Here is a 55,794-nt window from a genome sequence, read left to right on the forward strand (position 1 = left end):
TCAGCCCGGCGACGATGGCCGAGAAGAACGCGACCAGCACGGTGGTCTTGCTGCCGGCCATGAGGTAGCTGAAGATGTCTGACCCGATGGCGTCGGTGCCGAACAGGTGGGCTAACGAGGGAGCTTGCCACGCGATCGACGGATTGGCGGTGAACGGATTCTGCGGGGTCCAGAACAGGGCGACGGCCGCGGTCAGCAGCAGCACGACCACGACCACGGTGCCGATGATGCCGGCCGGTCGCCGCCAGAGCTCGCGGAAGAACGGCAGTATCACGACGACACCTCCGTGCGCTGGCGCGGGTCGATGAGCCGGTGTGCGATATCGACGGCGAAGCCGACCAGCAGCACGATGGCGGTGAGCGTGAAGATGTCGCCCTGCACCTTGGGCAGGTCGCGGTTGCCCACGTCGGTGACCAGCATCCGTCCGATCCCGGGCAGTTGAAACAGTTGCTCGACAATGACCGCGCCGACGATGAGACCGGCGATCTGCAGGCCCAGTGACGAGATGACCGAGAGCATCACATTGGGCAGGCCGTGGCTGACCAGCGCGCGGGTTTTGGTGAGGCCGATCGCGGCCGCTGTGCGCACATAGTCCTGTCCGATGGCATCGAGCGCGGCCGAGCGAGTGAAGCGCAGCAGCACGGCCCCCTCGATCACCCCGATAGTGAGTGCCGGCAGGATCAGCGAACGGATGGCGCGGCCCGGTTCGTCCCAGCCGTCGAGGGGAAATCCCTGCGTCGGTAGCCAGCGCAGCGCGAGACCGAACACCGAGATCAGCAGCACTCCCGCCCAGACCGCCGGCACCGCGGCCAGTGCCTGGGCCGAAATCGCGATCGCCGCTCCGCTCGCCTTGGCATGACGGATGGCGGAGACGACGCCGAGAGGAATGCCGATTGCGAGCCCGAAGATCAGCGAGAGCAGAGCGAGGGGGAGCGTCACCGAGAGCTTTGCGGCGATCTCGATGGCGACGGGAGTGCCGGTGACCAGGGAATCGCCGAGATCGAAGCGCAACAGACCGGATACCCAGTCGGTGTATTGCACGAAGATGTTGCGGTCTAGACCCAGCGACTTTCTGATCGCCTCGACCTGCGCGGGCGTGGCCTGGGTGCCGCCGATCACCTGAGCGACGTCGCCGGGAAGCACACGCAGGGTGAAGAAGATGAGCGCGCTGGCGATCAGCAGGCCGAGAACGAGAAGAAGGAGCCGGGTGATGATGAAACGGATCACTCGGCCCCTTCGCTCGTTCGAATCATGATTGCGCTCTAGCCAGTGCTCACTATCCCTTGACGGAGAGCTTGGCCAGGTTCAGGCGGGCACTGGTGGAGTCCGTCGGGAAGCCCGAGATGCCCTTCTTGATCACCGTAAGCGTTGTCGCGGTGAACAGCCACTCGGCGGGGGCGTCTTCGGCGACGAGCTTCGCAGCCTGCTTGAGCTTCGCCGCGGCGACGGCCGGGTCGGTCGCCGCGAGCGACTCGGTGTAGAGCGCGTCGACCTGCGGGTTCGAGTAGCCGAAGTAGTACTTCGGGTTGGCCCAATTGCCGAAGTCGTGCGACTCGGCGTGGTCGACGTAGCTGAGCTGGAAGTCGTGGTTCGTGTAGACATCGGTGAGCCAGGTCGCAAACTCCACCGAGTTCACCTTCAGCGTGATTCCGACGGCGGCGAGCTGGGAGACCAGCACGTCGGCGACGGTGGTGCCGTAGAAGTTGGGGATGGTCAGCGTCAGGTTCAGGTTCGTCTGCCCTGCCTCGGCCAGCAGCTTCTTCGCGTTGGCGGGATCGTACGCGTCGACCGAGTCGAGGTTCTCGTAGCCGGGGTCGATCTCGGGGATCGGACCGCCCTGGGCGACACCGGCGCCGCCGATGGTCTTCAGGATCGCCTTCACGTCGATGGCCTGGCGGATCGCCTGACGCACCCGGATGTCGGTGAACGGCGCGACCGCATTGTTGAAGGCGAGCGTGTACTTGTCCGTGGTCTTGCCGCGGTGGATCACCAGGTCCTTGTCCGAGTCCAGCTGCTTGGTCAACGTGGCATCGAACTGGGTCTGCACCTGCGTGTCGCCGTTCACCAGGGCGTTGGCCTGTGCGCTCGCATCGGTGATGTAGCGGAAGACGATCTTGCCTACCTTCGCCTTGTCGCCCCAGTAGTCGGGGTTGCGCACGAGGGTGAGGCTGTCGCCCTGTTTCCACGAGGAGAGCTTGTACGGCCCGGTGCCGATCGCCGTGGTGTTCAGCTTGTTCTTCGCGGCCTTCTCGAGAACGAGACCCGCGCGTCCCGACAGCGCCCAGAGCAGGTTCGAATTCGGCTTCGACAGGGTGAGTACGACGGTGTTGTCGCCATCCTTCGTGACCGAGGTCACATTCGCGAGGTCGGCGTTGCCGGCGTATTTCGCGTTGGTACGCACCTGATCGATCGACCAGACCACGTCATCCGCGGTCAGCGTGTTGCCATCGTCGAAGGTGATGCCGGTGTTGAGCGGGAACGTGTAGGTGAGGCCGTCTTTCGACACGCTGTGGCTCTTGGCGATCACGTCGACGATGTCGTTGGTCGAGGTGCGACCGACCAGGCCCTGGTAGACGTTGTCGATGAGCACCTGGTCGAGCGCGATGCCCGTGGTGGTGCGGATGTCGAGGTTCGTCGGCTCCAGGACCAGTCCGACGTCGACGGTGGGCAGGGAGCTCGAATCTGTGCCTCCGCCAGTGCAGCCGGAGAGGATGAGGGCGGCGGTGACGGCGATGCCGGCGAATGCGAGGGACTTCTTACCGAAATGGCGAAGCGCCATGGGGTTTCCTTCCGATGCTGCTGTGTGGGTGCTACTGCGCTGCGTTTGTTGTTGCACGGGAGTCGTGTCCGAGTGGGCAGTCGAGTGGGGATGAATCACCAGACTACGCACGTGGCCGAGTGCGGTGACCGACGGCCTCCGCGAACGACCGGATGACGGCGGCGAGCTCCACCGGCTTCTCCTCCTGTACGTTGTGGCCCGTGTCGAGCTGCACCCCGGTAGTACCGGGCACCCGAGCCAGGAAATCATCGACGACGGCGGGAGACAGGAAACCGTGTTCGGCGCGCACCAGCAGCACCGGCACGGTGATCTTCTCGAGCTGCGGCCAGAGGCTGTCGAAGTCCTGCAGCTGCACCGTCTCGCCCGGCTCCAGGTTCGTGAGCTGGTGCTTGAAGATCACCTTCCCGTCGCCTCGCACCCGGGTATTCAGCACGATCCCACGGTCGAGGGCCGCGCGGGAGGCGCCGAATCCGAAGGCGATGGCCCGCTCCGCGATCCCGTCCCGCGAGGCGAAGATCTGAGGGCCGGCCAGAAATCCGGTGACCTGCTCCGCGGCATCCGGAGTCAGCCCGGGACTGAAGTCGACGATCACAAGCGCGCGCACGAGATCCGGTCGCTGTGCGGCGAGGGCGATCGCCGTGCCGCCGCCGAGCGACTGGCCCACGACCAGCTGCGGTCCGATGCCGAGAGCGTCGAGAACGGATGCCACGGCCCCCGCATTGGTCGAGGGGCGGTAATCGCGATCCGTCCGCCAGGCCGAATCACCGTGACCGGGGAGGTCGATCGCGATCGCGGGAATGCCGAGTTCGGCGATGGTCGAATCCCAGGTGTGGGCGTTCAGCCCCGCCCCGTGCAGATACGTGGTCGACGGATGCTCGCCCCAGACGATCGCGCTGACGTCGTAGCCCGCCTGGTCGATCACCGTCGCGCGGTGCGGGGTCTGGAGCGGGGTGAGGATGCCGAACTCTGCGGCCTCCTGCTCGAGATAGGAGAATTCGTCGTCGGGCGATGGCATGACTCTATGCTGCCGTGATTCCACGACCGCGGGCGTTTGATGACGGGCTGTTTCCCAGGGAAGGGATTAGGTAAGGCATGCCATACTTAGGGCGTGCTTAGTTCCAACGTCGCGCTCGACTCCATCCGCTGGAGTCCCTCGGCGACCGACAAACTTCTGCTCGCCGGCACCGAGCGCAGCATTCCCGTACTCCGCGCCATTCTCGCCTCGCTCCCGGCCAAGGCGCGCGGCCAGGTGTTCGTCGAGGTGGCCAGTGCCGACGACATCGACCCGATCGCCGGTCCCGGCCGGGTGATGGTCTGCTGGTTGCTCCGCGACCGCGGCCAGTCGCTGCAGCGTTCCGTCGACTCCTGGCTCAGCGAGATGCTTCCGACCGAGTTCGACCGCGAGCACAACGTCTACGCCTGGGTCGACGGCGCGGGCGCGGCTCGCACCCTCAGCTCGAACTGAGCCCGAGCAGCCTCTCGGTTCGCTCCCAGAGGTCGCGAGGGACCCGGGGATCGTCGGCCATTTTATTGGCGCGACCGTTCGGCGTCAGCCGACTGAAGTAGGTGCCGTTCGCCGCGTCGACGTGCTCGCTGCCCGCCAAGAAGATCAGCCCCTCCGCCCCCTGCTCCGGTGTCGAGAAGAAGAAGCGGCCGGCCACCGCCTCCCCGAATCTCATCAGCGGGAGCCCCGCGCTGAAGCCGCTGCGCACCTCGCCGGGGTGATACGAATACGACTGAAGTCCCGTGCGCCGGCCCAACTCCTTGGCGAACAGGATGTTCTCGAGCTTCGTATTCGCGTAGGCACGCCAGCCGCCCAGCCACCGTTCGTTCGCGAATTGCAGGTCATTCAGATCGAGCTTCGCCCAGAGCGTGGCGTTGCTCGAGGTGGTGATCACCCGCGCGTCGCTCGCCTGCAGGCGATCGAGCAGCAGGCGGGTGAGGAGGAATGACGCGAGGTAGTTGCTCTGCTGCGCCGTGTCGAAGCCGTCGACGGTCGTGCTGCGCCGGGAGAAGAACCCGCCGGCGTTGTTCGCCAGCACGTCGATCCGGTCGTAGCGCGCGAGCAGGGCATCCGCCAGAGCCCGTACCTCGTCGAGGCGGGTGAAGTCGGCGAGGAACGCCGTGCCGCCGACCTGCGCCGCAACGGCGCGGGTTCGCTCCGGATTGCGGCCGACGACGGCGACCTCCGCTCCCCGGGACGCGAGCGCGACGGCAGCGGCCTGTCCGACGCCGGAACTGGCGCCGGTGATGACCATGATCGTGCCCGCGAGGTCGCGCGTCATGCGGGGAGTCCGAGGATGCGGGCGGTGTCGTCCCACAGTCTGGCGCGGGCATCCGCGTCGTTGGCGAGCTTGCGTGTGCGACCGAACGGCTTCAGGCCGTCGAAGTACGTGCCGTTCGGCACGTCGAGCTCCTCGGTCGACGCGAGGTGCACGAGGGGAGCCGCTCCCTGCTGGGGGCTGATGGCGAGGCTGTTTCGCGTGACGAAATTGCCCAGCCGCACCAACGCCGAGTCCGCGCCGAACTCGGTGGCGACGTAGCCGGGGTGGAACGAGTATGCCGTGATGCCCGGCACGCGCTTTGCCAGCTCGCGGATGAACATGATCGTCTCCAGCTTGCTCGTTCCATACGGAACCCAGCCGCCGAGGTACGGGCGCGCGGCGAACTCCAGGTCGTCGAAGCGGAGCGAACTGAACATGTTGGCGCCGCTCGCCGTGGAGATCACTCGACCGTTCGACTCGACCAGTCGCTTGCCGAGAAGGGCGGTGAGCAGAAACGGTGCCAGGTGGTTGTGCTGGAAGGTGCGCTCATGGCCGTCGGCGGAGATGCCGCGCTTCGCCACCAGCCCGCCCGCGTTGTTCGCCAGCACGTCGATCTCGTCGTAGGCCTCGAGCAGGGATCCGGCCAGCGCTCGCACGTCGTCGAGCCGATCGAAGTCGGCGAGAAACGGTCGCCCGCCGACCTGGTTGGCGACTATCCGGGTGCGCTCGGGGTTGCGCCCGACGACCGCGAGGGTCGCACCCTGCTCGGCGAGGGCGATCGCCGCGGCGCGCCCGATTCCAGAGCTCGCTCCGGTGATGACAATCGTGGTGTTCTCGAGCTGAGTGTTCTGCGGGGAGTCGGGCATGATCTTGTTTGTACACCAGTACGCCGTCAGCGGGCCCGCTCGCCACCAGGTCGCGCCGATATGGTTGCGGCATGTCAGCCAGCGGTCCACTCCGAGTCGCGATGGTGTCGATGCACACTTCGCCGACCGCGGTCGCCGGGCGGGGTGATGCCGGGGGAATGAACGTGGCCACCCTGTCGACCGCGATGGAACTCGCGAGACGCGGCGCAACGGTCGACCTGCTGACGCGCGCCGTGGGGCCCGCGCAGAGTCGCACGATCGCGCCCGGTGTCACCCTGCATGAGGTGGAGGCCGGCCCGATCGGTCCGTTGCCGAAGGATCGTCTCGCCGAGGTGGTCGACGAGTTCGGCGAGGCCGTTGCGGTGCTCACCGGGCGCTCCGCTGCCCGGTACGACATCATCCACGCGCACTACTGGCTGAGCGGGCTCGCCGTGCTGCCGGTGGCGCTCGAGCTGGGCATCCCGCTGGTCGAGAGTTTCCACACCGTCGCCGCGCTCACCAACGCGACTCTACGGGCTGGTCAACCCGGCCAGCCCGTCGAGCCGGTCGAGCCAGAGCGCCGGGTGATGACGGAGATGTTCCTGGCGCATCAGGCGAGTGCGATCGTCGCCGGGTCGGCCGCCGAGGCGACCGCCCTGATCGACCTCGCTCGGGCTCCGGCGGACAAGATCTGGGTGGTACCGCCGGGCGTCGACCTCGAGCTGTTTCGACCGGGTCTGCCACCGGATGACTCCGGCTCACGGTTTCGCGATGCCCTCCATATCGCGCCCGCCCGCCCGATCCTGGCCGTCGTCGGACGCATCCAGCCGCTGAAAGACCAGGAGCTGGCCATCCGCGCGCTCGCGCTGTTGCCGGACGAGCGTCCGGTGCTCGTGATCGCGGGGGAGCCGACACCCGGCGAGGAGAAGTATCGCGACCGGCTGAGTGCGCTCGCCGATGAGCTCGGAATCGGGGACGACGTGCGATTCGTCGGTGCGCTCGGCCGCGGCGAGGTGGCCGAGTTGTTCGCGGCGGCGAGCCTCACCGTCATCCCGTCCCGCGTGGAGACGTTTGGCCTCGTCGCGCTGGAGTCGGCGGCCAGCGGCACGCCCGTGGTCGCGTTCCACGGCTCGGGGCTGGTCGAATCGGTCGCCGACGGGACATCGGGGGTGCTGGTTCGCTCGCGTGAAGCGGAGGATTGGGCGCGTGTCATCGCGCGGCTACTGAACGATCGCCACGCGCTGGCGGAGCTCTCGCTCACCGCTCGGCATCACGCCGAGGCGTTCAGCTGGGCGGCGACCGCCACCAGCCTGCTCGGAGTGTACGCGAGCCTGCGGCGCTGAGGCCCCTTCGGCCCCTGAGCTTGTCGAAGGGCGGCCGGCGGTTACGGCCGGCCGTAGGTCTCGAGCAGGCGCAGCCAGATCTCGTTGATGGTCGGATACGCGGGCACAGCGTGCCACAGCCGGTCGATCGGCACCTGTCCGACGACGGCGGTTGTCGCACCGTGCAGCAACTCCGCGACATCCTTGCCCACGAAGGTCACGCCGAGGATCACCTTGCGCTTTTCGTCGACGATCATGCGCGCGTGGCCCTCGTAGCCATCGGCCTGCACGGATGCTCCGGCCACCCACCCGAGGTCGTAGTCGATCACCCGGATGTCGTATCCGGCCTTCTCCGCGGCAGCGGCGGTGAGACCCACCGACGCCACCGCGGGGTCGCTGAACGTCACCTGCGGCACCATCTCGTGGTCGGCCGTCGCGGCATGCGTGCCGAACGGGGAATCGTCGACGGGCGTGCCGAGCGCCCGTGCCGCGATCACGTCGCCGGCAGCTCGAGCCTGGTACTTGCCCTGGTGGGTCAGGAGCACGCGGTGGTTGACGTCGCCGCAGGCGTACAGCCAGTCGAAGCCCTTCACGAGCATGGTGTCGTCGACGTCCAGCCAGTCGCCGGGAGTGAGTCCGATCGCCTCGAAGCCGAGGTCCATGGTGCGCGGCACTCGGCCGACGGCGACGAGCACCTCATCCGCGACGACGGTCGAGCCGTCATCCAGAGTCAACTCCACGCCGACATCCGTGCGCTTCGCCGACGCCGTGTTCGCACCGACCAGCACGCTGACGCCAGCGGCCTCGAGCGACTTCGTTACCGTCTCGCTCACGAACGGCTCCTGGGTGTTCAGCAGCGGAGTGCGGCTGAGGATGGTGATCGTGGTGCCGAAGCTCGCGTAGGCGGTCGCCATCTCGACGCTGACCACGCCGCCCCCGATGATCGCCAGGCTGCGGGGAGCGGTCTGTGCGCTCGTGGCGTGCCGGCTGGTCCATGGGCTCACGTCTGCCAGTCCCGGGATGTCGGGCAACAGCGGGTCGGAGCCGACGCTGACCGCGATGGCATGCCGAGCCGTGTAGGTCGTGCCGTCGACATCCAGCACCTTCGGGCCGGTGAAGCGTGCGTGCCCGCGAACCAGGGCGACGCCGGCGCCAATCACCCAGTCGATCTGGCTCTGGTCGTTCCAGTCGTGGGTGAAGCTGTTTCGGCGGGCCAGTGTCGCGGCGACGTCGAGCGTGCCGGTGATGGCCTCCTCTGCGCCCTCGACGGCCTGGGCCGCTCGCAGCACGATGCCGCTGCGCAGCAGCACCTTCGACGGCATACACGCCCAGTACGAGCACTCTCCACCGACCAGCTCGCTCTCCACCAGCAGCACGGTGAGGCCGCGCTGCATCGCGCGATCGGCGATGTTCTCACCGACGGCTCCTGCACCGATCACGATGACATCGAACTCGGTCGTGTCGGGAACCGGCACGGGGGGCATGGTCAGCTGGGGCAGCCCGCTGCTTGTCTGTGACACTGGTCCTTGTGACACTGTTCCTCCTGGACTGAACTGCGGTTATCGACCGACGAATTCGGCCGGCGTGCGGGTGACGAAAGCATTCATGCCGATCGCGGCATCTTCGCTTGACGCTAGTCGCACCAGCTCGCTCTGCAACCCCGCCTCGGCTGCCGCATCCCCGTCGCGGACGGCGGTGCGGGCGTTTGCCAGTGCAGCCTGCACCGCGAGCGGAGCCTGGGCGGCGACCTTATGCGCCAGTTCGAGGCCGCGCTCGTACTGCTGGCCGTGAGGAACGACCTCCTGAACCAGCCCGATCCGGTGTGCTTCGGTAGCGTCGAACAGGTCGCCGGTGAGGATCCAGCGCATCGCGTTTCCCCAGCCGACCGCGCGCGGGAAGCGAATCGTGGCGCCACCGAAGGGCAGGATGCCGCGGGCGACCTCGATCTGCCCGAACCGGGTCGAGTCTGCCGCCACCGCGATGTCGCTAGCCAGGATCAGCTCGATGCCGAGGGTGAGGCAGGTGCCCTGCACGGCGATCACCACCGGTTTAGTGAGGCGCTGCCCGGAGACCTGCCAGGGATCGATGCCGCCCTCGGGCGTGATGTCGAGTCCGTCCGCTCCGATGCGGGGGGCGACGTCCGCCAGATCGAGGCCACCGGTGAAGTGGTCGCCGTGCGCGTAGACGAAACCGACCCGGAGTTCGGTGTCGCGCTCGAGCTCGCCGTAGGCGAGTGACAGCTCCTGCAGCAGCTGCAGGTCGGCGGCATTGCGCTTGTCTGCGCGATCGAAGCCGATGAGCAGAACGTGGCCGTCGCGATCGACAGTGATTCGGTTGGTCATGCTGTCGATGCTAGTGATGCCGTTGGTAAAGACCTCACATTATGGGCAGGTCAGCTGGCGAGGGCGCCGATGATGCGCAGGATGCTGCCGAGGTCGTCGACCGCCGCTTCCGGTGCTGCTGGTGCGAACTCGGTCACCCCGGCGCCGGCCAGCGGGAGTGCTGCCTTTGCGGCGGCGATCACCTCGAGCAGTTGCGGAAGAGTGACGCCGAAGGGCTCGGGAAATCCGACACCGTCGATGAACGCGGGGTCGAGCACGTCGAGGTCGACGTGGATGTAGACCCGGGAGGCGCCGGTGGCGACCAGCGACTCGGTGACGGCCGCGGCATCCAGATCTTCGGGCGCGATGACGCCGATGCCCGCGGATTGCGCGTACTCCGCCTCGGCCTCGTCGAACGCGCGGGTGCCGGCGAGCACGAGGTGGCGCGGGTCGAGCGGGATGCTGGGGGTCGCGACATCCGGTCCCTCGCCGAGGAGGGTGCGCACCACCATGCCGTGAAAGGCGCCGGACGGCGACGACGCGGGGGTGTTGAGGTCGGGGTGCGCGTCGAGCCACAGCACCGCCGTATCCCCGGTTTCGATGGCCCGCCCGATCGGTGCCAGTTCGACGCCGCAATCGCCACCGATGGTGATTGCGAGGCCGGTCGACATCGAGATCTCGGCCAGCAGCGCGTCGCGCACGGCGACGATCGAGCTGAGCCGCTGCACCGGAGTGCCTTCGTCGCTTCCCGCGCCGCTCGGGATATCGACGCGAACCGTGGATGACACGGGGAGGTCTTCGCGGATCGCCTCGGCTCCGTCGATCAGTCGCATTGCGCGCGAGGAGCCGGAGCCCTGCCATTGGGGGACGACGAAAAAGGTGGCAGCCACACCCTAAGTATGGCTGCCACCTCGGTCGTTCGTGTGGCTGGTTAGTGCGACCGTGGTTAGACGGTGCGGGGTGCCTTTGCCAGGTTCGCCTCGAGCTCGGCGACGTTCTGGCGGCTGACGTACGCGGGGCGGTCACGCTCGAAGCGCCAGCTCTCGCTCAGCGGGCTGGCGTCCACGGCGTCGAAGCCGGCCTTGTCGAGGAAGTCGATGAGGAACTCGGCTGCCTCGGGGAAGTCGGAGGCGATGGGCAGGGCACGGCGGTTCGGGGTCCCCGCCGGGGTGCCGTCCGTGGTGATGTCGCCGGACATGATGTTGTTGAAGCCCTTGACCACGCGCGAGGTCGGCAGGTGCTCCTGGAGCATGCCGGACACGGTGGTGGTGCCCTCGTCGAGCGCCGGGATCCGACCGTCACGCTCGAAGTAGTAGTTGTTGGTGTCGATCACGATCTTGCCGGCGAGCGGCTCGACCGGAACCTGCGTGTAGTTCTTGAGCGGTACGGTGACGACGGCGATGTCCGCAGCCTCTGCAGCCTCGACGGCGGTAGCCGCGCGCGCCTTCGGCCCGAGCTCCGCGACGAGGTCGCTGAGAGTCTCCGGTCCGCGAGAGTTGCTGATCACCACGTCATAGCCCTGCGTGATTGCCACGCGGGCGAGCTGGCTGCCGATATGTCCTGCACCGATGAGTCCGATTGTTGTCATGGGTTCATTCAACGTGCTGAGGCTCAGGATGTTCCCGACTCGCCGTGTCGATTTTGCATTGTCAGTTCGCGCTGATGTCAGTTCGCGCTGTTGTCAGTTCGCGCTGATGTCAGTTCGCGCTGATGTCAGCGCGAACTGGCATAGCGGCTACTGCAGCGTGATCGGGGCGACCGGCCCCGTCACCAGGTCGTTCGAGAGAAAAGTGCCAGCGGCATCCGTTCGTCCGAAGTCGATCGCGGCGGAAACGCCGTAACTACCGGCCCCGACCGACGGCAGGTCGGCGGGGAACGCCTCGGCCAGATCGTCATCAACCGAGCAGCGCACCGGTGTGAACGTCGCCGGGTAGCTCATCGACGCACCGGGGGCGAGATCGACGGCCGCGACCATCATCACCGTCGCGCCGTTGCTGTGCCAGAGCACCGTGCCGTTCTGCGAGAGAGTGATCGCCGGGCTCGCTGCGGTCGTGCCGATGAGCCGCTCGGTTCCCGTGTTCGTCATCGTGACCTGCCCGGTGATGCTCGGGGCGCTCGCGGACGCCGTGGCCGGAAAGTCGACGGCGAGCACGAGTCCGGATGCGGCCGGCGCCACGTCGGCGAGCGGACCGCCACACAGGTTGATGCGATCGGCGGGAGCTCGCTTCCCGCCGCTGAACGGAGCTGCGCTCTCGCTGTGCGGGGCGTTGTCGGCACTCGAGGCTGCGCTTCCCGACGACGTCGCGGGCGTGGGGAAAGAACGGATGCCGGCCACTCCCGCCGCGCCGATCCCCACAACAGCGAGCGTGCTGAGGGCGCCGACGGCCACCTGCTGACCGTGGTGGCGCCGGGCGCTGCGACGCATCACGGCGCCGAGGTCGATTCTCGGGGTCGTACCGGACGGCTCGCCGTGGAGCATGCCGCGGAGGTCGGATTCACTGAGCATTTCTGCCCTCTCTGTCGAAGGTGATGTCTGGGGTGTCGAGAGCTGCGCCGAGTTTGCCGAGCGCGTCGCTGACATAGCGCTTGACCGTTCCCGGGCTGATGCCCAGTTGGTCGGCCACATCGGCGATCGTGAGGTCGTCGTAGTAGCGCAATACGATGCAGGCTCGCTCGCGCGGGCTGAGTAAGGCGAGGTGGCCGTCGAGGTCGACGCGCGCATCGGTGGCGGGCGCGCTCGACTCTTGCAATTCCGGGGTCGCCGCGAAGTGCTCGATCCGGCGCCAGCGGCTGGTGCGGCGGCCACCGTCGAGATAGCTGTTGAGGATGGCGCGGCGCACGTATGCCTCCGCGCTTGCCACCGAGAACCCGTTGCGCAGCCGACCGAATGTCTTCACCAGGGCGTCCTGCACCAGATCGGCGGCGTCATCGTTGTTGCCGCTGATCAGGCGGGCGTAGCGAGTGAGGGCGTCGCCGCGCTCGGCGACCAGCGTCGTCAGGACGGCGCGCCAGCCGTCATCCGTCTGCGCGGTCGTCATGTCTTCATACTTCGGGTCACACGTGTTCCTGTCTTTTCTCTTGCACCTGTCTACTTGCTAAGACGCACGGGGATCGCAAAAGGTTGGGGCGGATGCTGCGCAGCCTCGGTAGCCCGTCGTTCACTGAGCTTGTCGAAGGGTTCTGAATTGGGTCCCTGAGCGTGTCGAAGGGCGGCAGTATTTCGGTCCCTGAGCGTGTCGAAGGGTGGCCCTCTTTTCCTCCACAGGTAGCCCGGCGTGGTGGGTTATAAACAGGGTCTGGTCAGCATTATTCATACTCCTTCGAATGTCGGTGGTCGCTGCGACAATCGGGTCATGAAGGTCTCCACCGACGCATTGGCCGCCCATCTCGCGGCCCTGGCGCAGGCGTGGGACGACACCATCGTTGACCAACCCGGCATGCTGTTGCAGTTGATCGGGGAGCTGGCGGCGGTGCAGCGTCGCATCGATGCGCTGCGGGTTGCAGTTGCGGGAGAACTTGCGGACTTGTCCGCTGCCCACCGCGGCGGCGAGGGGATGGCGCGCCGGGCCGGACATTCCCGACCCGGCTCGTATCTGGCCGAGCTGTGGCAGATCAGCGTCGCCGAAGCAACCAGGCTGTGTGAGCTGGGTCTGGCAACGCGGCAACGGACCGCCTTGGACGGCTCGCTATTGCCGGCCCGATACCCGGCTGTGGGCGAGGCGATCGGCGCCGGGTCGGTCGGGGTGGAGGCGGCCGTGGTGATCGTGCGGGAACTGGACCAGGCCGCCCCCTTCTGCTCGGCCGAAGCGCGCGCGGCGGGGGAGCGACTGCTGGTGGAGCATGCGCAGGGGTTGACGGTGAAGCAGGTGCAGGGGGTGGGCCGGCAGGTGCGGGACCGACTGGATGAGGACGGTGCCGAATCCCGGGATGTGATCCGGAGGCAGCGACGGGCGCTGTCGTGGGTGACTGAACCGGATGGGATGGTGCGTCTGGTCTGGGTGATGCCCCCAGAAACCGCAGGGCTAGTGCGAGCCGGGATAGATCAGCTCGTGGGCGAGCAGTTGCGGGCTGCCCGCGACCGGGTTCCCGAATCCGCGGCACCGGCCGCATTGGCCGACACCGGGTTCGTCGACAGTGATGATCGGACCATGCCGCACCGCCGCGCCGACGCGGCCGAAGACCTGTTCCGGCAGGCGGTCAACTGCACGTGCGGTGCTGGTCGGGGTGGTGGTAGTCCGTTGGTGACGATGATCGTGCGGATGAGCCTCGACCAGTTACGCGACGGCCTCGGTGCCGCCCAGATCGATGGGATCGATGCCGGGATCTCCGCCACCCGGGCGCGAATCCTGGCGGCAGATGCGAACATCATCCCGATTGTGCTCGGCGGTGCCGGGGAAGTCCTTGATCTGGGCAGGTCGCGGCGACTATTCAGCCCCGCCCAACGCCACGCGTTGGCCGAAACGTATGGCGGGTGCGCGTTCCCGGCCTGCGGTCACCCACCCAGCTACACCGAAGCCCACCACCTCCACTGGTGGTCCAGCGGTGGGGTAACGGATCTGGACAACGGGATCCCGTTGTGTTCGTTCCACCACCACCGCATCCACGACGACGGGTGGGAAATCCAACTTCGGGAGCAGGTGCCGTATTTCATCCCGCCACCCTGGATCGACCCCGACCAAACACCCCGACGAGGAGGAAAGGTGGTGATAACGATGTGAGCCAGGCACAGCGGCGGCCCTGCGCGCACCACGACCGATGCTGAGCCGGTCAGACACAGTGCATTAGTCAGACGCAGTGCATTAGTCAGGCGCGGTGCATTGGTCAGGCGCGGTGCATTGGTCAGGCGCAGTGCATTAGAACGACTGCGGTTGACTGAAGAACCCGGTCGGATCGTATTTCTTGCGCACCGCAGCCAAGCGGGTTTTGTTCGCCTTGAAGTAGCTTTCGAGCGGGTCGGTGAGCGATGCATCCGCGTAGTTGACGTAGGCACCATCGCCCCACTGGGGCACCAGCGCCGCGCGGAAGCCCCGCACGAACGCATCCAACGGAGCCGGATCGACCCCGTCGGCAAACGTGGCGGTGTACTGCACCGTCATGAGCGCGGAGCGGTGCGGGAAAGCGGTGGCGTCGGCCGCGAGCGCTCCCACCTGGCCGCCCAGGGCGTCCATCGAGATCCCGCCCTCCTTCATCCCCGGTACCGATTTTGCCGACGCGACCTGCGCAATCAAAGTCTGGATGCCGCTTGCGTCCAGCGGCTGGTAGGCCACATGCGAGGTGGCTGCGAACGACTCCCGCTTCAGCGATCCACCCGAACCGGTGTTGCACTGCGCGATCGGTACGGCGGCGCAGCCGGCGTACGACAGCATCGCGTCTCGATAACTGTGCTGCGATGACCCGTTGTGTGTGGGTGTGCCGGCGCCGGCGATGATCGGCGCCAACTGTGCCTGCAGCTCGGCGGCGGCGCCCAGCCAGGTGCCGGAGAGGAATACTCCGATGCCGTTGTTGTAGTTCGCCCCTGTGAGCAGTTTCAGCGTCGACCACAGCTTGGGATCCGCGGTCGGAGCCCAACTCTGCCACGCCCTGACCACCGCGGCAGCGGATGCGGCGGGCCAGGTCAGCGAGAACATCGTGACGGTCGGCGCCGGTTGAGTGGCGAAGGTCAGCGAGGTCACCACACCGAGATGTCCACCGCCACCGCCGCGACAGGCCCAGAACAGGTCGGCATCGGTCTTGGCGGTCGCGGTGTGCACCGTGCCGTCCGCGGTGACGATCTCCACCGCGGTCAGGGAGTCGCAGGTCAAACCATACGCACGGGTGAGCACACCGACCCCGCCGCCGAGGGTGAGACCGGTGATCCCCACCGTGGCACAGGATCCCGCAGCGATCGATCGCCCCTTTGCCCCGATGGTGTCGTAGACAACGGCGAGGGAGGCACCGGCCCCAAGGGTGACGGTGTTGTCAGCAGCGAGCGTGATCGCGTCGAGCGGCCGAACATCGATGACGAGCGAGGGCTTCACGTCGGTGCCAGCGGCGCCACCCGCGGAGTATCCGGGATAACCGTGGCCGCCGGCGCGGAGGGCGACCGGGATTCGGTATCGGGCGGCGAAGGCCAGCGCGGCCGCGACATCCTTCGCCGATACGGCGCTCAGCACCGCGAGCGGCATCGCCGCGTCCCAGCGAGGGTTTTCGACCAGTTTCACGGTGGCGTAGTCCGCGGTGCCGGGGAGCGCGAGAGCGCCGGTTACGGTCGAGGCGAGCTCCGACCAGTTCGGAGGTCCGACCGGCGTCGGTGATGCGCTCGGCGCGGGCGCGCTCGGGGTGCACGCGGTCAGCAGAGTCGCGGTACCGAGTGCGCCTACGGTCAGTCCGGCGGCGAGCACCGAGCGTCGGGTCGGCTGCGTCATCGAACCTCGTATTCTCGCCTGACTGCCAAGCGAAACTGACTGCCAAGCGAAACTGACTGCCAATCGAAACTGACCACCAAGCGAGACTGACTGCCAAGCGAAACTGGTGACCATCACAAGGATCACGATGCTGGATTCGCCGCTACCGACCCGCTCCGGGGGGTGGGCTCGGCGAAGTAACCACAATCCGCCGAGCCCCGGTCGCCTCACCTCGGATCAGGAAGAAAGGGGCGACCACAACGAATGCTAACCCACCGCTCGCCGCGCGCAAGGAGTGTTTGGGCCATTGAGAGGACGTGCAGAAAGCTGGGCGTGAACGCGATGACCGACGGAGTAAATTCTTTCCCGCGTGGAAAAAAGCGGGTCGAAAAAGGGGCCTCTCGCGGCGCAGGCGACATGCCCCACGCCGGGTTACTCCGAACGGCGATATGTCGCAACCCCCGAGCCCGGCGCGGCGGCCGGCCCGGTCGCGACCTAGAGTTGTGGGCGTGAAAATGCGAGCTCTCGGTATCCCTGTGCTCGGAGCAGCACTTCTCATCGCGCTGAGCGGATGCTCGGCGCCGCAAACCGAGACACGGTGCGATCCCGGTGCCCTCGCCGCCACCCCGAACGTCGTCGCGCCGGGAGAGACGGTCACTGTGACGGCCGCCCCCGTTGCCTGCGCGATCGAATTCACCGCCGGTCGCCGGTACACCCTCGATCTCGGATACGTGGGCGACAGTGGAGTTCTCTGGTCGGGCGACGTGCGGGTGGCCGCCGATGGATCGTTTAGCACAGTGGTGCGGATTCCGCGCGACGTTCCGCCCGGGCAGGCCTACCTGCGCGTCGCCGACGGCTACCAGCCCAGCTGTGATGACACCGGCGCCTGCGTCGACGACAGCGTCAGCATCCGCGTGGCCGCTCCCGCGGGTCAGTGAGCAGTTCGCCGGGCTTCGGCAATTACGGCAGCGTGCCGACCGCCACAGTCGCCTCGCGCTCGTCCGAGTGAACGGAATGGGCGTCGAAGCCGCCCTCTCGTAACAGGCGAACGGTCGTCGCAGCCTGGTGAGCGCTGGTTTCGATGAGCACGGTCGAACCCGCCGCCAACCAGCGACGCGACTCGGCGATGATGCGGCGCTGCAGGTCGAGCCCGTCGGCGCCCCCGTCGAGAGCAACCCGGTGTTCGTGGTCCCGGGCTTCCGAGGGCATGGTGGCGATGTCATCCGTCGGCACATATGGCGCGTTCGCCACCAGGATGTCGACCCGGCCGAGCAGGGTCGGCGGCAGCGGGGCGAACAGGTCGCCCGTGAACACGGTGCCGCGATCGGCGAGATTTTGGCGCGCGTACGCGGTGGCGTCGGGGTCGATATCGCTCGCTATCAGCTCGCTGGCCGGCAGTGCCGCGCCGATCGCCGCGGCGACGGCCCCGGTTCCGCAGCACAGGTCGACGACCACCGGATGCGCGGTCTGCGCGGCGAGGATCGCCCGCTCCGCGAGAAACTCGGTTCTGCGTCGCGGCACGAATACCCCCGGCCCGACGGCGATGCGGAGTCCGGCAAACTCGGCCCAGCCGAGCAGGTGTTCGAGCGGCAGCCCCGCCACGCGCTGGGCGATGAGCGCCTCGAGCTTGTCGAGGTCCAGATGCTGGTTGCCGGCAGCACGCTTCTCGCCGGCACGATGCTTCTCGCGGGCGCTGCCGGAGACGGATGTCGCGGCCTCCACCAGCAGCGTCGCTTCCTCCTCTGCGAACACACAGCCGGCCGCGCGCAGCCGGGTAACGACGTCGGCGGGAGGTTCGGGCGCGGTCATCCGTTCAGCATGGCACCCCGGCCTGCCGATCAGGGCCAGACGACTTTCGCGATCTCGCCGATCAGACCGTTGGTCGCAAAGTTCGCCTGTCCGACGAAGATCCAGGTGGTGCCGCGCAGGAAGTAGGTTTTCGCGTCATCGACCGGGTACTGCTCGTCTTTGGTGATGCGCTGGCACTGCTGCCCCCCGTACTTGGTCGCGCAGGTGAAGCCCTCGCCGGGAAGCGAGGCGAGGTAGCCGGCCGCCACCGCGGCATCCACCGTTCCGATGGTGGCCTCGAGGTAGGTGATGTCGGCGTTCGGGTCGCGCCAGATGCAGTGCAGCTGGGCTGCACTCGCGAGTACCTCGTCGACGGCAGCTCCCGCCGGGGGAGTGAGCGGGGTTACAGCGCCGGTCGTGCCAGGCTCCGCGACGGCCGGGTCGTTGAGCGGAGTCGTGCCGAAGGTGCTCGCATAAACGGTGGAACCGACGATGGCCTTGCAGTCCTTCGGGATCGTCGCGACCTCGGCTGCGGACGAGGCCGATGCACTGGGGGACGGGGAGCTGGAGGGGCCGCCGGCCGACGCGGACGGTGAGGCGGACCCGCTCGGTGCGGCGGAAGGAAAGCTGCACCCACTCAGCAGCAGAACTCCGAGAGTGACGGCGATGGCGGCCCTGATAGTCGGGCGTTGAGCAGACATGCGGTCTCCGTGGGCTCGAGTGTTCGCGACGAACAGGTGCCCTCGGGTGGGCGAGTTGCCTCAGCATATTGCGCGGGGGATCGACGCCGGATAACGATTCGGGCCGGTTGCGACCGCGCCGCCGACGTCATCCGGGAGATCACGGACACGGCAACGGGCTGCGCAAGATCAGGGCTTGTGATGTGGTGCCCCCAGGCAGATTCGAACTGCCGCCCCTGCCTCCGGAGGGCAGTGCTCTATCCCCTGAGCTATGGGGGCCCAGGCGCTCATCTACGGTAGCAGTTCTAGGCTGACCCCATGACCCAAGCCGACTGGCGTGACCGCCTGCGAAATCTTCCCGTTTTCAGCGGCACACTGCCGGATTTCGATCCGGATGCCGCCCCAACAGACCCGCTCGACCTGTTCGAGGAGTGGCTGGGCTTCGCCATCGACTCGGGCGTCTCGCAGCCGCAGGCCATGGCGCTGGCGACCGCCGGTAGCTCCGGCGATCCGTCGGTGCGCACCCTTCTGCTCAAAGACATCACCGCGGAAGGGCTGTGGTTCGCGACCCTGTCGACGAGCCCGAAGGGGCACGACCTGGCGCAGAATCCGCGCGCCTCCGTGGTGCTGTACTGGCGCGAGCAGGGGCGGCAGATCAGGGTGAGTGGAGCGGTGGAGGCCGGGTCGCGCGAGCTTGCCGAAAGCGACTTCTTGCGGCGGCATCCGAACGCCAGGGCGATCGCCGCGGTCGGGACACAAAGCCAGCCCATCGCCGACCAAGCGGTCTACGATCGAGCGATCGCGGAGCAGCAGGCGCGCATCGCGGCGAATCCCGACTACGTTCCCGAAGACTGGGTGGCGTATCTCCTGCGTCCGCAGACCTGGGAGTTCTGGCAGGCCGCTCGCGAGCGCGACCAAGTGCGGCTGCGCTACAGCAGGAACGGCGATCAGTGGAGCCGCGACATCCTCTGGCCGTAGCTGCGGTTGCCCACGCGATCGTCTCTCGACACGTGAGCGAAACACCGGCGTGTCATCATCGGGGAATGCTCCGCACCGTCTCCGCCCACATGGAACTCGACATCTCGGGTCGCACCAGCATGGTGTTCAGTCTTGCCGTTGCCCAGGGAGCCGATCTGGCCTCAGAGCGGTTGTCGCTGAGCCTCGACGGACGCCGTATCGAACCCCGCGAACTGGTCGATCGGCACGGCTCGCGACTGCACGAACTCATCTCCGAGGCGGGACGGATGACGGTGGACTACGCCGCCGAGGTACGGGGCCAGTCATCGCCCGCGCCCGTCGACGACCTCGACCTCGTCGTCTACCTGCGCCCGAGCCGCTACTGCGAGTCCGATGTGCTCACACCGACCGCCCGCTCCGAATTCTGGGGCTTGTCCGGCCAGGTGCTGCTGAGCGCCGTCGGCTCCTGGGTGAGCGAGCGCGTGAGCTATGTGCCCGGATCCAGCCGGGTCACGGATGGCGCGGTCGGCACGCTCCTCGCCCGTCAGGGGGTCTGCCGCGACTACGCCCACCTGGTGATCGCGCTGCTGCGGGGCATCGACGTGCCGGCGCGCATGGCCGCGGTGTACGCGCCCGGGCTCAGCCCGATGGACTTCCACGCGGTGGCGGAGGCGTACATCGACGGTCGCTGGCAGATCGTCGATGCGACCGGTCTCGCACCCCGGCAGAGCCTGGTGCGCATCTCGACCGGGAGGGATGCCGCCGACATCGCCTTCCTCACCAACCACTGGGCCGATCTCACCCTGCTCGACCTGCAGGTGCTGGCCATCGTCGACGAGCTTCCGCGCGACTCCGCGGAGCTGGCGGTACAGCTGCGCTAGCGGCAGTTAGAGAGCAGCCACCGCCGACGAGACGAGGGTGCGAGCATCCTCTGCCGTCGAGAAGTAGACGGATGTCGCGACAACCCAGTACTTGCCGTCGAACACGTCGACCCGGCCCACCTGACCGCTCGTGGAGAAGTAGGCGGAATCACCGAGGCCGCTCGCGGCGGTACCTTTCGCGGCGGACGCCTTGATGCTCGCCAGATCTGTGGCCGACGGCTGCGCGACCGCGATGGTCACGGTGTCCCCGCTGGTCTGATTCAGCCAGTTGCACGCGACGCCCTTGTCGGCCTTGGCCGTCGCTGCCGGGGTGCCGCTCTTCGGGCTGAAAGCATCGTCGAGTCCGAAGTTGGGGTTGAAGTCGTACATCGTCTGCGCGGAGACGAGCGAGCCACACGCAACGGTGACCGGGGTGCCGCCGCCGGCGACAGCGCTCGCCGAGGGGGAGGGAGATGCCGACGTGCCGCCCGCGCCTGCAGACGCCGAGGCCGACGGGGACGCGGATGCCCGCGGGGTGCTCGAGTTCGAGGCCGACGGCGTCGGCTCCGGAGCGCAGCCGGAGAGAACGACGAGCGTGAGGGATGCGACGAGGGCGAGCGGAACGACGGTGCGGAGCGGAACGACGGTGCGGAGCGGAACGACGGTGTGGAGCGGTGAGCGCATGGCCCCATCCTCCCCGACGCCGGAGCCGCGGACGGCGCGGACGCGCCCGGTCCGCACGGATGACGGCCGATAGAATCTCTGCGTGACTCCCTCCGAACTCTCCGCCCAGCTGCTCACCATCGTCGATGGCGCACTCGAGCGCCGTGGCGAGTCCACGCTTACCGTCGGCATCGACGACGTACCGCTCGAGCGTCCGAAGAATCGCGACCATGGCGACTGGGCCTCCAATATCGCGATGAAGCTGGCGAAGCCGCTGGGGACCAACCCGCGCGCGCTCGCCGAGGAGTTGGCCGAGGGCATCCGTGCCATTGACGGCGTCGCGGCAGTGGATGTCGCCGGCCCCGGTTTCATCAACGTCACCCTCGACGCGGCAGCGGCGGGCGCTCTCGCCAAGACCATCGTCGAGACGGGCGATTCGTTCGGTACCGGCGACCTCTATCTCGGCGTGAAGATCAACCTCGAGTTCGTTTCGGCGAACCCGACCGGCCCCATCCATCTCGGTGGCGTGCGCTGGGCTGCGGTGGGTGACAGCCTTGCCCGTATCTTCCAGGCGGAGGGCGGCGATGTCACCCGCGAGTACTACTTCAACGACCACGGCGGCCAGATCGACCGATTCGCTCGCAGCCTGCTCGCCAGCTATCTCGGCGAGCCGACCCCGGAAGACGGCTACGGCGGCCAGTACATCCACGACATCGCGGCGCGCGTCGTCGCCGCGTTCCCGGATGACCTCGCCGTCGTCGCCCGAGACGACCAGCAGGAGATCTTCCGCTCCTACGGTGTCGACCTCATGTTCGGCGACATCAAAAAAAGCCTTCATGACTTCGGTGTCGACTTCGACGTCTACTTCCACGAGAACAACCTGCATGAGTCCGGTGCCGTGGAGAAGGCGGTCAACCGCCTTCGCGAGCTCGGTCACATCTTTGAGGCGGATGGCGCCGTCTGGTTCCGCTCCACCGAGTTCGGCGACGACAAAGACCGCGTCGTGATCAAGAGCGACGGGGAGGCCGGCTACGTGTCGGGTGACCTCGCCTACTACCTCAACAAGAGGGAGCGCGGCTTCGAGCGCAACTTCATCATGCTCGGCGCGGATCACCACGGCTACGTCAAGCGGCTGATGGCGATGACCGCGGCCTTCGACGACGAACCGTACGTGAACCTCGAGGTGCTCATCGGCCAGATGGTCAACCTGCTCAAGGACGGCACGCCGCAGCGGATGAGCAAGCGCGCGGGCACCGTCGTGGTGCTCGAGGACCTGGTGGAGGCCGTCGGGGTCGACGCTGCGCGATACGCGCTGGTGCGGTCATCCAGCGACTCGCAGCTCGACATCGACCTCGACCTGCTCACCAAACGCACCAATGACAACCCGGTCTACTACGTGCAGTACGCGCACGCCCGCACCCGGTCGGTGGCACGCAACGCGGCGGCGAGTGGGGTGGATCGCAGTGCTTTCGACGCGGCGCTGCTCACCGACCCGACCGAGAGTACGCTGCTGGGCGTTCTCGCCGAATACCCGCGCATCGTGCGTCAGGCTGCCGAACTGCGCGAGCCGCACCGGGTCGCCCGCTATGCCGAAGAGCTCGCCGGCACCTACCACCGCTGGTACGACAGCTGCCGGGTAACGCCGCTCGGCGACGAGCCGGTCACCGACCTTCACCGCACCCGCCTCTGGCTCAACGACGCGACCGGCCAGGTGCTGCGCAATGCGCTCGGCCTGCTCGGCGTCAGCGCGCCGGAGCGGATGTAGCGGGAGCAGTGCGGATGACGGAGCAGTGCGGATGACGGAGCAGTGCGGATGACGGAGAGCATCGAGACGATAGAGATCATCGAGGTCGCGCCGGTGAAGCGGCGTCGGCGTCGGTGGCCGATCGTTCTCGCCGTGGTGGTCGTCGTGCTCATCGTGGTCGTCGTCGTCGCAGACTTCGTCGCCCGCGGCTTTGCAGAGCGGCTGATCGCCGACAAGGCACGCACCGCGCTCGGAGTGTCGGCATCCACTCCGCTCGAGGTGACGGTTGGCGGTGGACCGGTACTGCTCCAGGCCGCCGGCGGAAAGCTCGACGATGTGCGCATCGAGGCCCCGGGGCTCTCGGTGGGCGACCTGCGCGGCGATGCCGTGCTGACCGTTCACGGAGTGCCGTTCGACCAATCGAAACCGCTCGACACCGCCGACCTCCGCTTCTCGACCGACGACACGGGGCTCAGCAGCCTGATCTCGGGTCTGACTAAGGGCCAGGATCTGCCGGTCACGATCTCCGGCGTCACCATCGCGAAGGGTGCGGTCCAGCTCGCCACCGAGGTTCCGGTGTTCGGCGCCAAGATCCCGGCCGCGATCGCCGTGGCCCCGGGCGCCAAGGGCGGCCAGATCACCCTCACCCCGACGTCGTTCTCCATCAGCGGGGCGACCTTCACCCCCGCCGACGTGTCGAAGAACCTCGGCACGCTCGGCACCGAGCTCGCTCAGACCCGCACGATCTGCGTGGCGAATCAGCTGCCGAAGGGCTTCCGGCTCGAGAGCTTGCGGGTCAGTGGCAGCGATCTGGTGCTGGGAGTGACCGCAAAGTCGGTTGTGCTCGGCTCCGAGTTGTTCCACTCCAAGGGCAGCTGCCCCTAGCCTGCCCGCCGAGTCTTCACGTACGGCTCTTCGTTCGCCGTCGAAGCGCCGCCGTTCGTGAAGACTCGCGCAACAACTCGCGCACCGAGAGCCGCGCGCGGGCGGCCTGATCCGCACGTAATAAGCTTCAGGAACGCCGCTGGCCCGGTCCGGCGCTTTCCCCGTGTAACCGTTTCCCGACCATCACTTCGAGGTACCGTGTCAGCCAATCCGCTCGCTCCCGACTGGCTTGCGCTGCCGGTCGACGCCAACGACCTGCCTGATACCGTGTGGCCTGCCCATGCCGAGCGGGCTGCCACCGGAGAGCTGGTCATCGGCGGAGTGACCGCCGCAGCTCTCGCCGCCGAGTTCGGAACACCGCTCTTCGTGATGGACGAGTGGGATGTCCGCGACCGCGCCGCTTCTGCCCGCGCCGCCTTCGACCGTGAGTTCGCTCGCATCGGAACCACCGCGAAGGTCTACTACGCCGCCAAGGCGTTTCTCTCCGCCGAGGTCGCCCGCTGGGTCGACGAGGCGGGGCTCTACATTGACGTCTGCAGCGGGGGAGAACTCGCCGTCGCTCTGGCCGCGGGCATCGAGCCTGCTCGCCTCGGCTTCCACGGCAACAACAAATCGGTCGCCGAGATCGAGCGCGCCGTCGGCGTGGGCATCGGCGTCATCGTGATCGACAGTCTGATCGAGATCGGTCGGGTCGCCGACGCCGCGGCCAGAGCCGGTCGCGTGCAGAAAGTGCGGCTGCGCACCAACAGCGGGGTTCACGCCCACACCCACGAATACCTCGCCACCGCGCGCGAGGACCAGAAGTTCGGAATCGCCCTGGCCGATACGGTGGCGGCGGTCGCCGACATCCGTTCGCACGATTCGCTCGAGTTCCTCGGGCTGCACGCGCACATCGGCTCACAGATCTTCGAGCCGGACGGCTTCGTCGAGTCGGCTCGGCGCCTACTTTCACTGCAAGCCGAGTTGCTCACGACCGGGCCCGTTCCCGAGCTGAATCTAGGCGGCGGCTTCGGAATTGCGTACACGGCAGCGGAGGAGGCCCTGCCGATCGAACAGATCGCCGTGGCGCTGGCCGACATCGTCGCCGCCGAGTGCGCGCGCCTCGGCATCGCGGTGCCGGTCGTCGCGGTGGAGCCCGGCCGGTCGATTGTCGGCCCGTCCACCGTGACCCTGTACGAGGTGGGCACGATCAAAGACGTTCTGGTGAGCGATGCGTCCGATGGCGCGAGCGGCGAGGACGTGTTTCGCAAGTACGTCTCCGTCGACGGCGGCATGAGCGACAACGCCCGCCCCGCCCTCTACGAGGCTGATTACACCGCCCGCCTGGCGAACCGGGTCTCGGATGCCGCTCCCGCGCTCGTGCGCGTCGCCGGCAAGCACTGCGAGAGCGGCGATATCGTCGTGCGCGCGGACTACCTCCCCGGTGACGTCGCCGCGGGAGACCTGCTCGCGGTCGCCGCCACCGGCGCCTACTGCTGGTCTCTGTCGAGCAACTACAACTATCTCGGCCGACCCGCCGTCGTCGCGGTGCGTGACGGAGCTGCGCGCGTGATCGTGCGCGGGGAGACCGAGGCCGACCTGCTCGCTCGCGATGCCGGCATCCACCCGCCCACTATTCACAGCACTGCCAATCAGAACACTGCCGCCGCCAACGCCGCACCCACGAACGGAGCACGATGATCGAGTACCGCAACCTCCGGGTAGCACTTCTGGGGGCCGGATCGGTCGGTGCGCAGGTAGCGTCGCTGCTGCTCGAGCACGGTCCGGAGTTGGCCACCCGCGCCGGCGCTGGCCTCGAACTGGTCGGCATCGCCGTGCGAGACCTCGACGCACCGCGCACCGCCGACCTGCCACGCGAACTGTTCACCACCGACGCCGAATCGCTCATCCTCGGCGCCGACATAGTCATCGAGCTGATGGGCGGCATCGAGCCGGCCCGCACGCTCATTCTGCAGGCGCTCGGTTCCGGTGCCGACGTCATCACCGGCAACAAGGCGCTGCTGGCGACCCACGGCCCAGAGCTGTTCGAGATGGCCGAGCAGGTCGGCGCGCAGCTGTACTACGAGGCCGCGGTCGCTGGCGCGATTCCTATCATCCGGCCGCTGCGCGACAGCCTGGCCGGCGATCGCATCAAGCGCATCCTCGGCATCGTCAACGGCACCACCAACTTCATCCTCGACCGCATGGACACCGCGGGGGAGAGCCTCGAGCAGGCGCTCGCCACGGCCACCGACCTCGGGTACGCGGAGAAGTCGGACCCGTCCGCCGACATCGAGGGCTTCGATGCCGCACAGAAGACGGCGATCCTCGCGAGCCTCGCCTTCCACACCACGGTGCCGCTCGACCTGGTCTACCGCGAAGGCATCACCGGCGTGACGTTGGCCGAGGTCGAGGCCGCCAAGCGCGCCGGGTATGTCGTCAAACTGCTGGCAATCTGCGAACGGCTGACGGATGCCGACGGGGTCGAGGGTGTGTCGGCCCGGGTCTACCCGGCGCTCGTGCCCCGCTCGCATCCGCTTGCCGCCGTCCATGGCGCCAAGAACGCGGTGTTCATCGAGGCCGAGGCCGCGGGCGACCTGATGTTCTACGGTGCGGGTGCCGGCGGAGTCGAGACGGCCTCGGCCGTGCTCGGCGACCTGGTGTCGGCAGCGCGCCGTCATGTCATCGGCGGCCCCGGGGTCGCGGAGTCGACCCACGCCAACCTGCCGATCCTTCCGATCTCCCACGTCACCACCCGATACCAGATCACGCTGTCGGTGACCGACGAGCCGGGTGTGCTCGCCTCCGTCGCGACGCTGTTCAGCGAGCACGGGGTGTCGGTGGAGGCCGTTACGCAATCGGTCAGCTCCAGCGAAGAGGGTGCGCACCCCACCGCTACCCTGGTGATCGGCACGCACGAGGCGTCGGAAGCCGCGCTCGCAGCGACGGTCGCCGCGCTCGGCGAGAGCGCCGTCGTCAGTCATGTCACGTCCGTCCTCCGAGTAGAAGGTTCCTGAATTGGCTCACCAGTGGCGCGGAGTTCTCCGCGAATATGCAGACCGCCTCGACATCTCTGATGCGACGCCGATCATCACCCTGGGGGAGGGTGGCACGCCGCTGATCCCCGCGCCGGCGCTCTCCGCGCGCACCGGTGCGAACGTCTACGTGAAGTTCGAGGGGATGAACCCGACCGGGTCGTTCAAAGACCGCGGCATGACCATGGCGATCTCGAAGGCCGTCGAGCACGGCGCGAAAGCAGTGATCTGCGCCTCGACCGGCAACACTTCCGCCAGCGCCGCAGCGTACGCAGCGCACGCCGGCATCACCGCGGCCGTGCTGGTTCCCGAGGGCAAGATCGCGCTCGGCAAGCTCAGCCAGGCGATCGCGCACAACGCGGAGCTGCTGCAGATCCAGGGCAACTTCGACGACTGTCTCGATATCGCTCGCGAACTCGCCGCGAACTACCCGGTTCACCTCGTCAACTCGGTCAACCCCGACCGCATCGAGGGGCAGAAGACGGCAGCCTTCGAGGTCGTGGAGACGCTCGAAGACGCCCCGGACATCCACATCGTCCCGGTCGGCAACGCCGGCAACTACACGGCGTACCACCGCGGCTACCGTGAGGAGCTCGACCGCGGCGTGAGCACGAAGCTGCCCCGCATGTTCGGATTCCAGGCCGCGGGCAGCGCCCCGATCGTGCTCGGCGCGATCGTGAAGAATCCCGACACCATCGCCAGCGCCATCCGCATCGGCAACCCGGCCTCCTGGGAGCTCGCCCTCGCTGCCCAGGCCGACAGCGACGGCTACTTCGGCGCGATCAGCGACGACAAGATCCTCGAGGCACACCGCATCCTCTCTGCCGAGGTCGGCATCTTCGTCGAGCCTGCCTCCGCGATCAGCGTCGCCGGACTGCTCGAGCGCGCCGAGGCCGGTCAGATCCCGCGCGGCGCGACCGTCGTGCTCACCGTCACCGGCCATGGGCTGAAAGACCCGCAGTGGGCGCTCCGCGGCAAGGACGGCGTGGATGTCGCCCCCACGGTGGTCGCGAACGATACCGCCGAGGTGGCCGGCGTGCTCGGCCTCGCCAAGGTCGCCGGATGACTCAGCCCGGCGCCGATCCGACCGTTGTTGCTTCGAACGGCGCCGCTCAGCCTGTTGCCGCTCAGCCTGTCGCCGCTCAGCCCGTCGCCGCATCTGCCGCTCCGTCCGCCGAGCCGACCGCGGAGCTGATCGGCCGTTCCGTCACCGTTCGCGTGCCCGCGACCACGGCGAACCTCGGCCCCGGATTCGACACTCTTGGCCTCGCCCTGGCCGTGTACGACGAGCTGACCGTCACCGCGCGAGAAACGCCGGGCGCGACCGTCGAGGTCATCGGTGTCGGCGCGGGGGAGGTTTCGACCGACGAGACGAACCTCGTCGTGCGAGCGATCGCCTACACCTTCGCTGCCTACTCTCAGCCGCTGCCGGGTCTCGATCTGATTGCGCGCAACGCCATCCCGCACGGCCGCGGCCTCGGGTCGTCCGGGGCGGCGATCGTCTCCGGCATCATGGCGGCCAAGGGCCTGCTCAGCGGGATCGTCGAGATCGACTCCAACGCCCTTCTCGCCCTCGCCACGACCCTCGAAGGTCATCCCGACAACGTCGCCCCCGCCCTGTTCGGCGGACTCACCATCGCCTGGACGACGGATGCCGGCCCGCAGCACAAGAAACTGATCGTCCACCGCGGTGTCTCCCCGCTCATCGCGGTGCCGGGCTTCACGATGTCGACGGAACTGGCGCGCAGTCTGCGGCCGGCATCCGTTCCGCACGAGGACGCGATCTTCAACGTCTCGCGGTCGGCTCTGCTCATCGCCGCGCTCATCCAGAGCCCGGAACTGTTGCTCGCCGCGACCGAGGACAGGCTTCACCAGAGCTATCGCGCCGCCGCCATGCCGGAGACCGAATCGCTCATCGGCGATCTTCGCGCGCGGGGCCTTCCCGCGGTGGTTTCGGGGGCAGGTCCGTCGATCCTGGTGCTGTGCAGTGACCCCGCGCAGCGACTTCTGGCCGCCGAAGTGATCGCGGAGCACGACGGCACGCCGTGGGAATCGCTGCTACTGGCCGTCGACTTCAAAGGTGCTACAGTGACAATGCACCCGGTAGAAACCTCGGCATAGTCGAGTTCCCGAGCCGCAAGTTACAAGGACTGCGCTTCTCAGGCCAGCCCATCACCAGCACTCGCTCAACGCTTTCCACACATTGCACGAAGCCTCTGCACATCACCGAGCGGCCCCGCGCAATTCACGCAGGATGGCCGCGAACGACAAGCTCTCCCGCAAGCATGCATCACGCCATCAGGCGAAGCTCTTGTGAGGGGAAAGGAACACACCCCTAGTGACTGACCTCACTGTCCGCGCCTCAGGCCAGGACTCCACCGCGTCTCTCTCCAAACTCCGCATGCCAGAGCTCCAGGCTCTCGCCGCACAGTTGGGCGTGAACGGCGCTTCCAAACTTCGTAAAGGAGAACTCGTGGACGCAATCTCCGAGATCCAGAACAGCAACTCCGCCCCGACCGGCACCGTTGACAGCAGCAACAGCAACACCGCCAACACCAACACCGTCGCCAACGTGGTGAGCACCGACTCTGCAGTGAGCACCGATTCTGCAGCGAGCACCGACTCGGCCGCCGAGGCCGCCCGCACCGCCGCGGACATCGAGGCAGCGGCTGCCGCGACCCAGGCGCGCATCGTCGCCCCGGGCGCCAAGAAGCGCGCACCGCGTCGCGCGACCACGTCTGTGGTCGACGCGAGCACCGCATCCGTCGCTGCCGAGACGACAGTCGCGCCGAAGTCGGCCGTCGCCCACGCCAACAACGGCCAGAGCGGCATCGACCTCGTTCCCGGCCAGGAGGCCGAGCGCGCGTCGCAGGCCGATGGCGGCATGCCCGGCGACCGTATCCCCGGCCAGGAGGCCGAGCGCGTCGCGATCGCCGACGCGACGGCGACCAAGCGTCCGACCCGTAGCCGTCGTGCCCGCAGTGGCGATGTCCCTGCTGCCAGCACTGGCACCGATCTTCCGGCCGGCACCGTGCCGACCCCCGAGAACGACACCCCGATCGATCGCATCCCCGGCCAGGAGGCCGAGCGCGCGTCGCAGGCCGATGGCGGCGCCCCCGGCGACCTGTTGCCCGGCCAGGAGGCCGAGCGTGCAGCGCTTGCCGACCAGCGTGGCGACGACCGTAACGGCGAGGAGGGCGGCCAGCAGTCCCGCAACTCGCGTGGACGCGGCCGCAACCGCGACCGCAACAACGGTGACCGCCAGAACAACGGTGACCGCCAGAACACCGGCAACCAGAACAACGGCAACCAGAACGCTGACCGCCAGACCAATGGCAGCCAGAACAACGGTGGCCAGAACAACGGTGGCCAGAACGTCGACCAGACGCAGAACGAGCGCCAGAACGGTGAGCAGGATGCCCGCCAGAACGGCGACCAGCAGCGCAACAACCGCGCTGGGCGCAATCAGAACGAGCGTACCGAGCGCAATCAGAACAACCAGAACGAGCGCAACCAGAACGGCGGCAACGGCCCGCGTCAGCAGCAACAGCAGATGCAGGATGACGATGAGCGCGGCGGCCGCGGCCGCTTCCGTGACCGCAAGCGTCGCGGCCAGGGCCAGAACGACGACTTCGAGCCCGAACTGACCGAGGATGACGTGCTCATCCCCGTCGCCGGAATCCTCGACGTTCTCGACAACTACGCCTTCGTTCGCACCTCGGGCTACCTCCCGGGCAACAACGACGTCTACGTCTCCCTCGGCCAGGTCAAGAAGTACAACCTGCGCAAGGGCGACGCCGTGGTCGGCGCCATCCGCCAGCCGCGCGACAACGACAACAACGGCCGCCAGAAGTACAACGCGATCGTCAAGATCGACTCGATCAACGGGCTCCCCGTCGACCAGGCCGGCGACCGCGTCGAGTTCGGCAAGCTGACCCCGCTCTACCCCTCCGAGCGCCTTCGCCTCGAGACCGAGTCGGGCAAGCTCACCACCCGCATCATCGACCTCGTGTCGCCGATCGGCAAGGGCCAGCGCGGCCTGATCGTCTCCCCGCCGAAGGCGGGCAAGACCCTCGTGCTGCAGGCCATCGCCAACGCCATTGCCAAGAACAACCCCGAGGTCCACCTCATGGTCGTGCTCGTCGACGAGCGTCCGGAAGAGGTCACCGACATGCAGCGCACGGTGAAGGGTGAGGTCATCGCCTCCACCTTCGACCGTCCCGCCGAAGACCACACCACCGTCGCCGAACTCGCTATCGAGCGTGCGAAGCGTCTGGTGGAGCTCGGCCACGACGTGGTCGTGCTTCTCGACTCGATCACCCGCCTGGGCCGTGCGTACAACCTGGCCGCCCCGGCGTCCGGTCGCATCCTCTCCGGTGGCGTCGACTCGTCTGCCCTGTACCCGCCGAAGCGCTTCTTCGGAGCCGCGCGCAACATCGAGGACGGCGGTTCGCTGACCATCCTCGCCACCGCGCTCGTCGAGACCGGATCCAAGATGGACGAGGTCATCTTCGAGGAGTTCAAGGGCACCGGCAACATGGAACTGCGCCTGTCGCGCCAGCTGGCCGACAAGCGCATCTTCCCCGCCGTTGACGTGAACGCCTCCGGCACCCGTCGCGAGGAGATGCTCATGGGCGTCGACGAGACGAAGGTCAACTGGAAGCTCCGCCGTGCGCTGGCCGGTCTCGAGACGCAGCAGGCGCTCGAGCTCGTGCTCTCGCAGCTCAAAGACACCTCGAGCAACGTCGAGTTCCTGATGAAGATCCAGAAGTCGCTTCCGGGCGCTTCGGGCTCCAAAGAGGACTAAGCATGTTCGAGTCAGTAAAGACTTTGCTGGCCGAGCATGAGGAGCTTCAGGATCAGCTCGCCGATCCCGAGCTGCACTCCAACCCGGCCAAGTCGAAGAAGGTCAATCGGCGCTACGCCGAGCTCAGCCGCATCGTCGATGCCTACCACCGCTGGATCGCCCTGACGGATGATCTGGCGGCGGCAACGGAGATGGCGGCTGAGGACGCCTCCTTCGCCGAGGAGGTTCCGCGCATCACCGAGGACCTCGCGGTGATGGAGGAGCGCCTGCGGCGCCTGCTCATCCCGCGCGACGAGAACGACGGCCGCGACGTGATCATGGAGATCAAGATGGGCGAGGGTGGTGCGGAGTCCGCGCTGTTCGCCGCCGATCTGCTGCGCATGTACCTCCACTACGCCGAGTCGAAGAAGTGGAAGACGGAGATCATCGAGCAGACCCAGAGCGATCTGGGTGGCTATAAGGATGTCCAACTTGCCATCAAGGGCAACTCCACCGACCCTGCCGAGGGCGTCTGGGCTCACCTCAAGTACGAGGGTGGCGTGCACCGCGTGCAACGCGTCCCGGCGACCGAGTCGCAGGGACGAATCCACACCTCCGCGGCGGGTGTGCTCGTCTTCCCCGAGGTCGACGAGCCGGAAGAGGTCGAGATCAGCCCCAACGATCTCAAGATCGACGTCTATCGCTCGAGCGGCCCCGGCGGCCAGTCGGTCAACACGACCGACTCCGCTGTGCGCATCACCCACCTCCCGACCGGCATCGTCGTGGCAATGCAGAACGAGAAATCACAGCTGCAGAACCGCGAAGCCGGTATGCGGGTGTTGCGCGCTCGCGTGCTCGCTCGCCAGCAGGAGGAGATAGATGCAGCCGCCTCCGCGGTGCGCAAGAGCCAGATCCGCACGATGGACCGGTCAGAGCGCATCCGCACCTACAACTTCCCCGAGAACCGCATCGCCGACCATCGCACGGGATACAAGGCCTACAACCTCGACGCCGTGATGAACGGTGCGCTTGATGCCGTCATCCAGAGCGACATCGACGCCGACGAGGAAGCTCGGCTCGAAGCGCTCGGCGACACCGAGTCATGAGTCTGACCGCCCAGCCCGCTCGACCCATGCCCAATTCGTTCATGCACAGCCCCGACATCGACACCTCCATCGCGGGGGTCCTCCATCGTGCGGTCGAGGTACTGAGCGGAGCCGGCGTGCCCTCGCCCGACGTCGACGCTGAGCTGCTGCTCGGTCACGTGCTCGGACTCGGCCGCGGTCAGCTGCAGGCGCGCGCCGCTATCGGCGCCACCCTGGCGCCGACCGACGCCGTGGAGTATTTCGGGCTGGTGGAGCGCCGCGCCGCTCGCGAACCGCTTCAGCACATCACCGGTGTCGCGCCGTTCCGCACCATCGAACTAGCGGTCGGGCCCGGAGTCTTCGTGCCGCGACCCGAGACCGAACTGGTCGCCCAGTACGCGATCGATGCGCTGCAGGCATCCCCCGGCCCCCAGCCGATCGGCGTCGACCTCGGCACCGGGAGCGGCGCGATCGCGCTGGCCATGGCCACCGAGGTGCCGCATGCCTCCGTGATCGGCGTGGAGAACTCGCCGCTCGCCTTCGTCTGGACCAAGCAGAACTTCCGCCGGATCGCCCCCAACAATGCCCGCCCGGTCTTCATCGACCTCGCCGACGCGCTGCCCGAGCTCAATGGCACGGTGGCAGTCGTCATCTCCAACCCGCCCTACATCCCGCTCGGCGCCATCCCGCGGGACCCCGAGGTGCGCCTGTTCGATCCCGAGGCGGCGCTCTACGGGGGAGTGGACGGACTGGATGTCGTCCGCACCGTGTCCGCGACCGCTCGACGTCTGCTGCACCAGGGTGGCACTCTCGTGCTCGAGCACGGCGAGTTGCAGGGTGCCGAGATCGCCGCGCTGCTCGAGCAGGACGGCTGGAGGGCCATCGCCACCCACCGCGACCTGCTCGGACGCGATCGGGCGACGACGGCCCTCAAATAGCGCGCTTTACGCTTCGTCGTCTTCTGTGTTGTCTTCGTCGGACGCTTCCGCGAGCTGAACTTCGGCTCCGGAGGCGACCGCGAGCATGACCTGCGCGTCGGCGAGCAGTCCGTCGAGGCCGTTCGCCTCGGCGATCTCCGCGGACTGCTGGAACAGGTTCGACGCTCCCACCGGGTCTCCGGCCGAGTGAACGATGCGTCCGCTCTCCAGCAGGATGCGCGTGACGACGACCGGGGCATCCTCCGCCTCGATCTCGATCAGGATGTCGGCGGCCTCGTCGTACCTGCCCTGCAGGCCGAGGGCGCGTGCGAGCTGAGTCTTCAGCTCTGCGCGTTCGATGTCGTCGTACGGGCCGCCCTCGTCGAGTTCGACGCGCACGCGGGCCTCGCTCTGCTCGGCGTCATCGGCGTCCCAGATCTCGTCGAGGGTCTTCTGGTCGAGCATTGTGGGTCCTTTCGAGGGGTTAATGCTGGGTGGTGCTGCGCGCGCGGGCGAAGTCTTCGATGGCGGCGCGCAAGGATGCTGCATCGGTGAAAAGGTGCGCGGTGATGCCCACCGCGGTCGCGCCATCGACGTTCACCTGCAGGTCGTCGGCGAAGAAGACATCCTCTGGTCGGCGGTGGTACCGGTCGAGCACGGCCTCGAAGACCTCCGCGGTCGGCTTGCGGGCGCGGTAGTCGGCGGAGGTGAGCAGATGATCGCCGAACACCGGAACCAGCTCGGACGCCATCGAGCGGATGTGGCGGGCCGTCATCGGGCCGTTGTTGGTGAGGAGAGTGACGTCTCCGAGCTCTGCCGCCCGCTCCACCGCGGCGATCGAGTCGGGCCACGGGGTCATCGCACCGCCGCGGATCGCCACCCACTGCTCCTCGGTGATCGGCACTCCGATCGCCTCGATGAAGGCGGCGAGGTAGTCGTCAGCGTCGGCGAAGCGCCCCGCCTCGGCGGCGTGCTCGCCCTCCGCATGCCACCAGCGCTCGCGCAACTCCGCCTCACTGAAGCCGGTGAGTTCGGTGAGCGCTGCCATGCGGCCGGGCACGTCGTAGTCGTAGAGCACGTCATCCATGTCGAAGACGAACAGCAGTCGATTCGGTTCGGGCGCGGCGGCGTTCATCGCTGCGAAAATCTCTCGATCGCGCCGAGGAGGGCGTCCGTCTGCGGCACCCCGTCGACGTAGGTCAGGTGGTGGCCGGTGATGCCGAGTTCCCTCGCGCCCTCGACGTTCTCCAGCGAGTCATCCGCGAAGAAAGCGTCTTCCGCTCGGGCCCCGTAGTGCTCGAGGGCGAGGCGGTACGCCTCCGGCTTGGGCTTGCGCACCCCCAGCTCCGAGCTGACCAGGACATTGCCGCCGACGACGGCGAAGACATCCGGGGCCAGCACCGGCAGAGACACGGCGAACGGGGAGGGGTTATTGGAGAGCACCGAGACCGTGCCCAGGGTCGCGGCATGAGCGAGCGCCGCAACGCTCTGGGGGATCGGGATGCTCGCGAGCTTGCGCGACTCCTGATAGTCGCGGAGGGTGAGCGCCGCGCCGGTGACGCGCTCGAACTCGGCGAAGTACTCGTCGGGCGTCGGCCATTCGCCCGACTCCGCGCGGCGCTCGTACCCGCCCGCCCACCAGGTCTTGGCCAGGTGGTACTGGCTGGCGCCGGTGATCACGCTCAGCTCGGGCAGTCGCTTGCGAAAGTCGTACGCGTACAGCGTCTTGTCGAAGTCGAACAAATACAGGTCCACGGGCCTCCCAACGGCGTCTTCCAGTATCCCAGCGAAGCGCGCTTCGCAACGACACCGTGGGAGGGCCCGACAGTCGCGTGCGCGGCCGCTGCCGTGCCCAGGGAAGCTGTCAGGGCCGGTCGAAGTAGTATGTGTTCCGACATGGCGACGATCTACGACTGCTCCGACCAGGCGGAGCTTCTCACCGGCATGCGGCTCGCTCGGGTCGCCATCGGCCGCGGGGAGCTCGTCGTGGTTCCGACCGACACGGTGTACGGCCTGGCCGCCGACGCCTTCAGTCCGTCGGCCGTGCAGCGATTGCTGGATGCCAAGGGGCGCACCCGGCAGGCGCCGCCCCCGGTGCTGATCCCCGGCATCCCCACCCTCGATGCTCTCGCCGAGGAGGTGCCGGACGAGGTCCGCGCCCTCGTCGCCGAGTTCTGGCCGGGCGGTCTCACCGTCATCCTCCCGGCGCGTGAATCGCTGCGCTGGGACCTGGGGGAGACCCACGGCACCGTGGCGCTCCGGATGCCGAACAACCGCGTCGCGCTCGAACTCCTGTCGGAGACGGGGCCGCTTGCCGTCTCGTCCGCCAATCTCACCGGGAAGACGGCGGCCACCACCGCGGCCGACGCGGAGGCCATGCTCGAAGACTCCGTGGCGGTCTATCTCGACGGGGGAGAGGTCGGAGACGACTACGACGCCGAGGCCGGTGCGGGCTCCACGATCGTCGATGCCACCGGGCTGCTGTTGGTCGACGCCGACGGCACGCGCGGCGAGCTGAAGATCGTGCGGCACGGTGTCATCTCCGACGAGGCGATCTTCGCGGTGCTCGCCCGGGCGCGCGAGCGCGACTCATGAGACTGATCTTCTACGTCGGTGCCGGGCTGCTGTCTGCCCTGGTCACCTTCGGTCTGGCACACCTCATTACACGGCTGGGGATGAAGTACCGGCTGTACCCGGCCATCCGTGAGCGCGACGTCCACAAGCGTCCGACGCCGCGGCTCGGCGGGATCGCCATGTTCATCGGCATCCTGGTGACCTTCGGTGTCGCGTCTCAGCTGCCGCAGTTTCACCTCATCTTCGCTAAGCCCGGGCCGATCTTCGCGATTCTCGGTGCTGCACTGATCATCGTCGCCATGGGGGTCGCCGACGACATCTGGGACCTCGACTGGGTCACCAAGCTCGCCGGGCAGCTGATCGCCGCCGGCCTCATCGCCTGGCAGGGGGTGCAGCTCACCAGCTTGCCCATCTCGGGCGGCGTCATCCTTCTGTCGTCTTATTCGGGACTCATCATCACGGTGCTCGCGATCGTGCTGGTGATGAACGCCCTCAACTTCATCGACGGCCTCGACGGTCTGGTGGCCGGTGTCGCGATCATCGCCAACGGCGTGTTCTTCCTCTACAGCTACATCCTGGCGACCAAGATCGCGCAGACCGAGTACTTCAACCTGGCCTCGTTCATCACGGCAGTGCTCATCGGCGCCTGCGTCGGATTCCTGCCGCTCAACTGGCACCCCGCAAAACTCTTCATGGGGGATGCCGGCTCCACCCTCGTCGGACTCTTGATGGCCACCTCGGCCATCGCGGTCACCGGTCAGGTCGACGTCGCCAACGTACAGATGTCCCGCCAGCTGTTCCCCGCCTTCATCCCGATCCTGTTGCCCTTCGCGGTGCTGATCGTGCCGCTGATGGACTTCTGTCTCGCCGTTCTACGCCGACTCCGGGCGGGTAAGTCGCCGTTCTCGGCCGACCGCAAGCACCTCCACCACCGGCTGCTCGACATGGGGCATTCGGATGTGCACGCGGTCATCCTGTTCTACGCCTGGACCACGGTGGTCTCCCTCGGCTGCCTGTCGTTCCTCTATTTGCCCACGGTCTGGGCGGTCAGCCTGGTGCTGCTCGGCCTGATCATCTGCGCCGCGTTCACGCTCGCCCCGCTCACCCGGCGCAAGGCCGCGGAGTCGGCGGTGCAGCTGGCCAGTGCTGACCTGACGGCGGAGGCCGGCGTCGAACGCTTCGACCGCCTGGATGCCGCGACCAATGACACCGCGATCGACGCGGCCACCGAAACTCTCGACGAGCGGGCCGCAGCCGCGGCGGCGCTCGACGCGCTCTCCCGGAAGGACACCACCCCATGACCACCCCCCAGCAGGCGAGCGCCTCAGGACAGAGCGCACCGGGAACGAGTGCCACCATCCTCGGGCGGGCGCTCATCTACGGGCTGATCCTCGCCGTGGGCATCGCTGTCGTCGGATCGATCATCGGCTACGCGATCGCCGGCACCTCCGGTCTGCTCAGCGCACTGATCGGGGCCGTCGTCACGGCCCTGTTCATGGGATTCACCGCCGTCAGCATCCTGGTCGCTGCCCGGGTGACCGGCAATGACGCGTCGAGTGTTCTCTTCTTCGGCGTGATCCTGGGCTTCTGGCTGCTCAAGTTCGTCGTCTTCATCGTGATCGTCATCCTGCTGCGCGGTGCACCATTCGTGCAGCCGATGATCATGTTCATCGCCATCCTGGTTGCCGTCATCGGCAGTCTGACGGTCGACGTTCTCGCCTTCGTCCGCACCCGTGTGCCCTACGTGGATGACGCTGCCGCAGCAGGCGAGAACGGCACGATTTCCCCGAAGTAGCCCCGCTGCGGCCGCTATATCACGCCCGAGACGGGTACGTGAACAGCGAAAAGTCTTGATAGGCTAATCGGAGTTTCTTCCCCCCACATTTTCATCGCCGCGCGGTAACGCGCCCCGATTCTGGAGACAGCGCTGTTACATAACGCTCTCAGTAATATTCTCCCTCTCGCGACCGAAGGCGGTTCCGGCAGCGGAGGGTTCCAGGGGCCTTCCCTCGAGGACTTCTTCCCGCCTGGAATCTTCTTCCAGGGAACGATTTTCGAACTGAACCGGATCATGCTGATCCGCCTGCTGATCGTCGTCGTCATCCTGGTGCTGTTCTGGCTCGGAACCCGCAAGATGAAGATCGTCCCCTCCCGTGGCCAGAGCGTCATGGAGTTCGGTCTCGGCTTCGTTCGCAAGAACATCGTCGAAGACAATCTCGGTATCAAAGACGGCAAGCGCTTCCTGCCGCTGCTGACCGCGATGTTCTTCTTCATCCTGTTCATGAACCTGACCTCGGTCGTGCCGTTCCTCAACATCGCGGGAACCTCCGTGCTGGGAATGCCGCTGGTTCTAGCGATCGTCTCCTACATCGCCTTCATCTGGGCCGGCATCCGCAAGCACCCGGGCGCGTTCTTCAAGAACGCACTGTTCCCGTCGGGCGTCGCGTGGCCGATGTACATCATCATCACGCCGATCGAGCTGCTGTCGACCTTCATCCTCCGCCCGGTCACGTTGGCCCTCCGACTTCTGATGAACATGGTCGCCGGCCACATGCTGCTGGTGCTCTGCTTCTCGGCGACGCAGTTCTTCCTCTTCACTGCCGGCGGCTTCTTCTCCGCCTTCAGCATCGGAACGCTTGCCTTCGGCTTCATCTTCACGCTGTTCGAGATCCTCGTCGGCGTGCTGCAGGCCTACGTCTTCACCTTCCTCTCCACCGTCTACATCCAGCTCGCGCTGGCTGAAGAGCACTAAGGGATCCGGCACCCGCCGGGTTCGTCCATCACGAAAGGAACCACATCGTGGACACCAACACCGTCGCCGCCGTCAGCGGTAGCATCGCCCCTCTCGCCTACGGCGTCGCAACGATTGGCCCGGCCATCGGCGTGGGTATCGTCGTCGGCAAGACCGTCGAGTCGGTTGCTCGCCAGCCCGAGCTGCAGGGTCGCCTCACCGGCCTGATGTTCCTCGGTATCGCGTTCACCGAGGCCCTCGCGTTCATCGCGATCGCCGTCGCGTTCATCCCCTTCCCGTCCTGATCTAGCTCCCGAATAGGAGGCTGGAATGCTCAAGGCAATTCTGGTCAAGGCGGCAACGGAGACGATCAACCCGCTGATCCCGCACTTCTACGACATCCTGTGGTCGGCGGTGTGCTTCATCATCATCCTGGCGTTCTTCTTCTGGAAGGTTCTTCCTTCCGTGCAGAAGACTTTGGATGCCCGTGCCGAGGTCATCGAGGGTGGCATCAAGAAGGCCGAGAACGCGCAGGCCGAGGCCGCTGCGGCACTCGACAAGTACAACGATCAGCTGGCAGAGGCTCGCGCCGAGGCTGCTCAGATCCGCGACAAGGCACGCCAGGACGGCACCAAGATCCTGGTCGAGCTCAAGGAGCAGGCATCCGCTGAGGCTGCTCGCATCACCGCGGCAGCTCAGGCGACGATCGAGGCCGAGCGCCTCGCCGCTCTCGCCTCGCTGCGCACCGAGGTGGGCACGCTCGCGATCGACCTGGCCTCCGGAGTCATCGGGCAGAGCCTGTCCGATGACGCGAAGGCGGCAACGCTGGTCGACCAGTTCTTGGCCGACCTCGAGGCGTCAGAAAAAAACAGCGCAGAGAAGACGAGTAAGTAAATGGGATCAGCGACCAGGGAGGCGCTCTCCGCCGCGAGAGCAGAGCTCTCCGCGCTCGGAACCGTCACCCTGGCCACCGCCGAGGAACTGTTCTCCGCCGGCCGCATCATCGGTGCCTCCTCGCAGCTGTTGACGCTGCTGAGCGAGAGCAACGGCGGCACCGGAGCTCAGGACTCGGCAGACGACGCGGACAAGAAGGCTGCCGTTACGGCGGTGTTCGGTCCGAAGTTCGGTGAGCAGACCATCCGTCTGCTGCACTCCGTTGTCGACCACCGCTGGTCGAGCCAGGATGACCTGCTCGCCGGTATCGAGGAGCTCGGTCTTCGTGCCGCGGCCGAATCGGCTGGCAAGGATGTCTCGATCGAGACCGAGCTGTTCGCCTTCGCGACCGCCGTCACGTCCGACCCGAATCTCGAACTCGCGGTCGGCAGCAAGCTCGGAAGCAGTGAGGCCAAGGTCGTCCTCGTGACGCGACTGCTCGAGAAGAAGGTGTCTGCGCAGACCCTGACCATCGTGCGTCAGCTGGTTCAGCAGCCCCGCGGTCGTCGCATCGGCGAGCTGCTGCGCACTGCCGCAACGATCGTCGCAGACCAGTCCGGTCTCGCGGTCGCCACGGTTACGAGCGCAGCGCCCATCGCCACCGAGCAGCTCGCGCGCCTGCAGCGCGGTCTCGCCACGTCGTACGGACGCGAGGTCAAGCTCAACCTGGTGATCGATCCGACCATCATCGGCGGCCTGCGGGTGCAGCTCGGCGACGATGTGATCGACGGCACGGTGTCGCGCAAGCTCAGCGATCTCCGACTTCAACTGGCTGGCTGACAGCCCCACAATCCCCGAGGCCGTGAGGTCTCGCGAAGACAAGGAAGAACAATGGCAGACATCACGATCAGCCCAGACGAGATCCGCGACGCGCTCAAAGACTTCGTCAAGTCCTACGACCCCAGCTCGGCCAGCACCACCGAGGTCGGCTACGTCATCGACGCCGCTGACGGCATCGCGCACGTGCAGGGTCTGCCCGGCGTGATGGCGAACGAGCTCATCCGCTTCGCTGACGGCACCCTCGGCCTCGCCCAGAACCTGGACGAGAACGAGATCGGTGTCGTCGTGCTCGGCCAGTTCGACGAGATCGTCGAAGGCCTCGAGGTCACCCGCACCGGCGAGGTGCTCTCTGTGCCCGTCGGCGACGCCTACCTCGGTCGCGTCGTCAACCCGCTCGGCGAGCCGATCGATGGCCTCGGCCCGATCGAGACCACCGAGCGTCGTGCGCTCGAGCTGCAGGCGCCCGGCGTCATGCAGCGCCAGTCGGTCAAGGAGCCGATGCAGACCGGCATCAAGGCGATCGACGCGATGATCCCGGTTGGCCGCGGCCAGCGCCAGCTGATCATCGGTGACCGCCAGACCGGCAAGACCGCCATCGCGATCGACACGATCATCAACCAGAAGGCCAACTGGGAGACCGGCGACCCGAAGAAGCAGGTTCGCTGCATCTACGTCGCCATCGGCCAGAAGGGCTCGACCATCGCCTCGGTGAAGGGCGCGCTCGAAGACGCCGGAGCCATGGAGTACACGACCATCGTCGCGTCCCCGGCCTCCGACCCGGCCGGCTTCAAGTACCTCGCTCCGTACACCGGTTCTGCAATCGGCCAGCACTGGATGTACGACAGCAAGCACGTACTGATCGTCTTCGACGACCTGTCCAAGCAGGCTGAGGCCTACCGTGCCGTGTCGCTGCTGCTGCGTCGTCCGCCGGGACGTGAGGCATACCCGGGTGACGTCTTCTACCTGCACTCCCGTCTGCTCGAGCGTTGTGCGAAGCTCTCCGACGAGCTGGGCGCCGGCTCGATGACCGGTCTCCCGATCATCGAGACCAAGGCGAACGACGTCTCGGCGTACATCCCGACCAACGTGATCTCCATCACCGATGGCCAGATCTTCCTCCAGTCCGACCTGTTCAACGCCAACCAGCGTCCGGCGGTCGACGTGGGTATCTCCGTCTCGCGAGTCGGTGGCGACGCGCAGGTGAAGTCGATCAAGAAGGTCTCGGGAACGCTGAAGCTCGAGCTCGCGCAGTACCGCTCGCTCGAGGCCTTCGCGCTGTTCGCCTCCGACCTGGATGCGACCAGCCGTCGCCAGCTCGCCCGTGGCGCCCGCCTCACCGAGTTGCTGCGCCAGCCGCAGTACTCGCCGTACCCCGTCGAGGAGCAGGTCGTGTCGATCTGGGCCGGAACGAACGGCAAGCTCGACGAGGTCGCGATCGAAGACGTGCTTCGGTTCGAGCGCGAGCTGCTCGACTACCTCGGGCGCAACACCGAGGTGCTCACCACCCTCCGCGACACCAACGTTCTCGATGACGCCACCACCCAGGCGCTCGACGCCGCGGTCGACGCCTTCAAGCTGGAGTTCCAGACCGGAGAGGGCCAGTCGCTGAATTCGGCCGGCTCCGAGGCCTTCGACTCCGCCGAGGCCGAGGACATCAACCAGGAGCAGATCGTCAAGCAGAAGCGCTAGTCGCTCTGCGGTCGGCGGGTCCTCTGGGGCCCGCCGGCGACATCCGCCCCCCACCTCTTCAACAAGAAAGACAACGACATGGCAGCGCAACTTCGGGTCTACCGGCAGAGGATCAAGTCTGCCCAGACGACCAAGAAGATCACTCGGGCCATGGAGCTGATCTCCGCGTCGCGCATTCAGAAGGCGCTGGCCCGGGTTCATGCATCCAGCCCGTACGCCCGTGCCGTCACCCGTGCGGTTTCGGCCGTTGCGACGTTCTCGAACGTCGACCACATCCTCACCACCGAGCCGGAGAAGATCGAGCGCGCTGCGATCGTCATCTTCTCCTCCGACCGCGGCCTGGCCGGTGCGTTCAACACGAACGTGCTGCGTGAGTCTGAAGAGTTGGCGACCCTGCTCCGCTCGCAGGGCAAGGACATCGTCTACTACTTGGTCGGTCGCAAGGCAGTCGGGTACTTCGCCTTCCGTCGCCGCGAGTCGATCCAGGACTGGATCGGTGGAACGGATGCGCCCGAGTTCGCGACGGCGCAGGAGATCGGTGGCGTGCTGGTCGATAAGTTCATCCAGCCCACCTCCGAGGGTGGCGTGGACGAGATCCACATCGTCTACAACCGCTTCGTCAGCATGCTGACCCAGAGCCCCGAGGTCGTTCGCCTCCTGCCGCTCGAGGTCGTCGAAGGCGTCGAGGAGCCGGGCGAGCACGAGGCCCTGCCGCTCTATGAGTTCGAGCCAGAGGTAGGCGACGTGCTTGACGCGCTTCTTCCCGTTTACATCGAGAGCCGCATCTTCAACGCGATGCTGCAGTCGGCGGCGAGCAAGCACGCGGCGACCCAGCGCGCGATGAAGTCGGCGAGCGACAATGCCGACAAGCTCATCACGGACTACACCCGACTGGCGAACAACGCCCGCCAGTCCGAGATCACCCAGCAGATTTCCGAGATCGTCGGCGGCGCCGACGCCCTCTCGGGCAGCAAGCGATAGAACCTCCGAAGGAGAATAGGGACCATGACCATTACAGCCCCAGAGACCGGAGCCGCCGAGGCGGTAACGCCCGGCATCGGTCGCATCGCCCGCGTCACCGGACCGGTCGTCGACATCGAGTTCCCGCATGACTCGATCCCGACCATCTACAACGCTCTGAAGACCACCATCACCATCGCCGGCGAGTCGACCGAGATCACTCTCGAGGTCGCCCAGCACCTCGGTGACGACCTCGTCCGCGCCATTGCGCTGAAGCCGACCGACGGTCTCGTCCGCGGCCAGGAGGTGCGCGACACCGGCGGCCCGATCACGGTTCCTGTCGGCGATGCCACCAAGGGCAAGGTCTTCAACGTCATCGGCGAGGTGCTCAACGGCGAGCCCGGCGAGACCTACGAGTTCGCTGACCGCTGGTCGATCCATCGCGAGCCCCCGGCCTTCGACCAGCTCGAGTCGAAGACCGAGCTGTTCGAGACCGGTATCAAGGTCATCGACCTCCTCACCCCGTACGTACTGGGTGGAAAGATCGGCCTCTTCGGTGGTGCCGGCGTCGGCAAGACCGTCCTCATCCAGGAGATGATCCAGCGCGTTGCGCAGGACCACGGTGGAGTCTCCGTGTTCGCCGGTGTCGGTGAGCGCACCCGTGAGGGTAACGACCTCATCGGCGAGATGGAGGAGGCGGGTGTCTTCGACAAGACCGCCCTCGTCTTCGGCCAGATGGATGAGCCGCCGGGAACGCGACTCCGTGTTGCACTGTCGGCGCTGACCATGGCGGAGTACTTCCGCGATGTGCAGAACCAGGACGTGCTGCTGTTCATCGACAACATCTTCCGCTTCACCCAGGCCGGATCCGAGGTGTCGACCCTGCTCGGTCGCATGCCGTCCGCCGTGGGTTACCAGCCGAACCTCGCGGACGAGATGGGTGTGCTCCAGGAGCGCATCACCTCGACCCGTGGCCACTCGATCACCTCGCTGCAGGCGATCTACGTTCCTGCCGACGACTACACCGACCCCGCGCCGGCAACGACGTTCGCTCACCTCGACGCGACCACCGAGCTCAGCCGCGAGATCGCGTCGAAGGGTCTGTACCCGGCCGTCGACCCGCTGACCTCGACCAGCCGCATCCTCGACCCCCGTTACCTGGGCGCCGACCACTACCGGGTTGCGACCAACGTCAAGGCGATCCTGCAGAAGAACAAGGAACTGCAGGAGATCATCGCGATCCTCGGTGTCGACGAGCTCTCCGAGGAAGACAAGATCACCGTCTCCCGCGCACGTCGTATCCAGCAGTTCCTGTCGCAGAACACCTACATGGCGAAGAAGTTCACCGGTGTCGAGGGTTCGACGGTGCCGCTGAAGGACACGATCGAGTCGTTCGACGCGATCACCAAGGGCGAGTTCGACCACGTGGCCGAGCAGGCCTTCTTCAACGTCGGAGCAATCTCCGACGTCGAAGAGCAGTGGGCGAAGATCCAGAAGGAGAACGGCTGATAATGGCCGAACTCAGCGCGCACGAACTGCAGGTGAGCGTCGTGTCGGCAGACCAGGAGGTCTGGGCCGGCACGGCGTCGATGGTGGTCGCTCGTACGACCGAAGGTGAGATCGGTATCCTTCCCGGGCACGAGCCCGTGCTGGCGATCCTCGCCGCCGGTGAGGTGCGCATCACGGCAAACGGCGCAGTCTTCACGGCGAATGCCAAAGACGGCTTCCTTTCGGTGGAGCACGACACGGTCACCATCGTGTCGCGTACCGCCGCGCTGGTCTGATTCCGCCGCAGAAATGCTGATCGCGATGGCCGGGCTCCCCGGCGCTGGCAAGAGCACGATCGCCGAGGTTCTCGGCGGTCGGCTCGCCGCGTCGGTGGTGTCCGTCGATCCGATCGAAGCGTCGATCCTTCGTGCTGGCATCGACTCGGACCAGCCGACCGGGCTTGCCGCGTATCTCGTGGCGGAAACCATCGCCGGGTTCGTGCTCGACGCCGGTCAGCATGTGATTGTGGACGCCGTCAACGCGGTCGATCCCGCGCGTGAACAGTGGGTGAGCCTCGCGCAGACCCGCGGCGAGACCCTGAAATTCATCGAAGTGGTCTGCTCTGATCCGGAGCTGCACCGCGTGCGGCTCTCGAAGCGCGCCTCCGAGGCCACGCGCTTCGCCAGCCCGAGCAGCTATGCCGTCGAGCAAAGCCTGGACGAGTACCACCCGTGGTCGGGGTCGAGCGCCGCGATCGCCCGCATCACCCTGGATTCGGTGAACCCGCTCGGTGCGAACGTCGAAGCAGCCCTCGCCTTCCTCGACAGCTAGGCCGTGCTGGTCTTACTGCCGCCATCCGAGACCAAGCGCGACAGCCCTCTTCAGGCAGTGCTCGGATCGGATGACTCGGCTCTCGATCTCTCCGCCCTCGGTTTTCCCGGTCTCGCGTCGCCGCGCCGCACCGCCCTTGCGGCACTGCGCAAGCTCGGCGGCAATCGCGCAACCATGGCGGCAGCGCTGAGGCTCGGGCCGTCTCAACAGTTCGAGATCGACCGCAACCGTGCCGTTCGGACCTCGGCCACGATGCCCGCCCTGGAGCGCTACACGGGCGTTCTCTACGACGCGCTCGAGGTGCAGAGTCTGGATGCCGCGGCTCGCGCCTTTGCCGACGACCACCTGGTCATCCAGTCGGCGCTGTTCGGTCTGCTGCGCGGGTCCGACCCGGTGCCTGCCTACCGGCTTTCGCACGACTCGAAACTGCCAGAGCTGTCGCTGAAGAAGCTCTGGCGCGATCGGGTCTCGGCGGCACTCGGGGATCACGACGGTCTGGTCCTCGATCTGCGGTCCGAGGCATACGTCGAACTCGGCCCGGCTCCCGAGGGCTCGCTGTTTCTCCGCGTCGTCGCCGAGGGCGCTGACGGACGTCGCCGCGCCCTCAACCACTTCAACAAGAAGGGCAAGGGCGAGTTCGCCCGGGCTCTCGTGCAGGCGGGGATCGAGCATCCCGACGCGGAGTCGCTCCTGGTGTGGGCGGCCGGCGCCGGCATCCGGCTCTCCCGGGGCGCGCCCGGCGAGCTCGAGCTGGTCGTGCCCGAGGTTGTCGCGAGCCGTCGCTCGGCCTGAGTCGTGCTGTTCGCCCTGCCGATTGTGCGCAGTTGTGCCCGCTTGTGCGGGTTGTGCCTGCTCGAGCTGGCACATCTAGCACGGTCAGGCACAATCGGCGCGGGTAGCGACAATCGGCGCGGGTAGCGACAATCGGCGCGGGTAGCGACAATCGGCGCGGGCAACCACTACGGGCGCGAGCGGGCACAGCTGTGCACCCGGTAGACCGCGAGTACGCGAGCCGTGGCCGCTAGGGTGAGCGCATGGACCCCAACGATCCCAACAGTTACGGCTACTCGGGTGATCCCGGCCTATGGGTCGCCGCCTACTTCAGCATCTTCTTCGGTGTCATCGTCTTCAGCCTGCTGGTCGGCGTCGCAGCCTATGTGCTGACCGCACTGTCGCTGATGTCCTTCTTCCGCAAGGTGGGGGTGCGGCCATGGATCGCGTGGGTGCCTATCTACAACAACTGGGTCTGGCTGGAGGTCGGTGGCCAGCGCGGCTGGCTGTCGCTGCTGTCCATAGTCCCGTACGGCGGCACGGTCAGCGCGATCTTCTTGTACATCGGGATGTACCGCTCCGGCCTGGCGTTCGGCAAGTCCGGCGGATTCCTCGTGCTCGGCATCTTTCTGCCGTTCGTCTGGGCGTTCATCCTGGGTTCGCGGGCCGAGGTCTACCGCCCGGAGCTCATCGCCGCGGCAGGCTACGGACCTCCGCTCGCCGGCTACGGATCGGTCGGGCACAACTACGCAAACGCGTGGTCGGCGGCGGGCTGGACGACGCCCGCCTGATACGACACGCGCTTACCCCGCTGCCAGGTCTCGATACGCGGATCTCGAAACGCGCTCTCGATCCCCGTCCTCGATAGGCCCACCCAACAGGTGATATCGAGCGGGCGAGCGGGCGCCACTCGATCAGCGGTCGCTGCTACGCGCGCCAGCAGCCCTCGAGATGGTCGTCGACCATGCCGCTGGACTGCATGAGCGCGTACATCGTGGTCGGTCCGACGAATCGGAGTCCGAGCTTTTTCAGGGCCGCGCTCATGGCCGTCGACTGTGGCGTTACCGCGGGTACGTCGGCGAAACTGCGCGGCCGCACGGTGGTGGGCTCTGGCGCGAAACTCCACATCAGCGCGTCGAGAGCGCCCGGCCGATCACGCACCAGTTGTCGCACGACGCGGGCATTGGAAATGGTCGCCGCGATCTTGGCGCGATTGCGAATAATGCCGGTGTTCAGCATCAGCTCGGCCTGGTCGGCATCCGTCATTGCGGCGACCGCGTCGATGTCGAATCCGTGGAACGCCTCGCGGAATTGCGGCCGCCGGCGCAGGATCGTGATCCACGACAACCCGGCCTGAAATCCCTCGAGACTCAGCTTCTCGAACAGCGCACGATCGCCATGCAGCGGCCTACCCCACTCCTCGTCGTGATAGCGGCGGTACTCGGCGTCGGACGCCCCCCAAGCACAGCGCGCCTTGCCGTCGTCGCCGATCACCACCGTGGGGCGGTCGGCGACGGTCACCGGTTGCGTGTCACTCATGCGAAGGCCGTGATGCCCTCGTGCTCGAGCAGCCACAGCTTCGTCGGGACGCCCTCGCCCGCGCTGTATCCGGTGATCTTGTTATTACTCGCCAGCACGCGGTGACACGGCACGATCAGCGGGACGGGGTTGGCCCCGACCGCGCCGCCCACAGCGCGCCCGGCGGTTGGGCGCCCGGTGAGGCGACCGAGGTCGCCGTATGACACCACCTCGCCGAAGCTCAGGTTTTGCAGGGCGGCCCAGATCGCCTTCTGGAACGGTGTTCCCGCCAGCCGCACCGGAACGTCGAATCCGGTGCGCTCGCCGGCGAAATACTCGGCGAGCTGATCGGCGGCACGGTCGAGGACGGCGTCTCTGTGCTCGGGCTGTTCCTCGAGCGGCAGGTGGCCGCCGCGTTCGATGGCGACCGAGGTGACGGCTGTGCCGTCGCCCGTGAGCTCGATGCGGCCGATCGGGCTATCGAGCCGACGAAGGGCAGTCGGGGAGGCCGGAACGCCACGGGCAGGCGCCGACGGATCTGCGGTTGGGACCGCGACGGTGGGGGCTTCGCTGGTGGTCATGAGTCGACTGTAGTTGCGACATCCGTCACTCCTCTGGCGGTTTTCGGACCTGTGCTGAACGCCCTCTCGGTCACGGGCTGTGGGGGAGTGGAGAAGCGCGGCCTAGGCTGAGGAGCATGGCTGAAATCAACTACCGCACCCTCGGCAACTCCGGGCTCGTCGTCTCGACGATCGGGCTCGGCTGCAACAACTTCGGACGCGCACAGACCGTGACCGAGACCCAGGAGGGAACGGATGCCGTCATCCACGCGGCCATCGACGCCGGCGTCACGTTGTTCGACACCGCCGACATCTACGGCTCGGAGCGCGGACTCAGCGAGACGTTGATGGGCAACTCCCTGCGCGGGCGTCGGGGCGAGATCGTGCTCGCGACCAAGTTCGGTATGAACATGGCCGGCACCAACGGCCCGGACTGGGGGGCGCGCGGCTCGCGGCGCTACGTGCGACTCGCGGTGGAGGCATCCCTTCGACGGTTGCAGACGGACTGGATCGACCTGTATCAGCTGCACACCCCCGACCCGTCGACGCCGATCGAGGAGACACTCTCGGTGCTCGACGACCTGATCACCGAGGGGAAGGTGCGCTACATCGGGCACTCGAACCTGACCGGCTGGCAGATCGCCGACGCCGAGTATCAGGCCATCCTCGGCGGCCACCCCAAGTTCATCTCGGCGCAGAACGAATACTCCCTGCTAGTGCGCGGCGTCGAAGACGAGGTGCTGCCCGCGGCGAACCACTACGGGCTCGGCTTTCTGCCGTTCTTTCCGCTGTATAACGGCCTGTTCACCGGCAAGTTCAACGGCGGGGCGCGCCCGGCCGACAGTCGCATCATGGCGATCCGCCCGCACGTGCTCGACGACGTGCCGTGGGACGCCATGGATCGCTACGCCGCCTTCTGCGAGCGCCAGGGCGTGACGATGCTCGCCGCGACGCTCGCCTGGTTGCTCGCTCAGCCCGGCCTCACCAGCGTCATCGCCGGCGTGACCAAGCCGGAGCAGATCGTGCAGAACGTCGAGGCGGCCACTGCCTGGAACCCCACGGTCGACGACCTCGCCGAGATCTCGGCGCTCTTCCCGCCGGCCTGACCCGCCGGGCGAACTCGCGGCTGCCGCACGTGTTTGGCCCCGCCAATGGCCCGCTACCCGACCAGCAGCACTACCTTGCCGCGCAGGTGCCGCGACTCGAGCCGCTCGTAGGCCTCGCGCACCTGCGCGAGCGGGTAGGTGGCCGCGATCGGCAGCACCAGTTCGCCCGAGGCGACCAGCCGGGCAAGTTCCCAGAGCTCTGCGGATGTCTTCTTGCCACTGCCCACCACGGAGATGCCGTACTTGTCCGCACCCTCGAAATACACGACGCTGTTGATCCGCGCGGGGGCGACGCCCAGCTCGAGGGCAGCGAGCACCGTCTCCTCCCCGGCGTTGTCGATGACGGCGGTGATGCCCTGCGGTGCTGCGGCCCGGAGGCGGTCGACGAGCCCGGGGCCGTACGCCACCGGGATGACGCCCAAGCCGCGCAAAAACTCGTGATTCTGCTCGCTGGCGGTACCGATCACGGTCGCTCCGGTGCGCAGAGCGAACTGCGCAGCCAGGATGCCGACCCCGCCCGCGGCAGCGCTGACCAGCACCGTGTCGGCTGCGGTGGGGGCGACGGCATCCGTCGACCGCAGGGCGGTGTTGCCGACGGAGTACAGACCTCCGGCACTGGCCCAGTCGAGGCCGGCGGGCTTGGCGGCGACGTGCGTGGCGTTCACGACCACGAACTCGGCCTGTGCCGTGAGGGGCGCCCAGCCGAGTACCTCATCACCGACGGCCAGGCCGGTGACGCCGTCTCCCAGCTCGTCGATCACGCCGGCGAACTCCGAGCCCTGCCGGGAGGGGAGGGTGTGCGAAGGCATCACCGCGGGACTGCGCCGCAGCTTGTAGTCGAAGGCGTTGAGCCCGGCGGCGCGCACGGCGACGCGCACCTGCCCCGGCCCCGCGTGCGGCTCCGGCACGTCGATGATCTCGAGGACGTCGGGGCCGCCATAGGCGGAATAGCTGACTGCGAGGGACATCCGTCAAGACTAGGGCCGCACCTCCCTGCCGGGCCGGAGCGGAAGAGTCGCGGCGCCTCAGTGCCCCGTCAGCGGTGCCATCAGTCGCGCGATCCGCGACGGTGAGCCGGTGAGGCGTTCCTCGGTGTCGGCCGCGGCCATCGCCGCCGTGCCCAGGTTTGCACCGACATAGCGCAGCGGCTCCGGCTCCCAGCGCGGCGAGCGGTGGCCGACCCACGGCAGTGTCGTGAGCTCGGTCGCTCGGTCGAGGATAAGGTCACTCAGGGTGCGCCCGGCGAGGTTGGTGGTGCTGAGACCGTCCCCGACGTAGCCGCCGGCGCTGGCGATGCCGGTCGCCCGGTCGTGGCGAACGCTGGCGTGCCAGTCTCGCGGCACGCCGAGTGGTCCGCCCCAGCGATGCGTGACGGCGACGTCACGGGTGGCGGGGAAGAGGTCGGCGAGGGTCACCCGGAGGTGCTCGAACACGTCGGGCGCTCGATCGTAGGACGAACGGATGCTCGAGCCCCAGTGATAGCGCGCGCCGCGTCCGCCGAACGCCACCCGATTGTCGGCGGTGCGCTGCCCGTACACCAGGAGGTGGCGGAAATCGGCGAAGGTCTGCCCATGCTCGATGCCGAATTCGCGCCAGGCGGCATCGCTGAGCGGTTCGGTCGCGATCATCAGGGAGTACAGCGGCAGTACGTCCCGGTGGGTGCGGGGCAGTGTGGCCCCATAGCCCTCCGTGGCGATGACGACGGTGTCGGCGGTGATCGATCCGCGGTCGGTCAGCACGCGATGCGGCTGCCAGTCGAGCACCTCGGTCTGCTCGGCGATGCGCACTCCGAGGCCCTCGACCACGCGGGCGAGGCCGCGGACGAGCTTGCCAGGGTGTAGTCGCGCGCAGGCGGGATCGAAACTGCCCTGCGCGGTCTGGATGATCTCGTCGACACCGTAGGCGGCGGCATCCGTCACCTCGGTCTGGGCGGCGGCTCGCTGCACAGACCCGCGCGCGAAGCTCACGGTGCCGCCCCGGAGGTAATCGCAGTCGATGCCCTCGGCGGAGCTGACCCGGCCCACCTCGTCGACCGTGTCGATCATCGCGCGGCGCATGGCGAGCGCGGCGGGGCGTCCGTGCATCCGTTCCAGTTTCGCGGTGGAGGCGGGGAACAGCGCCGAGCACCAGCCGCCATTGCGACCGGACGCGCCGAAGCCCGCGATCTGCTTTTCGAGCACCACGATGCGCAGTGTCGGGTCGGCCTTCGCTAGGTAATAGGCAGTCCAGAGGCCGGTGAGCCCGGCTCCGACGATCGCGACGTCCACTGCGGCGTCGCCGTCCAATGGTGAGCGCGGCGTGAACGGCTCGTCGAGCGAGTCGAACCAGAAGCTCAGATCGCGATAGCGCCGAGTGGTCAGAGTAGGTTCCCCGCCTCGGTCAGCACCCGACGAAGGATTCCCTCGATCTCGTCGAATTCGGACGGCCCGATGGTGAGCGGCGGAGCGAGCTGCACGACCGGGTCTCCACGGTCGTCGGCGCGGCAGTACAGCCCGTTGTCGTAGAGCGCTTTGGAGAGGAAGCCGCGCAGCAGACGCTCGGATTCGTCGTCGTCGAAGGTCTCTTTGGTCGCCTTGTCTTTGACCAGTTCGATACCGAAGAAGTACCCGTCGCCGCGAACGTCTCCGACGATCGGCAAGTCGAGCAGCTTCTCGAGGGTCGAGCGGAAGATCGGGGAGTTGGTGCGCACGTTCTCGAGCAGCTTCTCCTCCTCGAAGATGTTGAGGTTCTCCAGCGCGACCGCGGCCGAGACCGGGTGGCCGCCGAAGGTGTAGCCGTGGTAGAACGAGGTCTGCCCGTGCTTGAACGGCTCGTAGATGCGGTCGCTGACGATGGTCGCGCCGATCGGGGAGTATCCACTGGTCATGCCCTTGGCGCAGGTGATCATGTCGGGCTGGAAGCCGTACGTGGTCGACGCGAACATCTCGCCGATGCGACCGAAGCCGGTGATGACCTCATCAGCCACAAGCAGCACGTCGTACTGGTCGCAGATCTCGCGAACCCGCTGGAAGTATCCGGGCGGCGGCGGAAAACATCCGCCCGAATTCTGCACCGGCTCGAGGAAGACGGCGGCGACCGTCTCCGGGCCCTCGAACAGGATCATCTCCTCGATGCGGTTGGCCGCCCACTGGCCGAAGGCGTTGAGGTCGTCGGCGTGTTCGGTCGCGCGGTAGAAGTTCGTGTTCGGCACCCGGAATCCGCCGGGGGTCACCGGCTCGAACATCTCCTTCATCGCCGGGATACCGGTGATCGCCAGGGCGCCCTGGGGCGTGCCGTGATAGGCGACGGCTCGGGAGATCACCTTGTGCTTGGTCGGGCGCCCCTGCAGCTTCCAGAAGTACTTGGCCAGCTTGAAGGCGGTCTCGACCGCTTCGCCGCCACCCGTGGAGAAGAACACCCGGTTCAGGTCGCCCGGCGCGTACGAAGCGAGCCGATCGGCGAGCTCGATGGCGTTCGGGTGCGCGTACGACCAGATCGGGAAGAAGGCCAGCTCCTCGGCCTGCTTGGCCGCAGCCTCGGCCAGCCGACGCCGACCGTGGCCGGCGTTCACCACGAACAGCCCGCTCAGCCCGTCGAAGTACTTGCGACCCTGGCTGTCCCAGATGTGGTGGCCCTCACCCTTGACGATGATGGGAACGCCGTGGCCGTCTTCCATCACCGACTGGCGGGAGAAGTGCATCCAGAGATGGTCTTTGGCCTTCTGCTGCAGGTCGGCCTCGTCGTATGAACGAGAGGATGCCGTGTCGATTGCCGTGGGCATGGTCATGATTTACCTAGTTCCCCAGTTGTAGAACTGCTTCTGTAGTTTCAGATAGACGAAGGTCTCGGTGGATTGCACGCCAGGGATCGAGCGGATCTCTTTGTTCAACAGCTCGATGAGGTCCTGGTCGTTCTCGCAGACGACCTCGGCGAGGATGTCGAAGCTGCCCGCGGTGAGCACTACGTAGTCGACGGCCGGGATGCTAGCCAGTCGCTCGGACACCTCGGTGGTGTCGCCGGTGACGCGTACGCCGATCATCGCCTGGCGATAGAAGCCCAGCTGCATAGGGTCAGTGACGGCGACGACCTGCATGACCCCGGAGTCCGTGAGCTTCTGCACGCGCTGTCGCACCGCAGCTTCGCTGAGGCCGACCGCCTTGCCGATCTCGGCATACGAACGTCGGCCGTCGGCCTGGAGCTGCTCGATGATGGCTTTGGACACGTCGTCCAACTGCGCGGGCTTCGAGATGGGGCTCATGCCACGATTCTGTCAGTCCTTGGCAACTCCGACAAGTGAATCCGCACCCATAGAGCTATTTATCTGCGGATTCGGTGGCTATCGGCCGTTCGCCCTGCGGCATTATGGTGGAGGCATGAGCGAGCTGCGCAACTTCATCAATGGCGAGTACGTCGAGGCGAAAAGCGACGGTGGGTTCGACCTCATCGACCCCGCGACCGAGGGCGTGTATGGCACCTCTCCGGTCTCGGGACGAGAGGATGTCGACGCCGCGTTCCAGGCGGCGGCCGCGGCCTTCGAGAGCTGGGGCGAGACCACGCCGGGGGAACGTCAACTCGCGCTGTTCCGCATCGCCGACGCGATGGAGGCCCGCGCCGACGAGTTCGCGAACGTGGAGTCGAAAGACACCGGAAAGCCGCGCGCCTCGTTGGTCCAAGACGAGATCCTGCTGTCGGTCGACCAGATCCGATTCTTCGCCGGGGAGGCCCGTCACTTGAGCGGCATGGCCTCCGCCGAGTACATGAAGGACCACACCTCGCAGCTCCGGCGCGAACCGATCGGTGTGATCGGCCAGGTCACCCCGTGGAACTACCCGCTCAACATGGCGGTCTGGAAGTTCGCCCCGGCGATCGCTGCCGGCAACACCACGGTGCTGAAGCCGAGCGACACCACCCCGTCGTCGACCCTACTGCTCGCCGAAGTGGCCGCGGAATTCCTGCCGAAGGGCGTGCTCAACGTGATCACCGGCGACCGCACCACCGGTGCCGCGATGATCGAGCACAAGACACCGCAGATGGTGTCGATCACCGGATCGGTGCGCGCCGGTATGGAGGTGGCGCGCGCCGCGGCCAGCGATCTCAAACGCGTGCATCTCGAGCTCGGCGGCAAGGCCCCGGTGATCGTGTTCGACGACGCCGACATCGCGCTCGCCGTGGAGGGCATCGCCACCGCCGGCTACTTCAACGCCGGCCAGGACTGCACCGCCGCCACCCGGGTGCTGGTGCAGGCGGGAATCCACGACGAGTTCGTTGCCGCGCTCGCCGCCTACGCCCGTGAGAACGCGAAGACCGGCGCGCCGGATGCGGACGGCATCCTGTTCGGCCCGGTCAACAACGCCAACCAACTCGCCCAGGTGACGGGCTTCATCGACCGGCTGCCCGACAACGCGACCATCGAGCTCGGTGGACATCGCCAGGGCAGCACCGGCTACTTCCACGAGGCCACCATCGTCTCCGGGCTGCTGCAGAGTGACGAGGCGGTGCAGCGCGAGATCTTCGGGCCCGTCATCACCGTGCAGAAGTTCACCGACGAGGCCCAGGCGCTCGAGTGGGCGAACGGCGTGCAGTACGGCCTGTCGTCGAGCGTTTGGACCGAGAACCACGGCCGCGCCATGCGCTTCGCCAAGCGCCTCGATTTCGGCTGCGTCTGGATCAACACCCACATCCCGCTGGTGGCCGAGATGCCGCACGGTGGGTTCAAGCACTCCGGGTACGGCAAGGATCTCTCCAGCTACGGGTTCGAGGACTACACGCGCGTCAAGCACGTGATGTCGTACATCGGCGGCTGACCGTGACCGGCCTCGGTCCCGAAACCCCCGACGAGGAGACACTCATCCGCCCTCGCGTGTCTCCAAAAGAGAAGAGTCCGACAGAGACGAGTCCGACAGAGACGAGTCCGACAGAGACGACGGATGCCGCGGACTCGAGCATCGACGCCGACACCGTCATCCGCGTCCCGCCGCCGACAGCCCCGACTCGGCACGCCCAGACTCCGCCAGCCCAGCCTCCGCACGCCCAGACTCCGCCAGCCCAGACTCCGCCAGCCCCGGCCACGGCCCCGCCCGCTCTCGTCGAACCCGCCGAGCCCGTGGCCCCGCCCATCGAGGAGGTGCTGTACCCGCTGACTCCGCCGCGCGAGCGCGTTTTCGCCTACGGATTCCGGGTGAACAACGGTCGGGCGGTGTCGCTCGAGAGTCCGGTGCTGATCGGTCGCGCTCCCACGCCGCCGCGCATACCGACCGGGGAACGCCCCGTGCTCGCCCGGGTGGAATCCCCGAACAAGGAGGTGTCGGGTACGCACCTCGAACTTCGTCAGCATGGCGCCCTGGTGATCGCCACCGACCTGCGCTCGACCAACGGTACGACGGTTACCCCGCCGGGACGGGGGACTCAGAAACTGCGCCAGGGCGAGTCGGTGGTCGTGCAGCCCGGTACCGTTATCGACATCGGCGACAGTAACGTCGTCGAGATCCTCCCGCTGCAGAGCCGCGAGAGTGACTAGTTCCGCACATCCGCTCGGCGCCCAGCTCTCGGGATCGCCGCGCCGTCCCCGCCGGGAGGCACCA

57 protein-coding genes and 1 tRNA gene (1 of these 58 running past the window's edge) are annotated in these 55,794 nt (G+C 67.2%); 32 read left to right on the forward strand and 26 right to left on the reverse strand.

Annotated elements, in window-relative coordinates; translation table 11 throughout:
• From IV501_RS07405 to IV501_RS07420, 4 genes are all read right to left on the reverse strand, one after another.
• Positions 1-274, reverse strand: the 5' portion of a protein-coding gene (locus IV501_RS07405; protein ID WP_200555804.1) for an ABC transporter permease. Its footprint begins 599 nt before the window's first position; 274 of the gene's 873 nt are visible here — the first part of the coding sequence; the start codon lies at positions 272-274; its stop codon lies off the left edge, out of view.
• Positions 271-1,227 (reverse strand): ABC transporter permease, encoded by a 957-nt coding sequence (locus tag IV501_RS07410; RefSeq protein ID WP_200555805.1) that lies wholly within the window; start codon positions 1,225-1,227, stop codon positions 271-273. Before IV501_RS07410 ends, IV501_RS07405 begins: the two co-directional genes overlap by 4 nt.
• Positions 1,228-1,276: 49 nt before the next feature.
• On the reverse strand, positions 1,277-2,779 hold the full coding sequence (locus IV501_RS07415) for an ABC transporter substrate-binding protein (protein ID WP_200555806.1): 1,503 nt from the start codon (positions 2,777-2,779) through the stop codon (positions 1,277-1,279).
• A 103-nt stretch (positions 2,780-2,882) separates the two neighbouring features.
• On the reverse strand, positions 2,883-3,794 hold the full coding sequence (locus tag IV501_RS07420; protein WP_200555807.1) for an alpha/beta fold hydrolase: 912 nt from the start codon (positions 3,792-3,794) through the stop codon (positions 2,883-2,885).
• A gap of 93 nt (positions 3,795-3,887) precedes the next feature.
• Here IV501_RS07420 and IV501_RS07425 point away from each other — a divergent pair, with 93 nt between their 5' ends.
• Complete coding sequence (locus tag IV501_RS07425) at positions 3,888-4,244, forward strand: SIP domain-containing protein (protein WP_307812226.1); 357 nt, start codon at positions 3,888-3,890, stop codon at positions 4,242-4,244.
• Here the strand turns inward: IV501_RS07425 and IV501_RS07430 are convergent.
• Both IV501_RS07430 and IV501_RS07435 read right to left on the reverse strand, forming a co-directional pair.
• The gene (locus IV501_RS07430) at positions 4,231-5,064 is read right to left on the reverse strand and encodes an SDR family NAD(P)-dependent oxidoreductase (protein WP_200555808.1); all 834 of its coding nucleotides are present in this window, start codon (positions 5,062-5,064) and stop codon (positions 4,231-4,233) included. The two genes, IV501_RS07425 and IV501_RS07430, sit on opposite strands and share 14 nt — an antisense overlap.
• Positions 5,061-5,909: an SDR family NAD(P)-dependent oxidoreductase gene (locus tag IV501_RS07435; protein WP_200555809.1), complete on the reverse strand. Its 849-nt coding sequence runs from the start codon at positions 5,907-5,909 to the stop codon at positions 5,061-5,063. The genes IV501_RS07430 and IV501_RS07435 overlap by 4 nt, the downstream gene beginning before the upstream one ends.
• 71 nt (positions 5,910-5,980) lie before the next feature.
• Between IV501_RS07435 and IV501_RS07440 the strand changes: the two genes are divergently transcribed.
• Positions 5,981-7,231 carry a glycosyltransferase gene (locus IV501_RS07440; protein WP_200555810.1) on the forward strand — a complete coding sequence of 417 codons (1,251 nt, stop codon included), beginning with the start codon at positions 5,981-5,983 and terminating at the stop codon, positions 7,229-7,231.
• Positions 7,232-7,272: 41 nt separating this feature from the next.
• Here the strand turns inward: IV501_RS07440 and IV501_RS07445 are convergent, their stop codons facing one another.
• From IV501_RS07445 to IV501_RS07470, 6 genes are all read right to left on the reverse strand, one after another.
• Positions 7,273-8,694, reverse strand: a complete 1,422-nt coding sequence (locus tag IV501_RS07445; RefSeq protein WP_200556147.1) for a dihydrolipoyl dehydrogenase family protein — start codon at positions 8,692-8,694, stop codon at positions 7,273-7,275.
• Positions 8,695-8,769: 75 nt separating this feature from the next.
• Positions 8,770-9,552, reverse strand: coding sequence for a crotonase/enoyl-CoA hydratase family protein (locus tag IV501_RS07450; protein ID WP_200555811.1), 783 nt, complete (start codon positions 9,550-9,552; stop codon positions 8,770-8,772).
• Positions 9,553-9,602: 50 nt separating this feature from the next.
• Positions 9,603-10,421, reverse strand: a complete 819-nt coding sequence (locus tag IV501_RS07455; protein ID WP_307812227.1) for an arginase family protein — start codon at positions 10,419-10,421, stop codon at positions 9,603-9,605.
• Between the two features lie 56 nt (positions 10,422-10,477).
• Positions 10,478-11,119 (reverse strand): NADPH-dependent F420 reductase, encoded by a 642-nt coding sequence (locus IV501_RS07460; protein WP_200555812.1) that lies wholly within the window; start codon positions 11,117-11,119, stop codon positions 10,478-10,480.
• A gap of 147 nt (positions 11,120-11,266) precedes the next feature.
• Entirely contained in the window at positions 11,267-12,037 is a 771-nt protein-coding gene (locus tag IV501_RS07465) for a hypothetical protein (protein WP_200555813.1), read from the reverse strand.
• Positions 12,027-12,569 carry a SigE family RNA polymerase sigma factor gene (locus IV501_RS07470; RefSeq protein WP_200555814.1) on the reverse strand — a complete coding sequence of 181 codons (543 nt, stop codon included), beginning with the start codon at positions 12,567-12,569 and terminating at the stop codon, positions 12,027-12,029. Before IV501_RS07470 ends, IV501_RS07465 begins: the two co-directional genes overlap by 11 nt.
• Positions 12,570-12,884: 315 nt before the next feature.
• On the opposite strand from IV501_RS07470, the gene IV501_RS07475 reads away from it, so the two are divergent.
• Positions 12,885-14,249, forward strand: a complete 1,365-nt coding sequence (locus tag IV501_RS07475) for an HNH endonuclease signature motif containing protein (protein WP_200555815.1) — start codon at positions 12,885-12,887, stop codon at positions 14,247-14,249.
• Between the two features lie 135 nt (positions 14,250-14,384).
• Here IV501_RS07475 and IV501_RS07480 read toward each other — a convergent pair whose 3' ends face one another.
• On the reverse strand, positions 14,385-15,935 hold the full coding sequence (locus IV501_RS07480; RefSeq protein ID WP_200555816.1) for an FAD-binding oxidoreductase: 1,551 nt from the start codon (positions 15,933-15,935) through the stop codon (positions 14,385-14,387).
• Positions 15,936-16,423: 488 nt separating this feature from the next.
• Here IV501_RS07480 and IV501_RS07485 point away from each other — a divergent pair, with 488 nt between their 5' ends.
• Positions 16,424-16,852 carry a hypothetical protein gene (locus tag IV501_RS07485; protein ID WP_200555817.1) on the forward strand — a complete coding sequence of 143 codons (429 nt, stop codon included), beginning with the start codon at positions 16,424-16,426 and terminating at the stop codon, positions 16,850-16,852.
• A 22-nt stretch (positions 16,853-16,874) separates the two neighbouring features.
• Here the strand turns inward: IV501_RS07485 and IV501_RS07490 are convergent, their stop codons facing one another.
• The 3 genes from IV501_RS07490 to IV501_RS07500 all read right to left on the reverse strand — a co-directional run bounded on the left by IV501_RS07490 (position 16,875) and on the right by IV501_RS07500 (position 18,661).
• The gene (locus IV501_RS07490) at positions 16,875-17,723 is read right to left on the reverse strand and encodes a putative protein N(5)-glutamine methyltransferase (RefSeq protein ID WP_200555818.1); all 849 of its coding nucleotides are present in this window, start codon (positions 17,721-17,723) and stop codon (positions 16,875-16,877) included.
• 29 nt (positions 17,724-17,752) lie between these two features.
• Positions 17,753-18,403, reverse strand: a complete 651-nt coding sequence (locus IV501_RS07495; protein ID WP_200555819.1) for a hypothetical protein — start codon at positions 18,401-18,403, stop codon at positions 17,753-17,755.
• A gap of 183 nt (positions 18,404-18,586) precedes the next feature.
• Positions 18,587-18,661: transfer RNA gene (locus IV501_RS07500), tRNA-Arg, on the reverse strand.
• 39 nt (positions 18,662-18,700) lie between these two features.
• Here IV501_RS07500 and IV501_RS07505 point away from each other — a divergent pair.
• On the forward strand, positions 18,701-19,360 hold the full coding sequence (locus IV501_RS07505; RefSeq protein WP_200555820.1) for a pyridoxine/pyridoxamine 5'-phosphate oxidase: 660 nt from the start codon (positions 18,701-18,703) through the stop codon (positions 19,358-19,360).
• 65 nt (positions 19,361-19,425) lie between these two features.
• Positions 19,426-20,220: a transglutaminase-like domain-containing protein gene (locus IV501_RS07510; protein ID WP_200555821.1), complete on the forward strand. Its 795-nt coding sequence runs from the start codon at positions 19,426-19,428 to the stop codon at positions 20,218-20,220.
• A 6-nt stretch (positions 20,221-20,226) separates the two neighbouring features.
• Here the strand turns inward: IV501_RS07510 and IV501_RS07515 are convergent, their stop codons facing one another.
• Complete coding sequence (locus IV501_RS07515) at positions 20,227-20,883, reverse strand: arginyl-tRNA synthetase (protein ID WP_200555822.1); 657 nt, start codon at positions 20,881-20,883, stop codon at positions 20,227-20,229.
• A gap of 82 nt (positions 20,884-20,965) precedes the next feature.
• Between IV501_RS07515 and argS the strand changes: the two genes are divergently transcribed.
• From argS to prmC, 9 genes are all read left to right on the forward strand, one after another.
• Complete coding sequence (argS, locus tag IV501_RS07520; RefSeq protein WP_200555823.1) at positions 20,966-22,627, forward strand: arginine--tRNA ligase; 1,662 nt, start codon at positions 20,966-20,968, stop codon at positions 22,625-22,627.
• 48 nt (positions 22,628-22,675) lie between these two features.
• Complete coding sequence (locus tag IV501_RS07525; protein ID WP_200555824.1) at positions 22,676-23,491, forward strand: LmeA family phospholipid-binding protein; 816 nt, start codon at positions 22,676-22,678, stop codon at positions 23,489-23,491.
• 198 nt (positions 23,492-23,689) lie between these two features.
• Positions 23,690-25,171 carry a diaminopimelate decarboxylase gene (gene lysA / locus IV501_RS07530; RefSeq protein ID WP_200555825.1) on the forward strand — a complete coding sequence of 494 codons (1,482 nt, stop codon included), beginning with the start codon at positions 23,690-23,692 and terminating at the stop codon, positions 25,169-25,171.
• The gene (locus tag IV501_RS07535) at positions 25,168-26,487 is read left to right on the forward strand and encodes a homoserine dehydrogenase (RefSeq protein ID WP_200555826.1); all 1,320 of its coding nucleotides are present in this window, start codon (positions 25,168-25,170) and stop codon (positions 26,485-26,487) included. Before lysA ends, IV501_RS07535 begins: the two co-directional genes overlap by 4 nt.
• A 1-nt stretch (position 26,488) precedes the next feature.
• Complete coding sequence (thrC, locus tag IV501_RS07540) at positions 26,489-27,571, forward strand: threonine synthase (protein WP_200555827.1); 1,083 nt, start codon at positions 26,489-26,491, stop codon at positions 27,569-27,571.
• On the forward strand, positions 27,568-28,626 hold the full coding sequence (gene thrB / locus IV501_RS07545) for a homoserine kinase (RefSeq protein ID WP_200555828.1): 1,059 nt from the start codon (positions 27,568-27,570) through the stop codon (positions 28,624-28,626). Before thrC ends, thrB begins: the two co-directional genes overlap by 4 nt.
• A gap of 217 nt (positions 28,627-28,843) precedes the next feature.
• On the forward strand, positions 28,844-31,312 hold the full coding sequence (rho, locus tag IV501_RS07550) for a transcription termination factor Rho (RefSeq protein ID WP_200555829.1): 2,469 nt from the start codon (positions 28,844-28,846) through the stop codon (positions 31,310-31,312).
• Positions 31,313-31,314: 2 nt separating this feature from the next.
• On the forward strand, positions 31,315-32,397 hold the full coding sequence (gene prfA / locus IV501_RS07555) for a peptide chain release factor 1 (protein WP_200555830.1): 1,083 nt from the start codon (positions 31,315-31,317) through the stop codon (positions 32,395-32,397).
• A 41-nt stretch (positions 32,398-32,438) separates the two neighbouring features.
• Complete coding sequence (gene prmC, locus IV501_RS07560; protein ID WP_200556151.1) at positions 32,439-33,314, forward strand: peptide chain release factor N(5)-glutamine methyltransferase; 876 nt, start codon at positions 32,439-32,441, stop codon at positions 33,312-33,314.
• 6 nt (positions 33,315-33,320) lie between these two features.
• On the opposite strand, the gene IV501_RS07565 is transcribed toward prmC, so the two are convergent.
• The 3 genes from IV501_RS07565 to IV501_RS07575 are packed head-to-tail and all read right to left on the reverse strand — an operon-like array spanning position 33,321 to position 35,048.
• Positions 33,321-33,758: a hypothetical protein gene (locus IV501_RS07565; RefSeq protein WP_200555831.1), complete on the reverse strand. Its 438-nt coding sequence runs from the start codon at positions 33,756-33,758 to the stop codon at positions 33,321-33,323.
• A 19-nt stretch (positions 33,759-33,777) separates the two neighbouring features.
• Positions 33,778-34,428: an HAD family hydrolase gene (locus IV501_RS07570; protein ID WP_200555832.1), complete on the reverse strand. Its 651-nt coding sequence runs from the start codon at positions 34,426-34,428 to the stop codon at positions 33,778-33,780.
• Positions 34,425-35,048 carry an HAD-IA family hydrolase gene (locus tag IV501_RS07575; protein ID WP_200555833.1) on the reverse strand — a complete coding sequence of 208 codons (624 nt, stop codon included), beginning with the start codon at positions 35,046-35,048 and terminating at the stop codon, positions 34,425-34,427. Before IV501_RS07575 ends, IV501_RS07570 begins: the two co-directional genes overlap by 4 nt.
• A 141-nt stretch (positions 35,049-35,189) precedes the next feature.
• Between IV501_RS07575 and IV501_RS07580 the strand changes: the two genes are divergently transcribed.
• The 14 genes from IV501_RS07580 (at position 35,190) to IV501_RS07645 (ending at position 46,841) form a co-directional block, all read left to right on the forward strand.
• A complete protein-coding gene (locus tag IV501_RS07580; RefSeq protein ID WP_200555834.1) occupies positions 35,190-35,888 on the forward strand; it encodes an L-threonylcarbamoyladenylate synthase in 699 nt (232 codons plus the stop codon).
• A gap of 2 nt (positions 35,889-35,890) precedes the next feature.
• Entirely contained in the window at positions 35,891-37,168 is a 1,278-nt protein-coding gene (locus tag IV501_RS07585; protein WP_372430748.1) for an MraY family glycosyltransferase, read from the forward strand.
• On the forward strand, positions 37,165-37,662 hold the full coding sequence (locus IV501_RS07590) for a Cg1360 family ATP-synthase-associated protein (RefSeq protein ID WP_200555836.1): 498 nt from the start codon (positions 37,165-37,167) through the stop codon (positions 37,660-37,662). Before IV501_RS07585 ends, IV501_RS07590 begins: the two co-directional genes overlap by 4 nt.
• A gap of 156 nt (positions 37,663-37,818) precedes the next feature.
• The gene (gene atpB / locus IV501_RS07595) at positions 37,819-38,619 is read left to right on the forward strand and encodes a F0F1 ATP synthase subunit A (protein ID WP_307812242.1); all 801 of its coding nucleotides are present in this window, start codon (positions 37,819-37,821) and stop codon (positions 38,617-38,619) included.
• Between the two features lie 47 nt (positions 38,620-38,666).
• On the forward strand, positions 38,667-38,903 hold the full coding sequence (gene atpE, locus IV501_RS07600; protein WP_200555837.1) for an ATP synthase F0 subunit C: 237 nt from the start codon (positions 38,667-38,669) through the stop codon (positions 38,901-38,903).
• 25 nt (positions 38,904-38,928) lie between these two features.
• On the forward strand, positions 38,929-39,492 hold the full coding sequence (locus IV501_RS07605; RefSeq protein ID WP_200555838.1) for a F0F1 ATP synthase subunit B: 564 nt from the start codon (positions 38,929-38,931) through the stop codon (positions 39,490-39,492).
• The gene (locus IV501_RS07610; protein WP_200555839.1) at positions 39,493-40,311 is read left to right on the forward strand and encodes a F0F1 ATP synthase subunit delta; all 819 of its coding nucleotides are present in this window, start codon (positions 39,493-39,495) and stop codon (positions 40,309-40,311) included. It abuts the gene before it with no gap.
• 51 nt (positions 40,312-40,362) lie between these two features.
• Positions 40,363-42,000, forward strand: coding sequence for a F0F1 ATP synthase subunit alpha (atpA, locus tag IV501_RS07615; RefSeq protein ID WP_200555840.1), 1,638 nt, complete (start codon positions 40,363-40,365; stop codon positions 41,998-42,000).
• A 78-nt stretch (positions 42,001-42,078) separates the two neighbouring features.
• A complete protein-coding gene (locus tag IV501_RS07620) occupies positions 42,079-42,981 on the forward strand; it encodes a F0F1 ATP synthase subunit gamma (protein WP_200555841.1) in 903 nt (300 codons plus the stop codon).
• Between the two features lie 24 nt (positions 42,982-43,005).
• Positions 43,006-44,469: a F0F1 ATP synthase subunit beta gene (atpD, locus tag IV501_RS07625; protein ID WP_200555842.1), complete on the forward strand. Its 1,464-nt coding sequence runs from the start codon at positions 43,006-43,008 to the stop codon at positions 44,467-44,469.
• 2 nt (positions 44,470-44,471) lie between these two features.
• Positions 44,472-44,744, forward strand: coding sequence for a F0F1 ATP synthase subunit epsilon (locus IV501_RS07630; protein ID WP_200555843.1), 273 nt, complete (start codon positions 44,472-44,474; stop codon positions 44,742-44,744).
• A gap of 25 nt (positions 44,745-44,769) precedes the next feature.
• Entirely contained in the window at positions 44,770-45,279 is a 510-nt protein-coding gene (locus tag IV501_RS07635) for a P-loop nucleotide/nucleoside kinase family protein (RefSeq protein ID WP_234698352.1), read from the forward strand.
• 3 nt (positions 45,280-45,282) lie between these two features.
• Entirely contained in the window at positions 45,283-46,071 is a 789-nt protein-coding gene (locus tag IV501_RS07640; protein WP_200555845.1) for a YaaA family protein, read from the forward strand.
• Between the two features lie 242 nt (positions 46,072-46,313).
• Complete coding sequence (locus IV501_RS07645; RefSeq protein ID WP_200555846.1) at positions 46,314-46,841, forward strand: DUF5684 domain-containing protein; 528 nt, start codon at positions 46,314-46,316, stop codon at positions 46,839-46,841.
• Positions 46,842-46,977: 136 nt separating this feature from the next.
• Here IV501_RS07645 and IV501_RS07650 read toward each other — a convergent pair whose 3' ends face one another.
• A complete protein-coding gene (locus tag IV501_RS07650) occupies positions 46,978-47,589 on the reverse strand; it encodes a DNA-3-methyladenine glycosylase I (protein WP_200555848.1) in 612 nt (203 codons plus the stop codon).
• Positions 47,586-48,149: a methylated-DNA--[protein]-cysteine S-methyltransferase gene (locus tag IV501_RS07655; RefSeq protein ID WP_200555850.1), complete on the reverse strand. Its 564-nt coding sequence runs from the start codon at positions 48,147-48,149 to the stop codon at positions 47,586-47,588. Before IV501_RS07655 ends, IV501_RS07650 begins: the two co-directional genes overlap by 4 nt.
• A 116-nt stretch (positions 48,150-48,265) precedes the next feature.
• Between IV501_RS07655 and IV501_RS07660 the strand changes: the two genes are divergently transcribed.
• Positions 48,266-49,234: an aldo/keto reductase gene (locus IV501_RS07660; RefSeq protein WP_200555852.1), complete on the forward strand. Its 969-nt coding sequence runs from the start codon at positions 48,266-48,268 to the stop codon at positions 49,232-49,234.
• A 53-nt stretch (positions 49,235-49,287) separates the two neighbouring features.
• Here IV501_RS07660 and IV501_RS07665 read toward each other — a convergent pair whose 3' ends face one another.
• The 4 genes from IV501_RS07665 to IV501_RS07680 all read right to left on the reverse strand — a co-directional run bounded on the left by IV501_RS07665 (position 49,288) and on the right by IV501_RS07680 (position 53,471).
• Positions 49,288-50,202, reverse strand: a complete 915-nt coding sequence (locus IV501_RS07665) for an NADP-dependent oxidoreductase (protein WP_200555854.1) — start codon at positions 50,200-50,202, stop codon at positions 49,288-49,290.
• Positions 50,203-50,259: 57 nt separating this feature from the next.
• On the reverse strand, positions 50,260-51,501 hold the full coding sequence (locus tag IV501_RS07670; RefSeq protein WP_307812228.1) for an NAD(P)/FAD-dependent oxidoreductase: 1,242 nt from the start codon (positions 51,499-51,501) through the stop codon (positions 50,260-50,262).
• An 89-nt stretch (positions 51,502-51,590) separates the two neighbouring features.
• A complete protein-coding gene (locus tag IV501_RS07675) occupies positions 51,591-52,994 on the reverse strand; it encodes an aspartate aminotransferase family protein (RefSeq protein WP_200556157.1) in 1,404 nt (467 codons plus the stop codon).
• A 9-nt stretch (positions 52,995-53,003) separates the two neighbouring features.
• A complete protein-coding gene (locus IV501_RS07680) occupies positions 53,004-53,471 on the reverse strand; it encodes an Lrp/AsnC family transcriptional regulator (protein ID WP_200555856.1) in 468 nt (155 codons plus the stop codon).
• 115 nt (positions 53,472-53,586) lie between these two features.
• On the opposite strand from IV501_RS07680, the gene IV501_RS07685 reads away from it, so the two are divergent.
• Positions 53,587-55,017, forward strand: coding sequence for a gamma-aminobutyraldehyde dehydrogenase (locus IV501_RS07685; RefSeq protein ID WP_200555858.1), 1,431 nt, complete (start codon positions 53,587-53,589; stop codon positions 55,015-55,017).
• 2 nt (positions 55,018-55,019) lie between these two features.
• Positions 55,020-55,730, forward strand: a complete 711-nt coding sequence (locus IV501_RS16545) for an FHA domain-containing protein (protein WP_200555860.1) — start codon at positions 55,020-55,022, stop codon at positions 55,728-55,730.
• Positions 55,731-55,794: the final 64 nt, after the last annotated feature.

Source organism: Lacisediminihabitans changchengi, assembly GCF_016634425.1.
Taxonomy (GTDB): Bacteria; Actinomycetota; Actinomycetes; order Actinomycetales; family Microbacteriaceae; genus Lacisediminihabitans; species Lacisediminihabitans changchengi.

Excerpts from the sequence above, each read along its gene's own strand:
- IV501_RS07415 (WP_200555806.1), bottom strand. The coding sequence starts at position 2,779 with ATGGCGCTTCGCCATTTCGGTAAGAAGTCCCTCGCATTCGCCGGCATC.
- IV501_RS07420 (WP_200555807.1), bottom strand. The coding sequence starts at position 3,794 with ATGCCATCGCCCGACGACGAATTCTCCTATCTCGAGCAGGAGGCCGCA.
- IV501_RS07430 (WP_200555808.1), bottom strand. The coding sequence starts at position 5,064 with ATGACGCGCGACCTCGCGGGCACGATCATGGTCATCACCGGCGCCAGT.
- IV501_RS07435 (WP_200555809.1), bottom strand. The coding sequence starts at position 5,909 with ATGCCCGACTCCCCGCAGAACACTCAGCTCGAGAACACCACGATTGTC.
- IV501_RS07440 (WP_200555810.1), top strand. The coding sequence starts at position 5,981 with ATGTCAGCCAGCGGTCCACTCCGAGTCGCGATGGTGTCGATGCACACT.
- IV501_RS07445 (WP_200556147.1), bottom strand. The coding sequence starts at position 8,694 with ATGCCCCCCGTGCCGGTTCCCGACACGACCGAGTTCGATGTCATCGTG.
- IV501_RS07450 (WP_200555811.1), bottom strand. The coding sequence starts at position 9,552 with ATGACCAACCGAATCACTGTCGATCGCGACGGCCACGTTCTGCTCATC.
- IV501_RS07460 (WP_200555812.1), bottom strand. The coding sequence starts at position 11,119 with ATGACAACAATCGGACTCATCGGTGCAGGACATATCGGCAGCCAGCTC.
- IV501_RS07465 (WP_200555813.1), bottom strand. The coding sequence starts at position 12,037 with ATGCTCAGTGAATCCGACCTCCGCGGCATGCTCCACGGCGAGCCGTCC.
- IV501_RS07470 (WP_200555814.1), bottom strand. The coding sequence starts at position 12,569 with ATGACGACCGCGCAGACGGATGACGGCTGGCGCGCCGTCCTGACGACG.
- IV501_RS07475 (WP_200555815.1), top strand. The coding sequence starts at position 12,885 with ATGAAGGTCTCCACCGACGCATTGGCCGCCCATCTCGCGGCCCTGGCG.
- IV501_RS07480 (WP_200555816.1), bottom strand. The coding sequence starts at position 15,935 with ATGACGCAGCCGACCCGACGCTCGGTGCTCGCCGCCGGACTGACCGTA.
- IV501_RS07490 (WP_200555818.1), bottom strand. The coding sequence starts at position 17,723 with ATGACCGCGCCCGAACCTCCCGCCGACGTCGTTACCCGGCTGCGCGCG.
- IV501_RS07495 (WP_200555819.1), bottom strand. The coding sequence starts at position 18,403 with ATGTCTGCTCAACGCCCGACTATCAGGGCCGCCATCGCCGTCACTCTC.
- IV501_RS07505 (WP_200555820.1), top strand. The coding sequence starts at position 18,701 with ATGACCCAAGCCGACTGGCGTGACCGCCTGCGAAATCTTCCCGTTTTC.
- IV501_RS07510 (WP_200555821.1), top strand. The coding sequence starts at position 19,426 with ATGCTCCGCACCGTCTCCGCCCACATGGAACTCGACATCTCGGGTCGC.
- IV501_RS07515 (WP_200555822.1), bottom strand. The coding sequence starts at position 20,883 with ATGCGCTCACCGCTCCACACCGTCGTTCCGCTCCGCACCGTCGTTCCG.
- IV501_RS07525 (WP_200555824.1), top strand. The coding sequence starts at position 22,676 with ATGACGGAGAGCATCGAGACGATAGAGATCATCGAGGTCGCGCCGGTG.
- IV501_RS07535 (WP_200555826.1), top strand. The coding sequence starts at position 25,168 with ATGATCGAGTACCGCAACCTCCGGGTAGCACTTCTGGGGGCCGGATCG.
- thrB (WP_200555828.1), top strand. The coding sequence starts at position 27,568 with ATGACTCAGCCCGGCGCCGATCCGACCGTTGTTGCTTCGAACGGCGCC.
- prfA (WP_200555830.1), top strand. The coding sequence starts at position 31,315 with ATGTTCGAGTCAGTAAAGACTTTGCTGGCCGAGCATGAGGAGCTTCAG.
- prmC (WP_200556151.1), top strand. The coding sequence starts at position 32,439 with ATGCACAGCCCCGACATCGACACCTCCATCGCGGGGGTCCTCCATCGT.
- IV501_RS07565 (WP_200555831.1), bottom strand. The coding sequence starts at position 33,758 with ATGCTCGACCAGAAGACCCTCGACGAGATCTGGGACGCCGATGACGCC.
- IV501_RS07570 (WP_200555832.1), bottom strand. The coding sequence starts at position 34,428 with ATGAACGCCGCCGCGCCCGAACCGAATCGACTGCTGTTCGTCTTCGAC.
- IV501_RS07580 (WP_200555834.1), top strand. The coding sequence starts at position 35,190 with ATGGCGACGATCTACGACTGCTCCGACCAGGCGGAGCTTCTCACCGGC.
- IV501_RS07590 (WP_200555836.1), top strand. The coding sequence starts at position 37,165 with ATGACCACCCCCCAGCAGGCGAGCGCCTCAGGACAGAGCGCACCGGGA.
- IV501_RS07605 (WP_200555838.1), top strand. The coding sequence starts at position 38,929 with ATGCTCAAGGCAATTCTGGTCAAGGCGGCAACGGAGACGATCAACCCG.
- IV501_RS07610 (WP_200555839.1), top strand. The coding sequence starts at position 39,493 with ATGGGATCAGCGACCAGGGAGGCGCTCTCCGCCGCGAGAGCAGAGCTC.
- atpA (WP_200555840.1), top strand. The coding sequence starts at position 40,363 with ATGGCAGACATCACGATCAGCCCAGACGAGATCCGCGACGCGCTCAAA.
- IV501_RS07620 (WP_200555841.1), top strand. The coding sequence starts at position 42,079 with ATGGCAGCGCAACTTCGGGTCTACCGGCAGAGGATCAAGTCTGCCCAG.
- atpD (WP_200555842.1), top strand. The coding sequence starts at position 43,006 with ATGACCATTACAGCCCCAGAGACCGGAGCCGCCGAGGCGGTAACGCCC.
- IV501_RS07630 (WP_200555843.1), top strand. The coding sequence starts at position 44,472 with ATGGCCGAACTCAGCGCGCACGAACTGCAGGTGAGCGTCGTGTCGGCA.
- IV501_RS07635 (WP_234698352.1), top strand. The coding sequence starts at position 44,770 with ATGGCCGGGCTCCCCGGCGCTGGCAAGAGCACGATCGCCGAGGTTCTC.
- IV501_RS07645 (WP_200555846.1), top strand. The coding sequence starts at position 46,314 with ATGGACCCCAACGATCCCAACAGTTACGGCTACTCGGGTGATCCCGGC.
- IV501_RS07650 (WP_200555848.1), bottom strand. The coding sequence starts at position 47,589 with ATGAGTGACACGCAACCGGTGACCGTCGCCGACCGCCCCACGGTGGTG.
- IV501_RS07655 (WP_200555850.1), bottom strand. The coding sequence starts at position 48,149 with ATGACCACCAGCGAAGCCCCCACCGTCGCGGTCCCAACCGCAGATCCG.
- IV501_RS07660 (WP_200555852.1), top strand. The coding sequence starts at position 48,266 with ATGGCTGAAATCAACTACCGCACCCTCGGCAACTCCGGGCTCGTCGTC.
- IV501_RS07665 (WP_200555854.1), bottom strand. The coding sequence starts at position 50,202 with ATGTCCCTCGCAGTCAGCTATTCCGCCTATGGCGGCCCCGACGTCCTC.
- IV501_RS07675 (WP_200556157.1), bottom strand. The coding sequence starts at position 52,994 with ATGCCCACGGCAATCGACACGGCATCCTCTCGTTCATACGACGAGGCC.
- IV501_RS07680 (WP_200555856.1), bottom strand. The coding sequence starts at position 53,471 with ATGAGCCCCATCTCGAAGCCCGCGCAGTTGGACGACGTGTCCAAAGCC.
- IV501_RS07685 (WP_200555858.1), top strand. The coding sequence starts at position 53,587 with ATGAGCGAGCTGCGCAACTTCATCAATGGCGAGTACGTCGAGGCGAAA.